Below are 56,728 nucleotides of genomic sequence, written 5' to 3' on the forward strand. Positions count from 1 at the left end.
CGGGGAGATAACCGTCCTGGACGCCGAGGGCGAGCCGCTGGCCGGGCGGCCCGCCGCCGCGGCCGAACTCGCCGGGGCGATGACCGCCTCCCGGGCCGAGGGCCGGTCCGTACGGCACGGCGGGCTGTGGGTGTGCGCCGCGCTGGCCGGGCACGACGCACTCGGCACCCTGGTGCTGCGCGGCCGGCCCGACCTGGACGACGCCGACCGCCGGCTGTTCGAACGGGCCGGTGTGGTGACGGCGCTGCTCCTGCTGCTGCGCCGCTCGGTCGCGGAGACCGAGAACCGGGTCCGCGGCGAGCTGCTCACCGACCTGCTCACCGCCCCCGACCGCGACCCGGCCGGGCTCACCGCCCGCGGCCGCCGGCTCGGGGTCGACCTCGCCCGCCCCCACCTGGTGCTGGCCGCCGAGCCCGCCGACGGCGACGGTGACGACCGGGGACGACTGGCCGGCGCGGCCCGGCGGTACCTGTTCGGCTCCCGCGGCGTCAGCGCCGAGCACGGCGAGGCGGTGGTACTGCTGGTGCCCGTCACCCCGGGCGACACCGACGACCCCGAGGAGACCGCCCGCCGGGCCGCCGAACGGCTGGCCCGACTGGCGGGCTTCGCGGTCACCGTCGGCGCCGGCCGCCCCGCCGCCGGACCGGCCGCGCTGGCCGCCTCGTACACCGAGGGCCTGCGCTGCGTACGCGCCCTGCGGGTGCTCGGCCGCGCCGGCGAGGGCGCCTCGGCCCGGGCACTCGGCTTCCTCGGGGTGCTGCTCGGCGACGGCCACGACGTGGACGGCTTCGTCGGCGCCACGCTCGGCCCGCTGCTCGCCTACGACGCCCGGCGCGGCACCGAACTGGTCCGCACCCTGCGCGCCTACTTCGACTGCGGCGGCAGCCTGACCCGTGCCAAGGACGAGCTGCACGTCCACGTGAACACGGTGGTGCAGCGGCTGGACCGGGTGGAGGCGCTGCTCGGACCGGACTGGAACCAGCCGGAGCGGTCGCTGGAGCTGCAGCTGGCGCTGCGCCTGCGGCTGCTGGCCGGGGACGGCGACGGCGCAGGCCCGACGGGGACGGCCGGGGCGGGAGGCTGAACGGGGAGGCTGAACGGGTGGCGAGGGCGTGGGCGTACAGTGGCGAGGTTGGTCTCGAACGCCTGGCAAGGAGCGGCAGCGGTGAGCGAGAACGTGCGTTTCGTTCGAATGGGCATAGGCGAGCACGTCGTCCCGTACGAGGAGGCGTGGGAGGAACAGCAGCGACTGCACGCGCTGCGGGTCGCGGACGAGATCCCCGACACCGTGCTGCTGCTGGAGCACCCGCCCGTCTACACCATGGGCAAGCGCACCAACCCCGCCGACCTGCCGCTGGACGGCACCCCGGTGGTCGAGGTCAACCGGGGCGGCGAGATCACCTGGCACGGCCCCGGCCAGCTGGTCGGCTACCCGATCATCAAGCTCCCCGACCCGATCGACGTGATCGCGTACGTCCGCCGGCTGGAGGAGGCGCTGATCCGCGCCGCCGCCGACTTCGGCGTCGGGACCACCCGGGTCGAGGGCCGCAGCGGGGTCTGGGTGCTCGGCGAGAACATCCCGGACGCCGTGGTGGACCCGGCCGAGGTGGTCGACATCGGCAAGCTGACCCTGCGGATGGGCCTGCCGCTGGGCATCGACCCGCGGCTGGCCGGCCCCGAGTACGCGCCGTCCAACGCCGGGCAGCGCGGCGGCGACCGCAAGCTCGCCGCGATCGGCGTACGGGTCGCCCGCGGGGTGACCATGCACGGCTTCGCGCTGAACTGCGATCCGGAGATGACGTACTTCGACAAGATCGTGCCCTGCGGCATCCGGGACGCCGGCGTCGCCTCGCTGGCCGGCGAGCTGCGCCGCGACTTCCCGGTGGGCGAGGCGCTGCCGGCCGTCGAGCGGCACCTCCGGGAGGTGTTCGCCGAGTTGCCGGAGCCGGCGCCCAGCCGCTCGCCCAGCGGGGCGCCCAGCGGGGCGCTGAACGGGTCGCTGAACGGGTCGCTGAACAGCGCGCCCAGCCCCTCGCTCGGCGGCTGAAGTCCTCCGGAGCCTTCCAGGAACACGCTGGAATCCCCCCAGCACTGGGAATCTACTGGCCGGTAGCCGTGTTGCCCTGCGATTGCAGGGCGGCAGGCCCGGCGAAGGCCGTACAACCACAGGCGTACCCTGGGGGTACCCCGTCTAGTTCTAGGAGTCGCACGTGTCCGCTGTCGCGCCCGACGGCAGGAAGCTGCTCCGCCTGGAGGTCCGCAACAGCGAGACCCCCATCGAGCGGAAGCCCGAGTGGATCAAGACCCGCGCGAAGATGGGGCCGGAGTACAACGCCCTCCAGTCGCTGGTGAAGAAGGAGGGACTGCACACGGTCTGCCAGGAGGCCGGCTGTCCCAACATCTTCGAGTGCTGGGAGGACCGCGAGGCGACCTTCCTCATCGGCGGTGACCAGTGCACCCGCCGCTGCGACTTCTGCCAGATCGACACCGGCAAGCCCGCCGAGTTCGACCGCGACGAGCCCCGCCGGGTCGCCGAGTCCATCGTCACCATGGACCTCAACTACGCCACCATCACCGGCGTCGCCCGCGACGACCTGGAGGACGGCGGCGCCTGGCTGTACGCCGAGACCGTCCGCCAGGTACACGCGATGACCGCCGAGCGCGCGGCCGGCCGCACCGGCGTCGAGCTGCTCATCCCCGACTTCAACGCGGTGCCCGAGCAGCTGGCCGAGGTCTTCTCCTCCCGCCCCGAGGTGCTCGCCCACAACGTCGAGACCGTCCCGCGCATCTTCAAGCGGATCCGCCCCGCCTTCCGCTACGAGCGCTCCCTGGACGTCATCACCCAGGCCCGCGCCGCCGGGCTGGTCACCAAGTCCAACCTGATCCTGGGCATGGGCGAGACCCGCGAGGAGGTCAGCCAGGCGCTGGCCGACCTGGTCGGGGCCGGCTGCGAGCTGATCACCATCACCCAGTACCTGCGGCCCTCGCTGCGCCACCACCCGGTGGAGCGCTGGGTGAAGCCCCAGGAGTTCGTCGAGCTCCAGGAGGAGGCCGAGGAGCTGGGCTTCGCCGGCGTCATGTCGGGCCCGCTGGTGCGCTCCTCGTACCGGGCCGGCCGGCTGTACCGGCAGGCGCTGGAGAAGCGCGAGCAGGCCGCAGTCTGACCTCGGAGCCTGTTTGAGCCATTGAGCCATCGGAAGGGCGGAGCCACGGCTCCGCCCTTCCGGGTTTCACCGCGCTTTGACTGCCTGGTCACGGGCTGGTAACACGGGGTGGGGATGATGGACGCCTGGTGGGCGTTCGATTGTTCTCGGCCACGAGTCCCGGCCTTCGGTCCCGGCCCCGACTCTTCTCGGCCCCGATTCTTCTCAGCCATGAGTCTTCTCAGCCACGAGGGGAGCTGTTCGGCATGCGGATGCGGATCCGGTCGGTGGGGGCGGCGCTGCGGTTCGCCGAGAGCGTCCTGCTGGCCCCCGGCCAGCAACACGCCCGGCGAAACGCCTGGGTGGCAGTGTGCGAGGACCGCCGGCACGCGGCGGATCGCCGGCACGACGCCCGGGCGGTCGGGGCCTCCGCCACGACGGGGGCACGCTCCGTACGACCGTGAGGCTCCGACGTCGCTGTGCGCGACGGTGTGTGGGCACACGGGTCACGGTTCGGGCGAACGGGTACCCGGGCTTGGATATCCCGTACCCGTGCCACGTACCATGAGCGTTATGGCGAGGGAAACATCCGAGAACCCCGGACGGCTGAAGCAGATCCGTCTGGCGTACACCATGACCAAGAAGGTCGACACCAAGATCGGCCTGATCATCGCCGGCGTCGGCCTGCTGACCTTCGGCGTGTTCCTCGCCATCGGCTTCGCAATCGACCATCCCATCTACCTGGGCATCCTGGGCTTCATCGTGGCCGTCCTGGCCATGGCGATCGTCTTCGGGCGCCGGGCCGAACGCGCCGCGTTCGGACAGATGGAGGGACAGCCGGGCGCCGTAGCTGCGGTGCTGAACAACATCCGGCGCGGCTGGAGCTCCAGCTCCACCCCGGTCGCGGTCACCCGCAACCAGGACGCGGTCTACCGCGCCGTGGGCCGGGCCGGCATCGCGCTGATCGGCGAGGGCAACCCCAACCGGGTGCGCCAGCTGCTGGCCTCCGAGAAGAAGAAGATGGCCCGTGTGGTCGGCGACGTGCCGGTCCACGACATCGTGGTCGGCACCGGGGAGGGTGAGATCCCGCTGAAGAAGCTGCAGATCCACCTGATGCGCCTGCCCCGCGCCATCACCGCCGCCCAGGTCACCGAGACCAACGACCGCCTGCGCGCGCTGGGCGACCTGCTCTCCAAGGCGCCGATCCCCAAGGGCCCGATGCCCAAGGGTGCCCGGATGCCCAAGGGCGGCCAGGTCCGCTGACCCTCCCCACGCCCCTGACGACCCAGAACGGCCCCGCCCCGGATCCTCCGGAGCGGGGCCGTTCGGCGTGCGGGGCCTGGGCCGGTGTCCGACCTCTGGGTCCGACCTCCCAGGCCCGAACTTCCAGGTCCGGACCTCTAGATCCGGACCTCTAGATCCGGACCTCGACGGTGCCGACGGCCTTGTCGTGCAGTCCGCGAGTGTCCCGGTCCCAGACCAGCGGCGGCACCACCAGGCACAGCAGCACGGTGCGCAGCAGGACCTGCGGGATCGTCGCGCGGCGCCCGTCCAGGCGGACCACCCGGAGGCCGAACAGCCGCTTCCCGAGGGTCGTGCCGGTGGTGGCGAGCAGGACGACCGCGACCAGGAAGAAGAGCGGGAGCGTCCACAGGTTGGCCTCGGCCGCGTCGCCCTTGGCGAGCAGGCCGTAGGAGACCAGCGAGACCAGCCAGCCGTCCACGAACAGGGCGCCGATCCGTCGGCCGGGGCCGGCGATCGAGCCGGGGCCCTCCTTGGGCAGTCCGAGGCGCTCGCCGCGGTAGCCGAAGTCGGCGCCCATCTTCTCGGCGGCCGCCTTGGGGCCGTCGATCCACGATCCCAACGCTTCTCTGGTGTCCACGAATCCACACTAACCGGGCTCACGCCCCGGACCGGCACCGGCTCCCCTCCCGGCGGGGCGCGGGGCAGGACCCGGGGCGGGCGCGGGCCCCGCCGGAAACCGGCCCGGTCGGGGTCTGATCGGGGTCTGATCGGGGTCGGCTCCACGACCGGGTGAATCCCGCTCACCGGGCTTACAAGTGGTCCAGACCACTCATCGGAGGACCTCCAGGTCAGCGGGGCGATTTGCCCCGTCCCGTGGGCCTTTGTCGCCCGTTCGGCGGTCGCGGTTAACATCTAGGAAACGAGTGGGTCACCGGCCGGAAACGCCCCATTCCTAGGGTGAGCCCAATTCGCACGCCGAGGAGGATGGATGTTCAACAACGCCACCGAAGTGAAGCAGTTCATTCAGGACAACGACGTGAAGTTCGTCGATGTCCGCTTCTGCGATCTGCCCGGCGTCCTGCAGCACTTCTCCGTACCCGCCGCGACCTTCGACCCGTCCGAGACCCTGATGTTCGACGGCTCGTCGATCCGCGGCTTCCAGGCCATCCACGAGTCCGACATGGCCCTCGTGCCGGACCTCGCCACCGCCCGCCTCGACCCCTTCCGGGCCGAGAAGCACCTGAACATCAACTTCTTCATCCAGGACCCGGTCACCGGCGAGGCCTACAGCCGCGACCCGCGCAACGTCGCCAAGAAGGCCGAGGCCTACCTCGCCTCCTCCGGCATCGCCGACACCGCCTACTTCGGACCCGAGGCCGAGTTCTACGTCTTCGACTCGGTGCGGTTCGACACCAGCGCCAACGCGTCCTTCTACCACATCGACTCGGAGGCCGGCGCCTGGAACAGCGGCGCCGCCGAGGGCGACGCGCGCGGCTACAAGGTCAAGTACAAGGGCGGCTACTTCCCCGTCCCGCCGGTCGACCACTTCGCCGACCTGCGCGCCGAGATGTCCCTGGAGCTGGCCAAGGCCGGCCTCCAGGTCGAGCGCCAGCACCACGAGGTCGGCACGGCCGGCCAGGCCGAGATCAACTACAAGTTCAACACCCTGCTGCACGCGGCCGACGACCTGATGCTGTTCAAGTACATCATCAAGAACGTCGCCTGGCGGGCCGGGAAGACGGCCACCTTCATGCCGAAGCCGATCTTCGGCGACAACGGCTCGGGCATGCACGTCCACCAGTCGCTGTGGACCGAGGGCTCCCCGCTCTTCTACGACGAGCAGGGCTACGCCGGCCTCTCCGACACCGCCCGCTACTACATCGGCGGCCTGCTCCGGCACGCCCCCTCGCTGCTGGCCTTCACCAACCCCTCGGTGAACTCCTACCACCGCCTGGTCCCCGGCTTCGAGGCGCCCGTCAACCTGGTCTACTCCCAGCGCAACCGCTCGGCCGCGATCCGCATCCCGATCACCGGCTCCAACGCCAAGGCCAAGCGCATCGAGTTCCGCGCCCCGGACCCGTCCTCCAACCCGTACCTGGCCTTCTCCGCCATGCTGATGGCCGGCCTCGACGGCATCCGCAACAAGATCGAGCCCCTGGAGCCGGTCGACAAGGACCTCTACGAGCTCGCCCCGGAGGACCACGCCAACGTCCCCCAGGTCCCGTCCTCCCTCCCCGCCGTCCTCGAGGCCCTCGAAGCCGACCACGAGTACCTCCTGGCCGGGAACGTCTTCACCCCGGACCTGATCGAGACCTGGATCGACTTCAAGCGCACCAACGAGATCGCCCCGATCGCGCTCCGCCCCCACCCGCACGAGTTCGAGCTCTACTACGACCTGTAGAGGGCCGTCTGACCTGCGAAAACGTCTCTCATGAACTCTCGCCGCCCCTCGCCCTCATGTGGAACGAGTGCGAAATGCCGAGGCCGATAGCCGACTGAGCGTCAGCCGAGCGGGCTGAGATCGGGGGTCGTCACGCTGCTCACAGCGTGACGACCCCCGATCCCGTGCACCGCGCAGCAGCGTGCAGCCCCCCTGCGGTGATGCCTCTCCGCCGGCCGGCCACCAGCGGCCACCAGCGGCCACCAGCGGCCACCGCAGAAGCGGCGGCGCAGATCCTTCCAGTTCATCCGCCGGACTTTGCCGGCCACGGAGTCGCGACCGTCGCACGCAGACGATCGCGTGCACTGCACCCTGCCCGGATCCGCCGGATTCGAGCCGGTGGAAGTGTTACGGCGCTTCAGGCGCTGGTTCCTCTCGTACGGCTTCTCGTCCCGCTCGCCGGGCCCGCACCGTCTGGCAGTACCAGTGCGTCCCGTCGTTGTCAGGGCTGCTTACCACCCTCCCGCGCGTCTCGATCCGCGCCCGCTGCGCGTCGGTCAACGGCACGGCCTGGCCGACGACCCGATGGCCCGATGGCCGGAAAGAGGCAGCCGGGACCGCACCTCCCCTCCCGCCGCCAGGGCGGGGCTTTCGGTGCGCAGTGCGCGCTGCGGAAGGGCCGTTGGTTCGGGCACCGTTTCTGGCCATTCCCGTCAAAGCGAGCCGCTGCTGTGATCACGCTGTGTAGGTTTCCGGCCCGTAAGGCGTCATTCTCCCTGGCACCGGGGGCAGTTGGTGCCGAGTGCCGTGCCGTCCCGCCCTCATCTCTCCTCCGCAGACGGGATTCGTGATGACCACCGCCAGCCCAGGAACACCCAGCAGCACCCCGGCGAGCACGACCGCGCCGGCGGCCACGAGCACGACCACTCCGGCTGGTACGGGCACCTCGCCCGGGTTCGAGGTGGACCGGGCGATGCTCGACGGCGCGACGCCGAAGGACCTGCTGCCGACCACCGGCAACTACCCGACGGAGATCGTCCGTTACCAGTCGGTGGTGCTCACCGGTAAGAGCGGCAGCCGCACCTACGTCTCCTCACTCGGCTTCCACGTGCGCGGCGGCAACGTGTCGCAGGCGGTCCTGGACCACCTGAACGACAACCGCCGCCACTACAGCCAGGCCGTGTGGGCCAACGCCGACGAGCTGACCCTCAGCCGTATCCTCGCCAACTACTCCTACGCGCCCGCGGGTTCGACCACGCCGCCGGTCCTGCTGGGCACGGTGCTGGACCCGAAGCCGATCGCCGCGACCGGCAACTACCTCGGCTTCCGGTGGAACTTCACCAGCGAGCAGGAGCGCGAGGCGTGGACCAACGCCCGCAAGGCGACCGCCACCGCCTACGGGAATCCGGTGACCAACACGGTCGCGATCGCCACCAAGGGCGTCTTCGCCGAGGCCGTCCTCGGCCGGGCCAACTCGGCGGAGAAGATCGACCTCACCCGGTTCTGGAACTGGAAGGACTCGCCGATCCAGATCACCCCGGCCGACATCGCCCCGGTCTCCACCGCCTCGCGCGCGCAGAACCTGGACACCAAGGTGGCCGCCCTGGCTGCCTCCGAGGCGCGGTTCACGCCGCTGGTGGCGATGCCCGACCCGGCCGGCCTCCAGACCGCGCAGGCCATCGCCACCGCCAACCTGTTCCGCGACATGAGCGGCATCAACACCGTCACCCAGGTGCTCACCAAGGGCATCGAAGCCGCCGCGAACAACGACAAAGCCGCCGGCGAACGCGGCCAGGAAGCCCTCAAGACCGCCACCGAACACCTGCAGAAGATGCAGCAACTCGCGAACGAAGCCGCCGCCAAGGGGGCCGCGTCCGTGGCCACCGGCGGCGCCAGCAACCTCAGCGCCCTGGGCGGCATGATGAACCAGGGCAAGGACGGCGCGGACAAGAAGTAGCACCACCGCACAGCCCGAGGAACCGCACCCGCGGCCCGCCCCGACCCGTTCGGCGCGGACCGCGGGTGCGAGCCGGGTTGCGGTGACTGCCGCCCCGCCGCCGGACTCATCCGGGAGACTGTTCATGGCCACTTCGGTCCCGGTCCGGGTCGGGAGGGGAGTGACCGGGAAGGCCAGGCGGGTTCCGGCGGGGGTCATTCGGGGGTGAGGGCGAGGACGGCGAGGTCGTCGGCGAGGAGGCCGGCGTACTCGTGGACGTCCTGGGCGAGGAAGGAGACCACGCGGTCGGGGGTGGAGTTGCCGAGGGCGGCGAGGCGGGGGGCGAGGGGGTAGAAGACGCCGGTGGCGTCGCGGGCCTCGCTGACGCCGTCGGTGTAGAGGACGACGGTGTGGCCCGCGGGGAGGGCGACGGTGGTCGGCTTGGCGGGTTCGTCCTCGGGGCGGAGGTGGCCGAGGCCGAGCGGGAGGTCGTCGGCGCAGGCCACCGGGGTGATGGTGCCCCGGGCGAGCAGGAGGGGGGTGGTGTGGCCGCGGTTGACGAACTCCACGCAGTCGGAACCCGCGCGGTACTGGAGCAGGACGGCGGTGACGAACAGCTCGTCGTCGCCGCGGTCGGCGGCGTCGCGCAGCACGGCGCGGTCCAGTTGGTCGGCGAGCTCGACCAGGCCCGGGGTGTCGTGGGCGGCCGCCCGGAAGGCGCCGAGCACGTCGGCGACGGTGCGGACCGCTCCGAGGCCCTTGCCGCGGACGTCGCCGAGCAGCACCCGGACGCCGAAGCGGGTGTCGCACACCTCGTAGAGGTCCCCGCCGACCAGTACCTCGGCCTGCGCCGGGCGGTAGAGCCCGGCCACCCGCAGGCCGCCCGCCCGCTCCGGCACCGGGCGCAGCACCGTGCGCTGGAGGGTCTCGGCGACCGTACGGGCCTGCAACAGGTTGCGGTTCTGCCGGATGCGCTGCCAGGACAGGGCGGTGCCCATCACCCCGGACAGCGCGGTGGCGATGTAGACCCAGACGTGGTGCTGCTCGTTGATGTGGCCCGCGCGCAGGGCCAGCAGCAGCTGGAGGGTCAGGGCGCCGCCCGTGGTGGCAGCGGTCAGCACCGGGCCGTAGCTGAACGCGGCCACCACGGGCAGAGCGGTGAGCAGGAAGCCGGCGGCCACCGCGTCCGGCACGACGGCTTCGGCGGCCAGGTCCAGGACCAGCAGGAGCACCGGCAGCCACGGCACCCAGCGCGGCACCCGGGGCTGCGCGACCGCGAGCTCCGGCGGGCGACGGCGGGGCGCTGACACGGCTGGGACCTCCTGGCTGACCGACCCTGGGAGATTGACCAGGAATGACCGGATTCGTCCCTCCATGCTCCCCCACGACCGGCCCGGTCACGAATGGCCGAACGTCCCGGATTCCGGCGGGGGGATCAGAGGAGATCAGAGGGGGATCAGAGCGCCGCGGGCCACGGACGGGCGGTCACCGGGTGGTCACCGGACCGTCACCGGCAGCGTCTCGTAACCGCGCAGCACCAGGCGGTCACGCCGGGTCGGCACGCCGCCCTGGGCGAGCCGGGGGAAGCGGTCCAGCAGTGCGGACACCGCGAGCTCGCCCTCCAGCCGGGCCAGCTGGGAGCCCAGGCAGAAGTGGGTGCCGCCGCCGAAGCTGAGCGGCTGGCTGTCGGTGCGGGACGGGTCGAACACCCCCGGCCGGTCGTACCGGGCCGGGTCGTGGTTGGCCGCACCGATCAGCAGGGTCAGCCCGCTGTGGACCGGGACGGGCAGGCCCTCGATCGACAGGCCCTCCTCCAGGGCGACCCGCCCGGTGGCCTGGACCGGGGAGTCGAAGCGCAGCACCTCGTCGGTGAACCCGGCCGGGGTGACGGCGCCGCTGCGCAGCCCGGCGGCCACCTCGGGGTGGCGGAACAGCAGGGCGAGACCGTTGCCGAGCAGGTTGGTGGTGGTCTCGAAGCCGGCCACCAGCAGCAGCACCAGGTTGGCCAGCAGCTCGGCGCCGGAGAGCCGCCCGCCGTCCGCGGCGGCGATCCGGGCCAGGTCGCTGACCAGGTCGTCCTTCGGGCGGGCCAGCCGTTCGGCGATCAGCGCCGTGAAGTAGTCGGACAGCTCGTCGGCGGCCCGGTCGGCCTCCGCCAGGTCGTCGTAGTCCGAGACGATCTCCAGGGCGACGGTCAGGTCGGAGGCGAGGTCGCGGAAGCGGTAGCGGTCCTGCTCGGGGACGCCGAGCAGCTCGCAGATCACCCCGACCGGCAGCCGGAAGGCGAAGGCGTCCATGAAGTCCACCGGGGAACCGTCGGCGCCCTGCTCGGCCATCCCGTCCAGTAGGCGGGCAACCGCCGCCTCCACCGCCGGGCGCAGCGCGGCGACCCGGCGGGCGGTGAACACCGAGGCGATCAGCGAACGGACCCGGGGCTGGTCGGGGGCGTTGCGCTGGAGGATCGAGCGGCCGAACAGGGCGAGCGAGGAGTGCTCGGCGAACTCCGGGGCGAGGCCGGCCATCATGTCGGCGGTCGCGACGCCGAAGGCGGGCGTGCGGAGCACCTTGTTGACCGCGGCGTAGCCGCTCACCACGAACATCCCGTCGCCCGCCCTGGTCACCGGGCCGAGCCGGTGCGCCCTGGCGTAGAGCGGGTACGGGTCGGTCCTGACCTCCGTGGTCATCAGCTGCTCGATTATCGCGGCGCCGTCCATGCGATGCTCCCCTCCGACGTCCTGCTTCCTGGTTCCTGGTTCCTGAACCACGGACGGGCGCACCGGAGTTCCCGCCGCCGACGGGCCCGGCGGCGTCGCCCGGGCCGGGGGCGGGCCCGGGCGCGGATAGGCTGGTCGGTATGGAGATCTGGATCAACCCGCGTTGTGGCAAGTGCCGGACGGCGCTCAATGAGCTGAACGCCGCCGGGGCGAAGTACACCGTGCGGCGCTACCTGGAGGACCCGCCGACCGCGGCCGAGCTGGAGCAGGTGCTGGAGCGCCTGGGCCTGGAACCGTGGGACATCACCCGCACCGACGAGCCGGTCGCCAAGGAGCTGGGGATGAAGGGGTGGCCCCGGGAGGCGGACGAGCGGGCGCGCTGGATCGCGGCGATGGCCGAGCACCCCGTGCTGATCCAGCGCCCGATCATCACCGCGGACGACGGGCACGCCGTCGTGGCCCGGACTCCCGAGGTACTCAAGTCGGTCCTGCCGTAGGGCCCGTATCGGCGCTGCGGCAGGGCCCGTCCACGGCGGGCCGGCCGGTCAGTGGAGCTGGGTCTTCTCCACCGGCCGGCCCGGGTGCCAGTTGAGGACCCACAGGGCGTCGCCGTCCAGGCTGGTGTGCACCACCTGCCGGAGGTCCAGCCGGAAGAGGTGGAACGGGGTGGGCGGCGGCTCCGGCAGGTCGGCGGCGAAGGCGGCGAGCTCGTTCTCGTCGGTGACCTCCACCGCGCGGCCGGAGAGCTTGGAGTCCCCGCCGGCCATGGTCTCGTCGCCCGGGTGGGCGTGCAGCGCGAAGCGGGCGTCCCGCTGGAGATCGCGGGCCTTGACCGCGCCGTACATCGACCCGAGCCAGGCGTCGGCGCCGACGAAGTCGACCTCCGACCCGCTCACCCGGGGTGAACCGTCCTTGCGCAGCGTCGCCAGGACGTGGTGCTTGTTGGCCTCGAAGCGGGCCCGGACCAGGGCCGCGAGTTCGGGTGCCTCGTGCTCGAAATCCTGCCAGGTAGCCATGGCGCCAGTCTGGCACCCGGCACCGACAGTCGCCGGGTGCGGGACGACCGCCGGGTGCGAACGGGGCCGGCGGCGGGGTGTGGCCGGCGGGCGTTGCCAGCGGCGGTGTCGGTGGCGGTGGCGTTGTCGGTGGGCGGTGCCAGACTGGCGGGATGACCACCACGTACATCGCGTTCCTGCGCGCCATCAACGTCGGCGGCCGGACGGTGAAGATGGAGCGGCTGCGGGCGCTCTTCGCCGAGCTGGGGCTGGGGAACGTCCGCTCGTACATCCAGAGCGGGAACGTCTTCTTCCAGAGCGATGAGCCGGACCGCGCCGCGCTGACCGCACGGATCGAGGCACACCTGGAGCAGGCGCTCGGCTACCCGGTGCCGGTGCTGCTGCGGACGGTCGACGAGGTGGCCGGGCTGCTCGCCGCCGAGCCGTTCCGGGGCGTCGAGGTCACCCCGGACGTCCGGCTGGTGATCGCCTTCCTCTCCGAGCCGCTGCCGGCTGAACTGGCCCTTCCGCACCGCTCGGCGAAGGGGGACGTCGAGGTGCTCGGCGCCGATCCGGGCGCCGCGTACATCGTGGTCCACCTGCAGGACGGCAAGTGGGTCACCAGGGAGATGTTCGGCAAGCAGTACCGGGGGGCGGTGACCTCCCGGTTCTTTCACACCACGGAGAAGATCCTGGCGGCCGCCCGGAAGGGCTGACGGACCGTCCTCCGAGCCGGACCCCGCAGGTGGGCGCGCTGGAACCGCGCAGGTGGAGCGGGCGTCTGTCGCTCAGTGAGGTACGAACCCTGCGCCGGACCGCGGCGTGATCTGGACAGTCGAAGCCCGTCGATCCGACAATCGGGCCATGACGCAGCCTGAGCTCCCCACCGGCGCCGTCCGGCCCTCCGACGCCGAGCGGGACCAGGCGCTCGGGCTGCTCCGGGACGGCGCGGGCAGCGGTCGGCTGTCGCACGACACCTTCCTCGGCCGGATGGACATCGTCCTCCAGGCCACCAGCCGCGACGAGTTGGACGCGGCGGTGGCCGGGCTGCCCACCGGCGGGCCGGTCGAGCGCCTGGTGCTGCGGACGGTCGGCCGGGTCTCCGCCTTCGGCGCCCGACTGAACCGGGCCTGGCGCACCGAGCGGCTGCCCGGGCTGAGCCTGCCGCACACCGGGGCGGGACTGCTGACGATCGGCCGGCTCCCCGGCTCGGGGCTGCGGCTGCACGACGCCTCCGTCTCCCGGCACCACGCCGAACTGCGGCACGAGAACGGCGGTTGGGTGCTGTACGACCTCGGGTCGACCAACGGCACCCATGTGAACGGGCGGCGGGTCGCGGGCGGGATCCCGGTCCGGCCGGGAGACCAAGTGCGCTTCGGGAACCTGGAGTTCCGGCTCGCTCCGCACTGAGCCACTCCCCTGCCCCCGGTCAGTGCGGGAACGGCCGGGGCGGTCGCCGGTTGGGCAGTTCGTCCCGGAACTCCTCGATGAGGGTGGCGATCTGGCGGGTCACCACGGTGTCCTCCAAGCGGTCCAGGTAGCGGTTCTCGGCGGCCAGTGCCTCGACCGTGACACCGAAGTAGAGCGTCATCAGCGGATTGACGAAGAGCTGCGCACCCTTGGTCCGCTCGGTGAACTGCACGTCGCCGAACTCGCCGCGCAGCGCCGCCGCCACCGAGCCGTTGACGATGCTGGGGTGCTTCGGGAAGGCGGCCCGGGCATGCTCGACGGCGTCCAGGTAGAGCGCTCCCTCCCGGCTGCCGCGCGGGATGGAGAAGGCGCCGAGGTAGCCGCCGGCCCGGTCGATCGCGGCGAGGTTCTCCAGCACCAGGGCGTGGTTGACGCCGTGGTGGGCGTCGATGCCGAAGCCCAGGCAGGCGACCAGCCGTTCCGGCACCTCCGCCAGGCCCGCCACCGCGCCGAGGCTCGCCATGTCCTCCTCGGGGGTGCCCAGTCCGGTCTCGTCGCCGCGCATCAGGATGTCGGTGCCGCCGTCCACCAGCAGGATCGCGTCCACGCCCAGGTGGGCGACGAGTCTGCGGTAGGCCTCGCGCAGCAGCCGGACGCCGACCGTCGGGAAGGCCCACACCGTGTCGGGCATCCCGTGCAGCCGCAGCCAGCGGGCCAGCGTGCGTTCCGGGAAGTAGCCCTCGGGGGCGGGGGTGTCCGGCCCGATCCTGGCCACGTCGGGCTCGTGCCAGACCTCGCCGGGCAGGCCGTAGAGGTGGGTGAAGGAGAGGTTGGCCAGGTGCACCTCCTTGCCGGCGGCCCGCAGGGCGAGGGCGATCGGCAGTCCGGCGTAGACGTCGAAGCCGCCGCCGGCCCCGGCGATCAGGATCCGCTCGGCGGCCAGCAGACGGGTGATCAGCGGAGGTTGCAGCAGAGAAGTCATCGCCGGACGGTAGCGCACGGGCGCGGACCGCGGGACGGGATTGTCAGTGGCTGGTGCGAGGATTCGGGCATGACCCAGGACACGGCGCTCACCCCCGACGTGCTGCTCGAAGCCCAGGAGCGGGCACGCGAGTTGATCCGGTGCGGCTTCCAGGAGCCGGACGAGATAGCCGAGTCCCTGGTCGAGGTCCTCGACGACCAGGGGCTGACCCAGGAGGAGGCGGAGCGGATCGTCGCTCCGCTGTGGGAGGAACGGCTGGCCGAGCAGGCCCACTGGCCGGAGTTCACGGACGTGGACCGACTGGGGGACGCCTTCGACCTGCTGGAGGATCAGGGCATCGTCGCGGCGATGGACTTCACCTGCTGCGCCGGCTGCGGCTACGCGGAGATCGGCGGCGAGGCGGACGAGGACTCCCGGGGCTTCGTCTTCTTCCACCAGCAGGACACCGAAGCGGCCGCGGCCGGGCGCGGGCTGATGCTGCGCTACGGCGGCTTCCGCACCGGGGAGGAGTCGGACGCGGCGAACGAGGCGGCGGAGCGGCGGACGGTGGAGATCGGCTGGGCCGTGGTGGCCGCCGTGGAGTCGGTCGGCCTCCCGGTGGAGTGGGACGGGTCGCCGCACACGGCGATCCGGGTCGCTCCGCTGGAGTGGCTCAACCGCCTGCCGGAGTAGGGCCGGCACGGGCCCGGGCCGGATGGCCGCCCTGGCCGGATGGCCGCCCTGGCCGGATGGCCGCCCTGGCCGTCCGGCCTGATCTTCCGGTCCTGCGCTGCCCTGCGCTGCCCGGCCCCGCCCTGCCCCGCCCTGCCCGGCATATGTCAGGAGCACGTGCCACGCGCGTAGATCGACGGCCCGCGAAAGGACCCGGCGCTCAGTCGACCAGGCTCCCCAGCTCGCCGTCGGCCGCGCCGCCCACCGGACCCCAGAGCGGCGCGGTGCAGCGCTGGTAGGTCGCCTGCCAGTGCGGCCAGTTGCGGGCCACGTCGTCGTCGCACTCGGCCAGCAGCCGCTCGACCAGCACCGGGTCGACCCCGTCCAGCAGCCAGGCCAGCGCGTCCGCCGTGCCCGGGCCGTCCGCCCCGCGCAGCAGGTCGAGCAGCTCGGCCAGGCCGCCGAGCCGGGAGTTGTCGGCGACCACCCGCTCCATCCGGGGCAGCAGCTGCCGCTCCTCGATCCGCAGGTGGGTCTCCAGCCGGGCGGCCAGGTCCTCCATGGCGTAGGCGACCGGCCAGGCGCTGCCGGTGTCCCGGCTGGCGATCCGGACCAGCGTGGTGACCCGGGTGAACGAGTGGTCCAGGTTGTGGTGGTCGGCCTCCAACCAGTTGAGCAGCAGGCGCAGCTCGGGCGCGAAGCGCCGCACGATCGGCCAGATCCGGGTGTCCTGCTGCTCGTGGTGGCAGGTCAGCATCGCTGTCATGAAGGTCCAGTGGCGCAGGATCGCCTCGCCCTTGTCCTCCTCGTCGGGCTGGAGCAGTCGCAGCGCGTTGGGCAGCCGCGCGAGGTCCCGGCGGAGCGCGGCGTGCACCAGCCGCAGCCCGGCGAACCGGACGGTGACCGGCTCCTCGTCCGTGGCCGGCCCGTACGCGTCCGCGCCCCGGGGGTCGACTCCGGGCTCCCCCTGGGCGGGGACGGAGACGGCGGGCGGGGGCAGCAGGTGGATCGGCATGGCACTCTCTTCACGACTGGGTGAGGGCGGAGGGGCGGCCGGTGAGGACCGCCCCATCCAAGGTGCTCGCAGTCGATCAGAAGCGAATCAATGTCCGATTGACGCGCAGGTCACGGGCCTGCGCGGGGGTGGCGGCGGTTGCTGCGGCCGCCCCTCCCCCAGGGCCCGGATCAGTCCGAGGCCGGTCCCGCCAGGTTGGCGCTGAGCCACTGCAGGGTGTCCGGGATCATCTTCTTGAAGTCCGAGGTCAGGTGCTTCCCGCCGGGCTGCTCGTAGTACTGGATGGTGACCGGGGCGACGGCCTTGGCCACCCAGCTCTTGACCAGGTCCTTCTCGTAACCGTTGGCCCCGCCGGCGGTGACGTACATCTTCACGTCGGCCTTGCCCTGGGTGATGAGCAGGTTGGGGTTGTTGGCCGCCTTCTCGGCGTCGTGGCCCTTCCACAGCCCGGAGTCGGGGATGAAGTAGCCGTCGATCGGCACGGCGGCCTTGTAGACGTCCGGGTACTGCAGGGCCATCTTGGCGCTGCAGAAGCCGCCGGTGGAGGCGCCCATCACACCCCAGCTGTCGCGGCCCTGGAGGGTGCGGAAGTTCGCGCGGACCCAGGCCGGGATGTCCTCGGCCATCCAGGTGCCCATCTTCGGCTGGCCCGGGATGTCGGAGCAGTCCAGCGCGTTCTTCTCGTCGCTGTTGAAGTTCTGCACCGGCATGATCATGATGAACGGGTGGGCCTTGCCCTGCTTGACCAGCTGCTCGTCCACCTCCTGGATCGGCAGCTGGTTGTCGGTCCAGGTGTTGTAGCCGTTGCTCTGGCCGCCCGCGTAGAGGGTCAGCACCGGGAAGCCGGTCTTGGCGTACTTGGGGTCGTTGTACTCGGGCGGCAGCCAGACCCAGACCTGACCGGTGACGCCGGACTTCGCGCCGGTCACCTTGGTCATCATGATCGGGCCGGCGCCGGTGTCCCGGACCTTGTTGAGGCTGGCGGCCGGCCCGGTGGGCATCAGCACCTTGCCGTTGGCCGGGGTGGGCTGCTCGGCGGCGGGCGTCCCGGGGACGGCGCTGCCCGCGGCACTCGGGCTGCCCGGGGTGCCGGTCGCAGCCGGGGTGCCGTCGGCCGAGGAGCTGTTGCCCTTCCCGCCGTCGGACCCTCCGCAGGCCGCGAGCGAGGCGGCCAGGGTGAGCACGGCGGCGCCGGTCAGGACGGCACGGGAACGGGACGACTGCCTAAGCACGGTGAGGACTCTCCGACCGATGTCGCGCCCGGTCCGTCTGACCGGGCGGCGGCCCCCCGGTGGGGCCGGACAGGCCCGGGGTCGCGGGCGCTGTGCGGTCCCCGGAGCGATGGCGCGCCGTCCTTCGCGGAGGCGCGCCTTCCTGCGATCTTATGACGTGGCCCGGGGTCGGCCGGTTGCGAGGTGGCCACCGGAAATCCAATGTTTGTTCGCGATCAGGTAAAGGCCTTCACCACGCCCGCCGGACGACGGGGGCCGTACGGCGGGGGGCACAGTCGCCGGGCCGCCCGGCCGTCCGCATTTTGGGCACTTTGCCCAGTGACGGCGGCCCGCGCGTCCGGAACGATCGCCTCAGCACGCTCCCCGGCGGCGCCCGGGCAGAGTGTGACCGTACCGGTACAGAACCACCGAGCCGCCCAGCCACCGAGCCACCGAGCCACCGAGCCACCGAGGAGAGCGTCATGCTCGAACAGATCGCCGTCGTCACCGGAGCCGGGAGCGGCGTCGGCCGGGCCGTCGCGGTGGAGCTGGCCGCGGCCGGCTGGCGGCTGGTGCTGGCCGGCCGCCGGGCCGAGCAGCTGCGCGGGACGGCCGACGCCTTCCCGGCGGGTGTGCTGCCCGCCACGGTGGTGCCGACCGATGTCACCGACCCGGTCGCGGTGGACGCGTTGTTCGCGACGGCCGTCGAGCGGCACGGCCGGGTGGACCTGCTGTTCAACAACGCCGGGACCTTCGGCCCGGCCGTCCCGGTCGAGGAGCTGTCGGTCGAGGACTGGCGGGCCGTGGTCGACCTCAACCTGACCGGCGCCTTCCTCTGCGCCCGGGCCGCCTTCCGGCAGATGAAGGCCCAGTCCCCGCAGGGCGGCCGGATCATCAACAACGGCTCGATCTCCGCGCACGTCCCGCGCCCGCAGTCGATCGCCTACACCGCGACCAAGCACGCTGTCACCGGCCTGACCAAGTCGCTGTCCCTGGACGGCCGCCCGTTCCGGATCGCCTGCGGCCAGATCGACATCGGCAACGCGGCCACCGACATGACGGCCTCGATGGGCACCGGGGTGCGGCAGGCGGACGGCCGGATCGCGCCGGAGCCGACCATGGACGTGGCGGACGTGGCCCGCACCGTCCGGCACATGGCCGCGCTGCCGCTGGAGGCCAATGTGCAGTTCGCCACGGTGATGGCGACGGCGATGCCGTACATCGGGCGCGGCTAGGGCGTCCGAATCCCGCGATGGTGCCGGCGCCACCCCCTCCCGGGTGGTTCGGAGCGGCGCGGCCACCCACCTGGGGACCCCCGTCGGCGGTGGGCTGACGGGGGTCCCCGGGTACCGGCGGGAACGGCGCTACGGGCGCCAGGTGTCGTTCAGCGTGACGTTCCCCGAGGCCGGCGCGGTCGCCGTCCGGTTGGCGCCGGACTCCCAGGTCACCGCCCCGCTCGCGTCCTTGCGCAGGTACTTGTACTGGAAGGACGTGCCGGCCGGCAGCGAGAGCGCGAGCGACCAGACCGGGTAGCCGGCCGAGGAGAGCGGCAGCGCCTTGGCCGGGTCCCAGCCGCCGAGCGCCGCGGCGTCGCCGGCCACGTAGAGGTTCTGCCCGTACGCGGTGGTCGCGTTGACGTTGAAGGAGGCGCCGGAGGCGGCCGTGCCGGGCTGGACGTACAGTGCGACCGCGTCGCCCGCGCCGACCGTGGCGGTGAACTGCCCATTGGCGCCGACCTGGTACGTCGGGCCGGTGCAGCCGCCGCCGGGCTGCGGGTCGCCGTGCTGGACGTCGCAGTACGTCCCGGCCGGGAGCCCGGTCTGGAAGGTCTGGGTGATCGCGCCGCTCTCGTGGTTGATCGCGACGTAGCCCCGGCTGCCGCGGCCGAAGGCGATCGCGTTGTTGCCGTTGGACCACCAGTCGGTCACCCCGGTGCCCGCGACGGCGTTGCGGAAGCCGACCATGTTGGCGATCTGCCGCCAGGCGTGGGTGCAGTTCCAGCCGTCCTGGTAGCAGGCGTTGACGGTGCCGCCGTTGGGCGGGCCGTCGTCGTTGTTGGTGAAGCCGTAGCCCGAGTAGACGTTGGGCGAGCCGTAGGTGGAGGCCAGCAGGAAGACGTTGGCCAGGGTGTAGGTGTTGCCGTAGGTGTAGTTGAGGGTGGAGCCGTTGCGCTCGGTGTCCCAGTTGTCGACGAAGCTGCGCGCCTGGTTGCTCGGCAGGTAGCCCCAGGAGGCGCCCCAGTTGCCGAGGTTGGCGAGCTTGTCACTGGTGAAGACGCGCTTGAGATCGGTGCCGACCCGGAACTCGTCGACGTCGCCGTTGCCGGTGTACTCGGAGGGCTGGATGGGCTCGCCCGCGCCGTAGATGACCTCCTGCACCCAGTAGGCGTTGGGGTTGGCCATCCGGGCCTTGATCGCGGCGAGTTCGGTGGCGGCGATGTGCTTGGCGGCGTCGATCCGGTAGCCGTCGACGCCGAGCGAGCCGAGGTCGTCCAGGTAGTGGGCGATGGTGGTCTGGACGTAGGCGCTGCCGGTGTCCAGGTCGGCCAGGTTGACCAGCTCGCAGTCCTGCACGTTGGTGCGGTCCTGGTAGTTGGAGATCGGCTGGCGGCAGGTGTGGAAGTCCTGGTCCTGGTAGGTGCCGGGGTAGTTGTACTTGGTGTACGCGGTGCCGCCGGTGCCGGTGCCGGAGCCGGCCGTCATGTGGTTGACGACCGCGTCGGCGATCACCTTGACCCCGGCCGCGTGGCAGGTGTCGACCATGTTCTTGAAGGACGTGCGGTCGCCGAGCCGCCCGGCGATCCGGTAGCTGACCGGCTGGTACGAGGTCCACCACTGCGGACCCTGGATGTGCTCCTGCGGCGGCGAGACCTCGACGAAGCCGTAGCCCTTCGGGCCGAGGGTCGTGGTGCAGGCCTGGGCGACCGAGTCGAAGCGCCACTCGAAGAGGGTGGCGGTGACGTCCTTGCCGTTGTTCGCGGGCGGGGCGGCCTGGGCGGCGGGGGCGCCGACGGCGGTGCCGAGCGAGAGGGCGAGCGCCGCCGAGGCGGCGAGCGCACCGGCCGTGCGGGCCGGCCGGCGGGTGGGCCCGCCGGTGGGGGTGGTGACCACGTTGTCTCCTGTGGGGTGGCTGGGGTGGGGGCAGCCGGGGTGAAGCCTGCAAGAAGCTTCTGTAACTTGCCGGAAACTTGCAGCGCTGAACCTAGGGCGACCGGAACAGGCCGTCAAGGTCTCAGGAGATTCGTTTCTGCATCGACGCGAACCGGAGCACGACAAGGGGCCCGGCAGCCGTAGCCGCCGAGCCCCTTGCCTGTCCTGGTTCACCTGTCCTGGTTCACCTGCCCTGGTTTCACCGGTCCCTCAGGAGCCGGTGCGACCTCAGCCGGTCTGGATCGAGGTGTCGTCGATCACGAAGCTGGTCTGCAGCGAGGAGTCCTCGGTGCCGGTGAACTTCAGGGTGACCGTCTGGCCCGCGTAGGCGGAGAGGTCGAAGGTGCGCTGCTGGTAGCCGGCCGCGGCGTCCACGTTGGAGTAGGTCTTCAGCGTGGTGCCGTTCACCGACACGGTCAGCTTGTCGTACGCCGTGGTGCCGGTCTCGGCGGTGTCGATGTGCAGCCAGAAGCTCAGCGTCGCCTTGCAGCCCGCCGGGATGGAGACCGTCTGGGACAGCGTGTCGGTGTGGGTGCTGCCGTAGCCGTCCAGGTAGGCCTTCCAGCTGCCGCTGTGGGCCGGCTCGGAGGAACCGTTGTCGATCACACCGCTGGTGGCCGTCCACGGCGCCGCCGTGCCGGTCTCGAAGCCCTGGTTGCCGAGCAGCTGGGCCGGGGTGCAGGAGCCGCCGCCACCGCCGGTGACCGTCCAGGTGAAGCTGGTGGTGCCGGACTTGCCGGCCGAGTCCTTCACCGTGACGGTCACGTTGGAGCTGCCCGCGGCGGTCGGGGAGCCGGTGATCACACCGGTGTTGGCGTTGATGGCCAGGCCGGCCGGCAGCCCGGTGGCCGAGTAGGACAGCGGAGCCGTCCCGCCCGAGGCCTTGATCTGCAGGTTGACCGAGCCGCCCACCGCGGTGGACTGGTTGCCCGGGCTGGTGACGCTGACCCCGCCCGGGTTGGGCAGCGAGCCGACGTTCACGGCGGCCCAGGCGGTGGCGACCGCGTTGTACTCGGCGCCGTTGGCGCCGTACAGGTCGGTGGCCGCGTTCAGGGTCGCGGTGCGGGCGGCGGCGTAGTCGGTGGTGGAGGTCATGTAGGCGGTCAGCGCCTTGTACCAGACCTGCAGCGCCTTGTCGCGGCCGATGCCGGAGACGGTGATGTTGTTGACCGTCGGGCTGTTGTAGTTGAAGCCGTTGATGGTCTTCGCGCCGCTGCCCTCGGACAGCAGGTAGAAGAAGTGGTTGGCCACGCCGGACGAGTAGTGCACGTCCAGGTTGCCGACGCCCGAGTACCAGGAGTCGGCCGAGGTGCCGTCCTTGGACGGCTTGTCCATGTAGCGCAGCGGCGTGCCGTTGCCGTTGAGGTTGATCAGCTCGCCGATCCAGTAGTTCGGCGGGTTGGAGGCCAGGTTGGCGTACCACTCGACGCCGGTGCCCATGATGTCGGAGGTGGCCTCGTTGAGGCCGCCGGACTCGCCCGAGTAGTTCAGGGCGGCGGTGGCGGCGGTGACACCGTGGCTCATCTCGTGGCCGGAGACGTCGATCTCGGTGAGCGGGTGGGTGTCGCCCGAGCCGTCACCGTAGGTCATGCAGAAGCAGCTGTCGTCCCAGAACGCGTTGGTGTAGTTGGTGTCGTAGTGGACGCGGCTGAAGGCGCCGACACCGTCGTTGCGGATGCCGCTGCGGCCGAAGGTGTTCTTGTAGAAGTCCCAGGTGGCGGCGGCGCCGTACTGGGCGTCGACGGCGGCGGACTCGCGGTTGCTGGCCTGACCGTTGCCCCAGGTGTCGGTCGACTTGGCGAACAGCGTGCCGTTGCCGGACGTGCCGTTGGCCATGTCGGTGGTGTACTGGCCGCCGCGGGTGGTGTCCTTGAGCTGGTACTGCGAGCCGCTCTGGGTGGTGGTCAGCGGGACGGTGCCGACGAACACGCCGGTGCCGGAACCGCGCTGGATGCCGTCGGCCTTGCTGAGCACCGCGCCGGTCTTGGCGTCGGTGACGACGTGCAGCTTGCTCGGGGTACCGTCCGACTCCTGGCCGTTGACGACCGTCTCCCAGGCGAGCTTCGGGGTACCACCGGAGGCCCAGACGACCAGGCGCGGGGCGGCGTCCACGGAACCCTGCTCGGCGGCGAGCGCGGCCTCCTGGGCCTTCGGCGCGGCCACGGCGGGGGTCGTGTCGACGCCGGCGAGGTTGGCCTCGCTGGCCTTGGTCACGCTCTTGGTGGCGCCGGCGGAGTCCTGGTGGACGATCAGGTCGCCGCCGAGGACGGGGAGTCCGGCGTAGGTGCGCTCGTACCGCAGGTGACGACCGCCGTTGGCGTCCTGGACGACGTCCTTGGTGACCAGCTGCTCCTTGCCGTCCAGGCCGAGCGCCTGGGCCAGGGAGGTGGTCTGCTGGTTCGCCGAGGCGATCAGCGCGGCCCGGCTGGCCTGCTGGGTGGCGACGGCGGTCGGCGCGTCCGGGGCCGCCTGCGCGATCACCGGTATGCCGGTGACCAGCAGCGCGGTGGTGGCGGCCATGACGACCGCCGCCTTCCGGACGTGGGCGTGACGTGACATGCGGACTCCTTCTCCGACCGGCGTGCCGAGTGGATCGACCCGGCGTGCGCGGTGGACAGAACCTGGGCCGCGGTTGCGGCGCAGTGGGGGCCCCCGTCGGGTGCAACGGGGGTGCGGTTGCCGTGCGTTGCGGTGCTCTGCCGTGCTCTGCGGTGCGGTGCTCTGCGGTGCTCTGCCGTGCTCGCACGTCGTGCAGGGGTTCGTTCGCAGGTCGGGACGCGCTGCACCTGAACTGGGGCAGCTGCACCGGGGGGTGGGGCCCCCTCGTCTGCAGCCGGAGGAATCGTGGCAGCAAACGCGCCGTTAATGACAGATGCATGCCACTGATTGGCCGATTATTTACCGAAACCGTATGCACAACGCTTAGTCAGTTGTGTTACAGCATGACGAAGTCTTGAACACGGTTTTCATGCCCCCGGCAAAGTTCGATCACCACCGGAGGTGACTGACCAGCGGTCAGGGCCGCCCCCCGCCCCGGCGGGTGCCCGGCAGCGCCGCCTCCGGGCGGCACGTCACAGTTCCGGCCGTGCCACCGCCGGTTTCCGGCCATTCCCCGGCCGGAACGGAACCGGGCCCCGCGCCGCCCGAACGGCGGCGCGGGGCCCGGGGGTCGGGGCCGGCGTGAGCAGCGGGATCAACCCTGCACGAACACCGCCACGGTGCGACCCGGCACGGTGAACGTCCCGGTCGCGGGGTCGAAGCCGGACTGCTGCACCACCCGGTCCACCCCGCCCGCCTGAACGGGGTGCAGTGCCTGGCTCGTCCCCTTCAGCGCGGCCACGGTCTGCGCCTGCGCGGCGGGCGTGGCGTTGAAGACCACCGTGACGCCCTTCGCCGCCCCGGCCAGCCCGGTGCCGTCCAGGTGCAGGGTGATCACCCCGGGCGTCTCACCGGGCGTGCCGGAGAGCGGGTACGACAGCCGCTGCTGGACCTCGGCCAGGGTCGGCAGCGAGAACAGCGGCGAGGACTGCTTGATCCGCAGGAACTCCTGGAACTGCGCGCCGGTCGCCCGGATGTCGGCCGCCCCCACCGTCAGCCGCGGGTTCGCCAGCAGCGGCCCGGCGGTCGGCCAGAGCTCCTGGTTGTCCTTGGCCGGCGGCAGGCCGCGGCCCCAGCCGTTGCCCTGCGAGGCGTCCCAGTGGATCGCGTTGAACCAGTCGCCCGAGTCGTAGGAGTTGGAGTCCAGCGACTTGGAGCGCAGCAGGTCGCTGCCGGCCTGGGCGAAGCCCGCACCCTGGGTGAGCGCGGTCAGCGACAGCCCGAGCGCCTGCATCCGGGCCCGGTCGGCGGGCGCGGTGGTGGTCGGCAGCTTGTACGCGAGCGCGTCGAACAGGTCGGTGTTGTCGTGGGCGTCCACGTACTCCACCGCCTCGCCCGGCTTCGCCGCGTACCCGGTCGGGGAGCCGTTGTAGTCGACCTGGGCGCCGGTGACGGCCTTCCCCGAGCTGTCGGTGAAGGAGTAGCCGGCCAGGTTTCCGGTGAGCCCGACCTTCAGCTGGTCCATCTGGTGCAGCAGCCGGGCCTTCTGCTCCTGCGGACCGCCGTTCGCGGCCGAGCCGTTGGGGTCGGTGTACAGGCCCGAGGCGAAGCCCTGCTGCGGCGCCGAGCCGAGCATGAAGTTGCCGCCGCGGGCGGCGTCGCGGAGCCGGTCGTCGAAGGTGGCGATGCCGGTGCCGGCCATGTTGGCCTGGGTGGCCTGCTCGAACCGGGCGTTGTTCGCGACGGTGCCGAAGTTCCAGCCCTCGCCGTAGAGGAAGACGTTCTTGCCGTCCACGCCGTCCGACTCGGGCGTCATCCTCCGCAGCGCCGCCTGCACGTCCAGCATGGTGGACTTCGGGTCCAGGCCCATCAGGTCGAAGCGGAAGCCGTCGACCTGGTACTCCCGGGCCCACAGCGTCACCGAGTCGACCACCAGCCGGTTCATCATGGCGTGTTCGGGCGCGGTGTCGGCGCAGCAGCTGTCCGTGGTCACCTTGCCGTCGGCGTCCAGCCGCTGGTAGTAGCCGGGCACCACCTTGTCGAGCACCGAGTGGTCGGCCTGGCCGGCGGCGGCGGTGTGGTTGTAGACCACGTCCAGCACCACCCGCAGTCCGGCCGCGTGCATCGCCTGGACCATCCGCCGGAACTGGACGGTCCGCGCGGTCCCGTTCGGGTCGGTCGCGTACGAGCCCTCCGGCACGTTGTAGTGCAGCGGGTCGTAGCCCCAGTTGTAGGCGTCGTCGGCGGCGACGGCCGCCACGCACTCCTGCTGCTTCGGGCCGTCCGGGGGAAGGGACTTGAGGTCGCAGGCGGGCAGCTTCTGGTCCGCCCGGTTCTCGTGGATGGTGGCGATGTCGAAGGTCGGCAGCAGGTGGACCGTGGTCACCCCGGCCTTGGCGAGGTCCCGCAGGTGCTTCATCCCGGCCGAGTCCGACTCGGTGAACGCCAGGTAGGTGCCGCGCTCGGCGGCCGGGACGGTGGTGTCCTCCACCGAGAAGTCCCGGACGTGGAGTTCCTGGATCTGCTGCTGCGCGGGCGGGACGGCCTGCGGGCGGGCCTGGTCGTCCCAGCCCGGCGGCTTGAGCTCCTTGGCGTCCAGGTCGGCGACCAGGCTGCGCTTGGAGTCGGTGGCGAGCGCCACCGAGTACGGGTCGGTGACGGTGTTGACCACCAGCTGCTGCACCGAGGGCGCCCAGACCTTCACCTGGTACAGGTAGTACTTGCCGTCCAACTCCTTCTTGTCCCGGACGACTTCCCACACGCCGGTCTCGTCGTCCAGCTTCAGCGGCAGCGTCCTCGGGGTGCCCCCGGTGGCGCTGTCGAAGACCTGGACGGACACCTGCTGCGCGGTCGGCGCCCAGAGCGAGAGCGCGACCTTGCCGTCGTAGTAGGCCGGGCCGAAGTCCACCTTGCCGGTGCGGCGGGCGTACTGGTCGTCCAGCACGCCCGGGGTCTGGACCCCGGTGCCGGCCAGTACGGCGCCGCTGGGCAGGTGTTCGGTGAACAGCAGCTGGCCGCGCAGCGCCGCCGGGACGCGCGCGGTGTCCCGGGCGTCCACGGTGAAGGCCCGGTAGCCCGCCAGGTGCGGGTACTTCGCCTTCTGGGCGTCGGTCAGCCCGCCCGCGACGGGGGTGAGACGGATCCACTTCCCGGGCTTGGTCAGCACGCCCTTGTCGGCGCGGATGCCGCCCTCGGGGTCGTAGACCAGCTGGGCGCTGGTGCCGCCGGCCAGGGCCTGGTCGGTGGCACCGTAGTTCGCCGGGACGACGACGGTCCGTGCGTCGATCCACTGGGCCTTGGCGCTGCCCAGGTCCAACTGCGAGGCGGCGGCCGGGTTCTGCGGCAACAGGTAGCCCTCGCGGCCGCCGACGATCCACACCTCCCTGCCGTTGACGGCGAAGTCCAGCGACTGGTCGGCGGGCAGGTCCTTGTCGTTGCCGTTGTGCAGGATGTAGCTGAGGCTGGTCGCCCCGGGGGCGAGCGGCACCTCGAAGACGGCACCGAAGGCGTCGCGGCGCGCCGGCAGCAGCGGCTTGCCCCAGTCGGTGGGGGTGGCGGCGCCGGTCCAGTCGTGCAGGCCCCAGCCGTCGTAGCTGCCGTCGGCCCGGTTGTAGTGGATGACGGCGGTGCCGGCGGGCGGGGTGCTCGTCGGGCCGGGGTTGGTGGTGCGGACGGCCGGGTCGCCCTGCTTCAACCACACTTCGCCGGTGGCACCCAGGTCGAGGTGGCGGTCGGCGTCCACGTCCTTGACGCCGTTCCGCTCCACGATGAAGCCCAGGTCGGAGGCGCCGGGCTTGAGCCGCACGTACGCGAAGGCACCGTACGCGTCCCGCCCGGTGAAGGGGTGCCCGGCCGGCCAGGTGGTGCCCTCGCCGTCGGCGAGGTCGCCCCAGGCGTACAGGTTCCAGCCGTCGTAGTTCCCGTCCGGCCGGTTGTAGTGGACGACGGCGTACGGGCGGGCGCCGGCGGTGGGCACCGGCTTGGGGGCGGGGGTGCCGGTGGTGAAGCTCGCGGTGGCGGAGCGCAGGTGGCCGCTGGAGTCCTGGACGACGGCCTTGTAGCGGACGACCGTGCCGGGGGCGGCGGCGCTCAGGTCCTGGGTGACTGCGAAGAGCCTTCGGCCGTCGGAGCCGGACGTCCCGGTGTCGGCGGTGCCGAGCGTCTGCCACGGCCCGTTGCCGGTCTGCGCGGCGAACGTCACACGGTTGAAGCCGCCGCCGTCCGCCTTCGCCCCGATCGTCACGAGCCCGGTCGAACCGTCCGCCGGCGGTTGCACCGACAGCTGCGGCGCGGCACTGGTCTTGGAGGCGGCGGCGAGCCTGGCCCCCGCCTTGAGCACCACCGAGGACAGCGCCGGGACGGTGACGGTCACCTTGCGGTCGGCGCCGCTGGTGAGCCGCGGTCCGGGCGCGGGGTAGATCGGGTCGAAGCCCATCCCCGCCGAGAAGGTGTCCAGCGTGACGGTCTTCGCCTCGGTGGCGTTGTTGACCGCCACCAGGTACTCGACCTGCTGCCCGGCGTCGATCCGGGAGAAGGCGTACACGCCCGCGCCGTCGGCGGCGTAGCGCTGGATCTGCGCGCCGTCGGCGAGCGCCGGGTTGTCGCGGCGCAGAGCGGCCAGCCCGGCGATGCCCTGGTAGAGCTCGCCGCCCTGCCCGTAGCGGTCGGCCGGTCCGGAGGGGCCGCCGAGCACCCGGTCGGCGTTGTACGAGGGCGTCCTGGAGGCGAACATGTCCTGCCGGGCGTCCTTGTCGCCGCCCGCGCCGGTGAAGCCCTGCTCGTCGCCGTAGTAGACGACGGGCTGGCCGCGGGTGAGGAACTGCAGCTCGTTGCCGAGCCGCTCCTTCTTCAGCAGTACGGCGTCGTCGGCGCCGGGGTTGTCGGCGAGCAGGAAGGAGCCGAAGCGGCCCATGTCGTGGTTGCCGAGGAAGGTCGGCAGCTCGTAGGCGTCGCCGTCGGCGCTGGTGTAGCGGTAGTCCTGGCCGTACACGTCGGCGAGGTTCTGCGCCGAGCCGCCCTGGGAGACGTAGGAGCGGGCCGCGCCCTGGAACGGGAAGTCCAGGGTGGCCTGGAGCTTGCCCTTGGTGACGTAGGGCGAGGTGACGGCGGGGTCGCCGGAGTAGACCTCGCCGAACATGAAGAACTTCTTGTTGCCCTGCTTGGCGGCGAAGTCCTTGAGCGCGGGCGCCCACTGCTGCCAGAAGGCCATGTCGACGTGCTTGACGGTGTCGATCCGGAAGCCGTCCACCCCGGTGTCCTCGACCCACTGCTGGTAGACCTGCTCGAAGCCCTTGACCACCCGGGGGTTCTGGGTGTCGAGGTCGTCCAGGCCGTTGAAGTCGCCCTCGGTGGCGGACTCGCCGACGAAGGTCGAGTCGCCCCGGTTGTGGTACAGCGCCGGGTCGTTGAGCCAGGACGGGCTCTTGGCGGTCGCGTCGGCCGGGGTGCGGAAGACCGGGGTGTAGGGGAAGGAGTCCTTGGTGGTCTTCGGCCAGGGGGCCCGCGCGTCGGCGATCGCGGTCTCGTCGACCGGGTTGCCGTCCGCGTCGAGGGTCGGGTAGGCGCCGGTGGAGCGGTAGGCGTGCTGCTGCTCGGCGTAGTCGACGACATCGGCGGTGTGGTTGGTGATGACGTCGAAGAAGACCTTCATGCCGCGCGCGTGCGCCTTGGCTATCAGCTCCTTGAGCTGCTCGTTGGTGCCGAAGTGCGGGTCGACCTGGGTGAAGTCGGTGATCCAGTACCCGTGGTAGCCGGCCGACGCGTCGGCCCCGCTGCCCTGCACCGGCTTGTTCTTGAAGATCGGGGCGAGCCAGATCGCGGTGGTGCCGAGGTTCTGGACGTAGTCGAGCTTCTGGATCAGGCCGGCCAGGTCGCCGCCGTGGTAGAAGCCCTTGTCGGTCGGGTCGAGGCCGTTGTCCAGCCGTCCGCCGGTGATGCCCCCGGTGTCGTTGGCGGTGTCGCCGTTGGCGAAGCGGTCGGGCAGGACGAAGTAGAACTGCTCGCGGGTGAGGTCGTGCCGCCCGGCGGTGGCCGCCAGGGCGGCGTCCGAGGGCGGGGCCGGCGGGGCGGCGGCGAGGGCCGCGGGGGCGCTGCCGAGGGTGGCGGCGGTCAGCGCGGCGGCCAGCAGGACGGCCGTGCGGCCGGGTCTGCGGGCGGGGCCGCGACGGCCGGGGCTCCGTCGGGCGGTGCTCCGTCGGGGGCGGAGCGGCGTATCGGCCACTGAGGGCTCCCTTAGGGGAAGGGGCGATCGATTTCCCAGGAAGCTAGCGGCCTGCAATATGTTTCAGCAAGATGCAGAAAGCGTTTCGTGCCGGGAAAATCCAGGCCACCGGCCCGCCCGAGGACCCCGGTTACGTCCGGACGGCCGAGCGCGTGACAATGGGACGTATGTCCGTCCCACCGGTAACCCCCAGATCAGATCGCACCCCCTACCCCGGTGGGATCCGCCCCCTACCCCTGGAGGGGGACAACCGGTGAAGAATCCACTTCCAGAGGATGAGCAGACGGCTACAAGCGGTCTGGCAGACTTCTCGTCCATGGGGGAACCGACCGAGATCCAGCGAGCCGACGCCCGGCGCGCCGACGCGGCCCACGGTGGCGGTTCCGAGGCGACCAGGCCCAGCGCGGCCCGACTGCCCGAAGGAGCCACCCGTGCCGCCCAGTCCCGCACCGCCGCCCTGCGCGGCCGCATCCGGGACCAGCGGCGCTCACCGGCCCGACCGCGGATCTGGTTCGAGCTCGCCCTGATCGGGATCAGCTACTGGCTCTACTCGATCGTGCGCAACGCCGTCCCGGAGCAGGAAGCGATAGCCCAGAAGCACGCACGCTGGATCTGGGACCTGGAGAAGGACCTCGGCATCGCGGTCGAGCGCTCCATCAACCACGCCGTGGACAGCGTGGGGTGGCTCATCACCGGGATGAACTACTACTACGCGACGCTGCACTTCATCATCACCATCGGTGTGCTGGTCTGGCTCTACCGCAGCCACCCCGGCCGCTACGTCGCCGCCCGCACGGTGCTGTTCGTCACCACCGGGATCGCCCTGGTCGGCTTCTACTTCTTCCCGCTGGCCCCGCCGCGGCTGATGACCGACGGCGGCTTCATCGACACCGTGCAGGCCCACCACACCTGGGGCTCGTTCGCCTCCGGGCCCGCCGCGCACGTCTCCAACCTGTACGCGGCGATGCCCTCGATGCACATCGGCTGGTCGATGTGGTGCGGTCTGACGATCTTCTTCCTGGCCCGCCGAACCTGGGTCCGGGTACTCGGACTGATGTACCCGGCGGCCACCCTGGTGGTCATCATCTCGACCGCCAACCACTTCTGGATGGACGCCGTCGGCGGCGAGATCTGCCTGGCGGTCGGCTTCCTGGCCGCCCGCTGGCTCTACCACGAGTGGGTCTACAAGCTGCCGCAGGTGCCCTCCCGGGAGCAGGCCGAGGAGCCGGTCACCGTTCCGGAGCAGTGGAGCGAACCGGCGGCCAGCAGCGCCCGCCGCTAGTCCGTGAACGCGAGAGGGGCCCCCGCCTGGCGGGGGCCCCTCTCGCGTCTCCGGTCAGTCGGCGTCTCCGGTCAGCCTGCCCCGTAGAACAGCCGGTCCACCACCGCCCGGGCCCGTCGGGTGGTGCGCCGGTAGTCGTCCACCAGCTCCCCGCTGTGCCCGGCGCCGTACCCGAGGTAGCGGGCCACCCCGGCCAGCTCCCGGGCCTCCCCCGGGAAGCTGTCCCCCGGCCGCCCGCGCACCAACATCACCGCGGAGCGCACCCGGGAGGCCAGCACCCACGCCGCCTCCAGCACCTCCGCGTCGGCCGGCCGCACCAGCCCGGCCGCGACGGCGGCCGCCAGCGCGGCCCTGGTGCGGGTGGTCCGCAGGCCCGGCACCTCGTGCCCGTGCTGCAGCTGGAGCAGCTGCACCGTCCACTCCACGTCCGCCAGCCCGCCCCGGCCGATCTTGGTGTGGGTGGTCGGGTCGGCGCCGCGCGGCAACCGCTCGGCCTCGATCCGCGCCTTGATCCGGCGGATCTCCACCAGGTCCCGCTCCGGAACCCCGGTGCCCGGGTAGCGCAGCGGGTCGATCAGCTGCCGGAACCGGGTGCCCAGCTCCTCGTCCCCGGCCACCGGCTCGGCCCGCAGCAGCGCCTGGCTCTCCCAGGCGTGCGACCAGCGCCGGTAGTACGCCGCGTACGAGGCCAGGGTGCGCACCAGCGGGCCACTGCGCCCCTCCGGCCGCAGGTCGGCGTCGACCAGCAGCGGCGGCTCGGTGGACGGCGCGGCCAGCAGGGTGCGCAGCTCGTTGCAGACCGCCTGGGCGGCCTTGGCGGCCTCCTGCTCCAGCGAGCCGAGCAGCGGCTCGTGGACGAAGAGCACGTCCGCGTCCGAGCCGTAGCCCAGCTCGTGGCCGCCGAAGCGACCCATCGCGATCACCGCGATCCGGGTCGGCAGGTCCCCGTGCTCGGCCTCCCAGCCCGCCACGCAGGCGCGCAGCGCGCCTTCCAGGGTGGCGGCGTTGAGCGCGGTGAGCGCCTCCCCGGCGACGTCCAGCGCCTCGGCCGGGTCGTCCCCGAGCCGGCCGAGCACGTCCGCGGCGGCCGTGCGGAACAGCTCCCGGCGGCGCACCGAGCGGGCGGCCGCCACCGCGGCGGCGGTGGACCCGGCCCGGCCGACGGCGGCCAGTATCTCCGACTGCAGGGCCGCCCGGCCGCGCGGCACCGGGCCCTGCGGCTCGCCCAGCATGGCCACCGCCTCGGGGGCGCGCAGCAGCAGGTCGGGGGCGAGCCGGCCGGCCGACAGCACCCGGGCCAGCTGCTCGGCGGCGGCGCTCTCGTCCCGCAGCAGCCGCAGGTACCAGGGGGTGCGGCCGAGCGCGTCGGAGACCAGGCGGAAGTTGAGCAGCCCGGCGTCCGGGTCGGCGGACTCGGCGAACCAGCCGAGCAGCACCGGCAGCAGGGTGCGCTGGATCGCGGCCTTGCGACTGACCCCGGAGGCGAGCGCGCTGATGTGCCGCAGGGCGGCGGCCGGGTCGGCGTAGCCGAGCGCCTCCAGCCGGGCCCGGGCCGCGTCCGGGGTCAACCCGGCGGCGCCGGTCGGCAGTTCGGCGACGGCGTCGAGCAGCGGCCGGTAGAACAGCTTCTCGTGCAGCCGCCGCACCTCCACCGCGTGCCGCTTCCACTCGCGCTGCAGCGCGGCCACCGGGTCGGAGCGGGCGTCGTCGTTGATCAGCGCGGCGAGCGAGCGGGCGAGGCGGCGCTGGTCCTCCTCGGCGGTGGGCATCAGGTGGGTGCGGCGCAGCCGGTGCAGCTGGATGCGGTGCTCCAGCGAGCGCAGGAAGCGGTAGGCGGTGTCCAGCGAGACGGCGTCCGCCCGGCCGACGTACCCGCCGCGGGAGAGCGCGGCCAGCGCCTCCAGGGTGTTGCCGCTGCGCAGCGCCGGGTCGGTGCGGCCGTGCACCAGCTGGAGCAGCTGGACGGAGAACTCGACGTCGCGCAGCCCGCCCGGGCCGAGCTTGAGCTGGCGGTCGACCTCGGGGGCCGGGATGGAGTCGATCACCCGGCGGCGCATCTGCTGCACGTCGGTGACGAAGTTCTCCCGGGCGGCGGCCTGCCAGACCATCGGGGCGAGCGCCTCGACGTACGCGGCGCCGAGCTCGGCGTCCCCGGCGACCGGACGGGCCTTGAGCAGCGCCTGGAACTCCCAGGTCTTGGCCCAGCGCTGGTAGTAGGCGAGGTGGCTGGCCAGGGTGCGCACCAGCGGGCCGTTGCGGCCCTCCGGGCGCAGGTTGGCGTCCACCGGCCAGATGGTGCCCTCGCCGGTGGTGTCCGAGCAGAGCCGGGTGAGCGCGGCGGCCAGCCGGGTGGCGGCCCGCACCGCCGCCTGCTCGTCCACGCCCTCGCGCGGTTCGGCGACGAAGATGACGTCCACGTCGGAGACGTAGTTGAGCTCGCGGCCGCCGCACTTGCCCATCCCGATCACCGCGAGCCGGCAGGCCGCGGCGGCCTCCGGGTCCTGCTCGGCGGCGAGGTCCAGGGCGGTCTGCAGGGTGGCGCCGGCCAGGTCGGCGAGTTCGGCGGCGGTCTGGGCGAGGTCGGTGGTGCCGGTGAGGTCACGGGCGGCGATGGCCAGCAGGCAGCGCCGGTAGGCGACCCGCAGCGCGTTCTCCGGGCTGCGGTCACCGCCCCGGACGCCCTCGGCGAGGGCACGGCGGAAGTCCGCCGGCCCGGGGTGCATGTCGCGCAGCTCGAAGGTGACCAGCACGTGCCAGTCGTGCGGGTGCCGGGCCAGGTGGTCGGCGAGCGCGGTGGAGACGCCGAGCACGCCGAGCAGCCGGTCGCGCAGCGGCTTGGACGTGGTCAGGGTGTCGCGCAGGGTGTGCCGCTCGGCCTGGTCGGCGGCCTCCAGCAGCCGGGCCAGGCCCAGCAGCGCAAGGTCGGGGTCGGCGGTGGCGCCGAGCGCGTCCAGCAGCACCGGGTCGTCGGCCAGGCCCTCGAGCCCGGGGCCCTCCAACAGCCGGACCGCCTTGGCGGGATCGGTGAAGCCCCGCCGCACCAGCCTGATCTCGGGCCGGCTGACCCTGCTCCCGGCCCGCTGCTCCTCCACCGCCATCGGCCCCTCCGTCCGTCCGCCAATGGACCCGCCCCCGCAGGCAGGTTACGCGCCCGCGCGGCCCCGCGCCGGACGTGACCGTCGGGCGGACCGCCCCCGTGACGACGGCCCCGCCGCGGCCCGGGCGGGCGACGGCGGGGCCGGAGGGGTCGGGACCCGCTGCTCAGAGCACCTGGAGGTTCTTGCGCAGCTCGAACGGGGTGACCTCGGAGCGGTACTCCTCCCACTCCTGGCGCTTGTTGCGCAGGAAGAAGTCGAAGACGTGCTCGCCCAGGGTCTCGGCGACCAGTTCGCTGCGCTGCATCAGGTCGATGGCCTCGCCGAGGTTCTGCGGCATCGGCTGGATGCCGAGGGCGCGGCGCTCGGAGTCGGTCAGCGCCCACACGTCGTCGTCGGCGCCGGGCGGGAGCTCGTAGCCCTCCTCGATGCCCTTGAGGCCGGCGGCGAGGGTGACGGCGTAGGCGAGGTACGGGTTGCAGCCGGTGTCCAGGGAGCGGACCTCGATCCGGGTGGAGCCCTGCTTGCCCGGCTTGTACATCGGCACCCGGATCAGCGCCGAGCGGTTGTTGTGGCCCCAGCAGATGTACGAGGGGGCCTCGCCGCCGGCGCCGGCGGTGCGCTGGGAGCCGCCCCAGATCCGCTTGTAGGAGTTCACCCACTGGTTGGTGACGGCGGCCGTCTCGGCGGCGTGCCGCAGCAGGCCGGCGATGAACGATCTGCCGACCTTGGAGAGCTGGTACTCGGCGCCGGACTCGTGGAAGGCGTTGCGGTCGCCCTCGAACAGCGAGACGTGGGTGTGCATGCCGCTGCCGGGGTGCTCGGAGAACGGCTTGGGCATGAAGCTCGCGTGCACGCCCTGCTCCAGCGCGACCTCCTTCATGACCAGGCGGAAGGTCATGATGTTGTCGGCGGTGGACAGCGCGTCGGCGTAGCGCAGGTCGATCTCCTGCTGGCCGGGGGCGCCCTCGTGGTGCGAGAACTCGACCGAGATGCCCATCGACTCCAGCATGGTGATCGCCTGGCGGCGGAAGTCGTGGCCCACCCCGCGCGGGGTGTGGTCGAAGTAGCCGGACTGGTCGGCGGGGATCGGCGCGGTGCCGTCGCCGGGCAGGTTCTTCAGCAGGAAGAACTCGATCTCGGGGTGGGTGTAGAAGGTGAAGCCCAGATCGGAGGCCTTCTCCAGGGTGCGCTTGAGCACGAACCTGGGGTCGGCGTAGGAGGGCGAGCCGTCCGGCATCAGGATGTCGCAGAACATCCGGGCGGTGCCCGGGGTCTCCGAGCGCCACGGCAGGATCTGGAAGGTGGTCGGATCCGGCTTGGCGATCATGTCGGACTCGTACACCCGGGCGAATCCCTCGATCGCCGAGCCGTCGAACCCGATGCCCTCCTCGAAGGCCTGTTCCAACTCGGCCGGCGCCACCGCGACCGACTTGAGGAACCCGAGCACATCGGTGAACCACAGCCGGACGAACCGGATGTCACGCTCTTCGAGCGTCCGAAGCACGAACTGCTGCTGCTTGCCCATGGGGACAGTCTCACCTCTGCTCTTTACGCTCGTGTTACGCCCGGAAGGCCCCCGAACGACCTCCCGGAGCGATTGCCCCCATCATGGCCGATCACCGCGCGATGCGGCAGGGCCGACCCCCGGTATGCGCGCCCGCGCGGGACATTGCGTCAGTTAGACGATTAGACTTCGAGCATGCCCAATCTCCGTCTCGCCCTGAGCCAGATCGACCCCTGGGTCGGTGACCTCGCCCGCAACAGCGATGAGGTGGTGCGCTGGACCAAGCAGGCCGTGGAGGCCGGCGCCCAGCTGGTCGCGTTCCCCGAGATGGCCCTGACCGGCTACCCGGTCGAGGACCTCGCGCTGCGCGGCTCCTTCGTCGAGGCCTCGCGCGGCGCCCTGGTGGAGCTGGCGGGCCGGCTGGCCGACGACGGGCTGGGCGAGGTGCCGGTGGTGGTCGGCTACCTCGGGCGCTCCGAGCACGCCTCGCCGCGCTTCGGCCGCCCGGCCGGCTCGCCGCAGAACTGCGCCGCGGTGCTGCACCGGGGCGAGGTGGTCACCCGCTTCGCCAAGCACCACCTGCCCAACTACGGCGTCTTCGACGAGTTCCGCTGGTTCGTCCCCGGCGACCAGCTGCCGGTGCTGCGGCTGCACGGGGTGGACGTGGCGCTGGCGATCTGCGAGGACATCTGGCAGGACGGCGGCCGGGTCACCGCCGCCCGCGAGGCCGGGGCCGGACTGCTGCTGGTGGTCAACGGCTCCCCGTACGAGCGGAACAAGGACGACCAGCGGCTGGAGCTGGTACGGCGGCGCGCGACCGAGGCCGGCTGCACCCTGGCGTACGTCAACATGGTCGGCGGCCAGGACGAGCTGGTCTTCGACGGCGACTCGATCGTGGTCGGCGCGGACGGCGAAGTCCTGGCCCGCGCACCGCAGTTCGAGGAGCACCTGGTGCTGCTCGACCTCGACCTGCCGGCCGCGAGCAGCGACCACACCGACGGCCTGCTGCTGAGCGACGGGCTGCACCTGGTCCGGACCGAGCTGGGCGACGAACCGGCCCCGGTCCCGGCCGGCCCGCCCGCCGCCGCCGGCATCGCGCCGCGGCTGTCCGACGAGGCCGAGATCTGGGCCGCACTGGTCTCCGGCACCCGGGCGTACGTGGTCAAGAACGGCTTCCGGTCGGTGCTGATCGGGCTCTCCGGCGGCATCGACTCGGCGCTGGTGGCCGCGATCGCGGTGGATGCGCTCGGCGCCGGGAACGTGCACTGCGTCTCGATGCCCAGCCGCTACTCCTCCCAGCACTCCCGGGACGACGCGGCCGAGCTGGCCCGCCGCACCGGGCTGCACTTCCGGACCGTCTCCATCGCCCCGATGTTCGACGCCTACCTGGGCGCCGTCGAACTGACCGGTCTGGCCGAGGAGAACCTGCAGTCCCGGCTGCGCGGCACCCTGCTGATGGCGATCTCCAACCAGGAGGGGCACATCGTGCTCGCGCCCGGCAACAAGAGCGAGCTGGCGGTCGGCTACTCGACCCTGTACGGCGACTCGGTGGGCGCCTACGGCCCGATCAAGGACGTCTACAAGTCGCTGGTCTTCCGCCTCGCCCGTTGGCGCAACGAGGAGGCCGGGCGGCGCGGCGAGGTGCCGCCGATCCCGGAGAACACGATCAGCAAGCCGCCGTCCGCCGAGCTGCGGCCGGACCAGGTGGACAGCGACTCGCTGCCCGACTACGACCTGCTGGACAGCGTGCTGGACCGCTACATCGAGGGCGACGAGGGCCGGGACGCGATCGTCGCGGCGGGCTTCGACCCGGCCGTGGTGGACCGGGTGGTCCGGCTGGTCGACACCGCGGAGTACAAGCGGCGCCAGTACCCGCCGGGCCCGAAGATCTCGGTCAAGAACTTCGGGCGGGACCGCCGGCTGCCGATCACCAACCGCTGGCGCCGCGGCTGAACCAGGAGCGGCCCGGCTACGAGGAGTACCGGTAGGTGGCGGCCACCGCGAGGTGGTCGCTGCCGTCCCGGGGCAGGGTGCGGGAGTCCACCGGCTTGAGCCCGCCCTTGCTCATGATCTGGTCGATCCGCGCCATCGGGAAGGCCGCGGGCCAGCTGAAGCCGAAGCCGTCCCCGGCCGCGCCCTGGGCCGAGCGCATCTGCGAGGTGACCGGCGCCAGGCTGCGGTCGTTCATGGTGCCGTTGAGGTCGCCGAGCAGCAGGACCTTCTTCACCGGCTCGGCCTCGATCGCGTCGCCGAGCGCCTGGGCGCTGACGTCCCGCTGGTGGACGGTGAACCCGCTCTCGGCCTTGAGCCGGACGGACGGCAGGTGGGCGACGTACACCGCGAGCGGGCCCTGCGGGGTGGTGACGTGGGCCCGGAAGGCCCTGGTCCAGCCGATCTTCAGGTCCACCGGGGAGACGTCGCCGATCGGGTACTTCGACCAGAGCCCGACCGTGCCCTCCACGGTGTGGTACGGGTACGCCCCGGCGAGACCGGTCTCGTAGGTCCGCAGCTGGTTGCCGGCCAGCTCCTGGAGGGCGACGATCTGGGCGCCCGAGGCCACCAGGCCCCGGATGGTGCCCGGCACGTCGGTGTTGCCCGCCTCGACGTTGTGGCTGACCACCGTCCAGTCGCCCTGGCCGCCGCTCTTGTCGGACACCAGCCCGCCGAACAGGTTGACCCACAGCACGGCGGGCACCAGCAGGGCGAGCAGCGCGGTGGCGGAGCGGCGCAGCAGCGCGGGCACCAGCAGCACCGGGACGGCCAGGCCCACCCAGGGCAGGAAGGTCTCCAGCAGGCTGCCGAGGTTGCCGACGCTGTTGGGCACCTGGGCGTGGCAGCCCAGCAGCACGCCGGTGAGCAGGGCCAGCAGGGCGATCAGCAGCCCGCGCCGCCAGGTGCCGGAGCCGCGGGCGTCCCGCCCCCAGTGCCGCAGGCCGAGGAAGCCGCCGGTACGGCCGGCCGCCGCGCCCGCACCGCCACGGGCCGTGGTCCGTTCGGTGCTGTCCGCCTGCGCCATGCCGTGGCTCCCGTCGCTCGTGCCGTCGCCGGCCCGGTGTCCGGTCCGTGGGGGTACGGGCGCGGCGCCGGACTGGTGCCGGTTTGATCGGATACCCGGCTCAGCCTATGCCGGGACAGACGCGCGGCCCCGGGAGCGGGTTCCGGCGTGGCCCGCTTTGGTGAGCCAGGCCACGTCGGACACGAAGGAGTGAACCTCAGCGGCGCGCGATGCCCTGGAGCACGGAGTCGACCAGCCGGCGGGACAGGTCCGGGTCCTCCAGGTCGGTGTCGTCCGAGAGGATGCTGCGGTAGAGGATCGGCCCCATCAGCAGGTCGGCGAGCAGGTCCACGTCGAGGTCGTCGCGGATCAGGCCCTCGGCGACGGCCTGCCGGACCGCGAGGATCCCGACCTCGCGGCGAGGCCTGATCACCCGCTCCCGGTACGCGTTGTGCAGCTCCGGCAGGGCCTGCATCTGCCCGAGCGCCGCCTTGAGCACCCAGCGGGTGCGCTTGGCCAGGCCCCGCCGGCGGATGTAGTCGACCATCGCGATCAGGTCCTCGCGGGCGCCGCGGCCGGTGGGGGCCGGGATCGGCTCCTCCAGCCGGCCGACCACGTCGACCAGCAGGGCCTCCTTGTTGGGCCAGCGCCGGTAGATGGTCGCCTTGCCGACGCCGGCGGCGGTGGCGATGCCCTCGATGGTGAGTTCGGACAGCGACTTGCCGCCGGCCATCAGGTCCTCGACGGCGGTGAAGATGGCCTGCTCGGCGGCCTCGCTGCGGGGCCGGCCGCGGCGTACCGCCGCACAGGCCTGCCCGGTGCCGGCGCTCGGCGCGTCCGTCTTCATCCCCGCTGCCTCTCCCTCGCTGGGTTCCGGGCGCGCAGGCGCCGCGGTGGGTCCGCCGGTCCGGCCCGGGGAGGGGTCGCCCCCACCCGGACCGAGGCCCCGCCGGCCGGACGTACCGGCCGGCAGGGCCATTGTCGCTCAGCCGTCCGCAGGTCAGGCGGCCGCGGCCGTCCGGGACTGGTCCTGCCGGTCGGGCACCTGCCCGCCCGGGCCGCCGGGGGCTCCGGCGGCGGCGCGGCGCGGGAGCAGGAACCAGGCGACCAGTGCGCCGATGAGCGAGATGCCGACCGAGAGCGCGGCCACCACGTGCATGGCGTGGATGAAGGCGTCGTTCGCCGGACCGATCAGGCCGTCGGCCAGGCCCCCCGGGACGTGGTCGATGAAGGCCCGGGTGGACTCCAGCGACTCGCCGGCCTTGTCCAGGTTCGCCCCGGCCTTCTCCTGCACGGCCTGGGGCAGCTGGTGCAGCGGCCCGGTCATCCCGTCGCGGTAGACGGTGGAGAGCACCGCGCCGAGCACGGCGACCCCGAGCGAGCCGCCGACCTGGCGGAAGGTGTTGTTGACGGCCGAGCCGGCCCCGGCCTTCTCGCGGGGCAGCGAGCCCATGATCGCGACGGTGACCGGCGGCATGACGTGGGCCATGCCGGCGCCCATCACCAGGCCGAGCACGATCAGCACCCAGATCGGAGTGGTCGCGGTCAGCACGATGTAGCCGACGAAGCCGAGCGCGACCAGCACCATGCCGCCCGCGGCGGTGGCGGCGACCCCGAGGCGGTCGACCACCAGCCGGGCCCGGGGGGCGAACAGCAGCTGGGCGGCGGCCAGCGGGAGCATCAGCAGACCGGCCTGCAGGGCGCTGTAGCCGCGCACGCTCTGGGTGTAGAAGACGCCGAAGAAGGAGACGCCCATCAGCGCGAAGAAGATCACCGCGACGACCACCACCGAGGCGCTGAACACCTTGTTGCGGAACCAGGTGACGTCCAGCGCGGGGAACGCCGTGCGGCGCTCGAACCAGACGAAGGCGACCAGCGCGAGGACGCCGAGCAGGGTCGGACCCCAGGCCTCGAACGCGGTGAAGTCGGCCAGCTCGCCGCCCTTGATGATGCCGTAGATCAGCGCGACCAGGCCGATGATCGACAGCAGTACGCCGACCGGGTCCATCCGGCCCGGGTTCGGGTCCTTGGACTCGGGCACCAGGACCGCCATCGCGATCACCGCGACGATCACGATCGGCACGTTGACCAGGAAGACCGAGCCCCACCAGAAGTGCTCGATCAGCACACCGCCGGTGATCGGGCCGATGGCGATGGCCAGGCCGACCGCGCCGGCCCAGATGCCGATCGCCTTGGGCTGCTCCTCGCGCTCGAAGACGTTCATGATGATGGCCAGCGTGGCCGGCATCGCGAGCGCGCCGCCGACGCCCATCAGGGCGCGGTAGCCGACGAGTTCACCGGGCGAGGCGGCCATCGAGGACAGCAGGGAGGCGATGCCGAAGACCACCATCCCGGCCAGCAGGGCGCGCTTGCGGCCGAAGCGGTCGCCGAGCAGGCCCGAGGTGAAGAGCAGCCCGGCGAACACCAGGGTGTAGGAGTTGATCGCCCATTCCAGGTCGCTCTGGGTGGCACCCAGTCCGACCGGGGCGGGGGTCGCGATGGTCTTCATCGCGACGTTGAGGATCGAGTTGTCGAGCACGACGACGAGCAGGGCGAGCACCAGGGTGCTCAGGATCGCCCAGCGCCGGCGGTGGATGGCTTCCGGCACGCGGGGTGGCGCGGCTGCGGTGGTCATTGGTCTTCCCGTCCGTGTTGGCGTGGCACTGGCGGGCATTTGCGAGTCGTTCACGTCTCGTAACCCCCCGCACCAGAGTAGCGGCCAATACGATACGAGACGACTCCGTTTCGCAAAAAGGAGGCAAAGCCCGACGGGCGCGGGGAGCCGGTGTGGCGTGGATCGCACCCCGCCGACCGCACCCCTCTTTGCGCTCACGCCGGGGCGTGCAAGCATGGAGGTGATCCGGGGACGCCGTACGGCGCCACGAGACGACAACCCTTCAGGAGCCCGTTCGATGAACGCTTCTTCGCCTTCGCCTGCCCAGAACCAGGCGTCGACCGCCACGCTCTACGGCGGGGTCACCAACCGCCGCGTCACCGTCCGCGACCTCGCCGCCGCCAAGCCGCGCGGCGAGAAGTGGGCGATGCTCACCGCCTACGACGCCCTCACCGCGGGCGTCTTCGACGAGGCCGGGATCCCCGTCCTCCTCGTCGGCGACTCGGCCGGCAACTGCCACCTCGGCTACGAGACCACCGTGCCGGTGACCATGGACCAGATGGTGATGCTCAGCGCCGCCGTCGTCCGCGGCACCCAGCGCGCCATGATCGTCGCCGACCTGCCGTTCGGCTCGTACCAGGAGTCGCCCGCGCAGGCCATGCACAACGCGGCCCGGCTGATGAAGGAGGCCGGGGTCGGCGCGGTCAAGCTGGAGGGCGGCGAGCGCAGCGCCCGCTCGATCGAGCTGCTGGTCGAGGCCGGCATCCCGGTGATGGCCCACATCGGCCTCACCCCGCAGTCCGTCCACGCCTTCGGCGGCTACCCGGTCCAGGGCCGCGGCGACGAGGCGGCCCACCAGCTGCTCCGCGACGCCAAGGCCGTGCAGCAGGCCGGCGCCTTCTCCGTGGTGCTGGAGGCCGTCCCGGCCGAGCTGGCCGCCCAGGTCACCGAGCAGCTGGCGATCCCGACCGTCGGCATCGGCGGCGGCCCGGAGACCGACGCCCAGGTGCTGGTCTGGACCGACATGGCCGGCATGACCGCGGGCCGGGTGCCCAAGTTCGTCAAGAAGTACGCCGACCTGCGCGGCGTCCTCGGCGAGGCCGCCCGCGCCTACGCGGAGGACGTCCGCTCCGGCGCCTTCCCGGCGGCGGAGCACAGCTTCCACTGACGCTTGCTGCCGCACAGGGAGTCGGCAGCGCATCGGCAGTCACCCCCTTGAGCCGCAGCAGGTCATCCCGGCCGCGGTGTGGCGGGGGCCTCGGGGAATCCGAGGCCCCCGCCACACTCTCACCGCCTCAACGGGCGATCAGCTTGCGGACCGCGTCGCTGACCTCGGGCAGCTCGGTGGGGAGTGCCCACCGGTGGGCGTCGTGTTCGGTGAGGACGACCGGTTCGGTCTTCTCCACGGTGACCGCGAAGTTGAACTGGCGGGTCGTGCCACCGCGGCTGTTCCGGTAGTCGAAGTGCCCGATGTAGCCGGTGACCTGGTCGACGGTCAGGCCGGTCTCCTCGGCGGTCTCCCGGTACATCGCGTCCAGGATCGTCTCCCCGGTCTCGACCGTTCCGGAGGGGATCTCCCACATCCCGCCCATGTAGTCGTCGGGGTTGCGCCGCACGAGCAGGACCCGGCCGTCGTGATTGATCACGGCGGCGGCGACGAAGCCGGTGATGCCGGCGGCTTCGGCGTCGGCCGCCAGGCCGGCCACGAACTCGGGGGAGGTGACGGTCACAGCAGCTCCTTGTGATGGTCGCTGATCTTGACGGCCGCGCGGACGTACTGCTCGGCCAGTTCGAGATCCTGCTCACGATGCCAGACGGGGAGCTTGATCGTGTGCGCGTGAGCCTCCTCGATCGAGGAGGCGCCACTGATTCAAAATCTTTTCCATGGTGCCGAAATGATGTGTGGGTGCGCCTCCGCGACGTGGTGACAGCCCGCTGACAGCGGTCTGGCAGTGGGGCTGGCCGCGCGACAGGGGGCTGACAGCCGGGGCGGGCAGCCTTGGGGGCATGACAGGAATCGCGACCGCCCCGAACACGCGGGGAACAGCCGGGAACGCCGTCGAGGTCCACGGCATCGTCAAGCGCTTCGGCACCACCAAGGCCCTGGACGGCGTCGACCTCACCGTCCGCGAAGGCACCGTCCTCGCCCTGCTCGGCCCCAACGGCGCCGGCAAGACCACCCTGGTACGGGTCCTCTCCACGCTGATCAAGCCGGACGCGGGCACCGCGTTCGTCGGCGGCTACGACGTCCTGCGCCAGCCCAAGCAGCTGCGCCGCACCATCGGCCTGACCGGCCAGTACGCCTCCGTGGACGAGCTGCTCTCCGGCTACGAGAACCTCTACCTGATCGGCCGGCTGCTCGACCTCTCCGGCCGCGAGTCCAAGGCCCGGGCCACCGAGCTGCTGGAGCGCTTCTCGCTCACCGAGGCCGCCAAGCGGACCGCCAAGACCTACTCCGGCGGCATGCGCCGCCGCCTCGACCTGGCCGCCAGCATGATGGGCCGCCCCCGGGTGCTCTACCTGGACGAGCCCACCACCGGCCTGGACCCGCGCACCCGCAACGAGGTCTGGGACGAGGTGCAGCGGATGGTCTCCGAGGGCAGCACCGTGCTGCTGACCACCCAGTACATGGAGGAGGCCGAGCAGCTCGCCCAGGAGCTGACCGTCATCGACCGGGGCAAGGTGATCGCCAACGGCGGCGTCGCCGAGCTCAAGGCCAAGGTCGGCGGCCAGATACTCCAGGTCCGCCCCGCCCACCCGGCCGAGCTGCCGGAGATGGCCCGCTGCCTGCACGAGAACGGGATCACCTCCGCCACCTTCTCCCCCGACGACGGCCTGCTCGCGGTGCCGCTCGTCGACGAGGCGCAGCTCACCGCCGTGATCGGGGTGCTCGGCGGGCGCGGCTTCGCGATCGCCGGCATCGACACCAAGGTGCCCAGCCTGGACGAGGTCTTCCTCGCCATCACCGGCAAGCCCACCGCCGACGCGGCCACCGCGCCCGCCGCCGACCTCGTCAAGGAGCCCGTCGCATGACCACCGCCACGCTCGCCCCCGCCCGGGCCGCGGACACCGACGAAACCCGGATCGGCCCGGCCGCCACCCTGCGCCACATCGGCGCGCTGACCCGCCGCAACCTGATGCGGATCAAGGCCGACCCGGAGTCGATGTTCGACGCCGTGCTGATGCCGATCGTCTTCACCGTGCTGTTCGTCTACGTCTTCGGCGGCGCCATCTTCGCCGGGGACCAGGACCACTACAAGCAGTTCATGATCCCCGGACTGCTCGGACAGACCGGCATGACGCTGGCACTGGCCGTCGGCACCGGCCTGAACACCGACTTCCAGACCGGGGTGATGGACCGCTTCCGGACCCTGCCGATCGGCCGGGCGTCCGTCCTGCTCGCCAAGATCGTGGCGGAGACGCTGCGGGCGCTGCTCTCCTCCGTCATCCTGCTGGCCTTCGCCTTCATCCTCGGCTTCGAGCTGAAGACCGGCGTCCCGGAGCTGCTGGCCGCGATCGGCCTGTCGCTGGTGTTCGGCATGTCGATCGTCTGGATCTCGATGCTGCTGGGCATGTCGCTGCGCAGCGCCCAGGCCGTCCAGGGCGTCTCCATGCTGGTCCTGATGCCGATGCAGTTCGGCAGCTCGATCTTCGCGCCGACCAGCACCATGCCGGGGTGGCTCCAGGCCTTCACCAAGGTCAACCCGCTGTCCGCGCTGGCCGACGCCTCCCGGGCACTGCTCAACGGCGAGGGGGCGGTGGCCCACCCGGTGATGATCGTGCTGATCTGGTCCGCCGCCTCGACCGCGATCTTCGCCCCGCTCGCGGTGGCCCGCTTCCGCAAGCGGACCTGAGCGAGCCGGGGGCGGGGGCCGGCGGCCGTGGACAAGCCGCCGGACGGCGAGCGGCCGTTCGGCCGGTGACCAGGGGACGGGCACCGGCCGAACGGCCGCTCAGCCGACCGCTCAACGGATCGATCGCCCGGTCGGTCGCCCGGTCGACCGCTCAGCCGATCAGCTCCTCCAGCAGCTCCTGGGTCTGCTGCTGCGTCATCCCGCTGCCGGAGGCGTGCGCCGCCTCGTACGCGGCGTCGCCCAGCAGCCCCCGCACGACGGCCGTCGACCGCTCGCGCTCCACCCGGTCCAGGAAACCGCCCTTCGGGCCGTTCAACTGCTTGTGCGCACCGATCAGCACCGCTGCCTGGCGGGCCCGCTCCAGGTCGCCGTCCCGCTCCACGTAAGCCACCAGCATTCCGGCCACGGCCGGCACCACCATGACCGTCATCTGCTCGGCGAAACCGCTCGCGGCCGTCACCGAGACCAGCTGCCGACGGCCCTCCCGCAGCAGGGCGTGCCCCTCCTCCGGATCCCCGGCCCGGGCCGTGATCCAGCCCCGGGAGCACTGCAGCAGCCCGCCGACGACGCCGGGGACGAACCCGCCCGAACTGATCCCGTCGAGCTTCGACAGCGCCGCCTTGGCCTCCTCGAACTCGCCGCGATGGGCGTGCAGGGCGCAGAGCGTCAGGTGACCGAACAGCAGGGCACCGGTGGTGGACTGGTTGAGGCCGGTGCCCTCGATGGCGGCCAGCGCCGACCGGATCATCCGCTCGCCGCGCTCCGGGTCGTACTCCAGCAGGGCGCTGCCGAGGTTCACCTGCAGCATCGGCACCTCGTGCGGCGCGCCCAGCTCCTCGGCCAGCGCTATCGCCCGCTCGTACGCGGCGGCCGCGCCCACGGCATCGCCCCGATTCGCCAGCGACTCACCGCGGGCCGCCAGCGCCTGGGACACCCCCCAGAGGTCGCCGGCCTGCTCGAACAGCTCCAGGGAGCGCTGGCCGTCCCGGATGCTCTGCTCCTCGCCCTCCGGCCAGTCGTTCAGCATCCTGGCCCGGACCTGCAGGGCGAACGCCAGGTCGCTCGGATCGCCGTGCAGCTCGCAGCCGCGGACCGCGTCGTCCATCAGCTGCTTCATCAGCTCCAGCCGGCCGGCCAGGAAGGCGCCGAACACCCGCATCAGCGCGGGGAAGCGGTAGCCCTGCGGCAGCTCCGGGGTGTAGCTGTCCAGCAGCTGCTCCGCCATCCTGACCGCGTTCTCGTCGCCGAGCACGTCGAGGTTCCCCTCGAACATCCCGATCAGCCGGAACATCGCGGCCAGTCGGCGGGCCTCCTCGACCACCCCCGCGGGCATCGGCACGCCGTACTCGAGCACGTTGCGCTCCAGCGGCACCGGCGGCGGGGCGTCCGGGGCGAACGGGTCCGGGCCGAGCGCGGCGATGGCGTTGTACCAGCCGCGGGCCTCCATGCTGTAGCCGCGCAGCGACCAGTACCAGCCCATGCCGACGCCGAGGACCAGCGCCTGCTCCTCGTCCGCGAGGTCGATCGCGCGCCGCAGCGCGGCCCGGATGTTGTCCTGCTCGCGCTCCAGCACGTTCAGCCAGTGCAGCTGCTGCGGACCGTGGACGTTCAGGTCGGCGGTGGCGACCATCGCACGGAAGTGCGCCAGGTGACGGGCGCCGGTGGCGTCCCGCTCGGCGGCGGACTCGGCCAGGCGCTCGGCGGCGTACTCGTGGATGGTCTCCAGCATCCGGTAGCGCGGCTGGCCGCCGTCGTCCGCCAGGTCGGCCACCAGCAGGGACTTGTCGACCAGCGAGAGCAGCAGGTCGGCGACCTCCGGGCCGACCACCTCGGTGCCGTCCGCGCAGACCGCCTCGGCGTCCTCCAGCTGCCAGCCGCCCGCGAACACCGAGAGCCGGCGCAGCACCGCCCGTTCCCGCTTGCCCAGCAGGTCCCAGCTCCAGTCGACCACCGCGCGCAGGGTCTGCTGGCGCGGCAGTACGGTGCGGCTGCCGGCGGTGAGCAGGGCGAAGCGGCCGTCCAGCCGGTCGGCGATCTGGCGGGCCGTCATCACCCGCAGCCGGGCGGCGGCGAGTTCGATGGCCAGCGGCAGGCCGTCCAGGCGGCGGCAGATCTCGGCGCACGCCTCCGGGTCGCTCTGCGGGTCGAAACCGGGGCGGGCGGCGGCGGCCCGCTCGGTGAGCAGCCGCAGCGCCACCGGGTCGGGCAGCGGCTCGACCGGCAGGGCCGTCTCGCCGGGCACGCCGAGCGGCTCCCGGCTGGTGGCGAGCACCGTCAGCCCAGGGCACTCGGCGAGCAGGGCGTCGACCAGGTCGGCGGCGGCCTGGATCAGGTGCTCGCAGTTGTCCAGGACGAGCAGCATCCGGCGGGGACCGCAGTGCTCGACCAGCCGGCGCACGGGGTCCTCGGCGCGCTTCTCCATCACCTCGGTGACCATGCTGGCGCTGTGCAGCACGATCTCGCGCAGGCCGAGCGCGGAGACCACCGCGGAGGGGACGGCCTCCGGGCTCTCCAGCGGGGCGAGTTCGGCCAGCCAGACGCCGTCCGGCCAGTGCCCGGCGGACTGCTCGGCGCGGCCGGCCTCGACCGACAGCCGGGTCTTGCCGGAGCCGCCCGGGCCGGTCAGGGTGACGAGCCGACGCTGCGTCACCAGGCCGCGCAGGGCGGTGAGATCGGCGTCCCGGCCGACGAAGCTGGTCAGTCGGCCGCGCAGGTTGCCGGTGACGCGCGGGTGTTGGGACGCGGGCTCCGGTGCCGACGCCGACTGGGGCCCGGAGGCGGGCGCGAGGGCGGCGGCGGGTCGGGCGGCGGCTGGGGGAGGTTCCGCCGAGGTGAGCAATTCGGTGTAGCAGGACTGGAGTTGGCGACCGGGGTCGACTCCGAGCTCGTCCGCCAGGGCGCGTCTGGTGCGCTCGTAGTGGCGCAGCGCCTCGGCGGTGCGGCCGCTCCCGTGCAGGGCCCGCAGCATCAGCAGCTGGAGGGGCTCGTCCAGCGGCTGCCGTTCGCACAGCTCGGCGAGTTCGGCGACCAGTTCGGCGGCCCGGCCGAGGCCGAGGTCCGCGGTGATCCGGTGCCGACGGGCCTCGTCCCGCTGGGCCTCCAGCCGGGCGGCCGCGGCGGCGCGGTCGGGCAGGTCGGCCAGGGCGGGGCCGCGCCACAGCGCCAGGGCGGCGCGCAGCCGCTCGGCGGCCAGGGCGTCGTCGCCGGCGTCGAGGGCGTGGCGGCCCTCGGCGCTCAGCCGCTGGAAGTCGGCGAGGTCGGTGGCCGGGTCGGCCAGCCAGTACCCGGCCGGGCCGGAGCCGACCCGCTCCCGGCCGATGGTGCGGCGCAGCCGGCCGACCAGGGTCTGCAGCGCGGCGGAGGAGTCCTGCGGTGGCTCGGCCTCCCACACCTCGTCCACCAGCAGGTCGGCCGGGACCGGCCGCCCCTGGCGCAGGGCCAGCGCGGTGAGCAGCGCCCGCAGCCTGGCACCGCCGAGCGGGACCGGCGTGCCGTCGTCGTGGTGGGCCGTGGTGGTACCGAGGATGCCGTAGTGCACCGGTCCATTCTGGTCGATGGACGGGCACGCGGGCGCACAATTGTGCCGGCCCCTTCCGGGCCGCTCTCCGGCCTCGCCCCCCCGCCCCCGGCTCGGGCGGAACCGGACGCCTCCCCTCGGACGTTCACCCTGGGCGGCTTGTCCGGCCCCCGGCCCGCCCGGCATGATCGGTCCCTGCCGGTATCCGCCTTCCCTCTGTCCACGGAGCACCCACAGATGACCTTCGCCGCCACGCCGCGCTCCCGCAGCGAGGACCGCCGGATCAGCCCGGTGTTCTGGGTGCTGCTCGCCACCCTCGGTACCTCCGGCTGGGCGGTGTACTCGGGCTACGGCAACGCCTCGTTCGGGGTGTTCCTGTTCGTGGTGTCCGGCTGGATGGTCTCGCTCTGCCTGCACGAGTACGCCCACGCGCGCACCGCGCTGCACGGCGGCGACATCACCGTCGGCGCCAAGGGCTACCTCACGCTCAACCCGCTGAAGTACGCCAACGTGCTGCTCAGCTTCGTGCTGCCGATCGTCTTCGTGATCCTCGGCGGCATCGGCCTGCCCGGCGGCTCGGTCTGGATCGAGCGCAGCCGGATCCAGGGCCGGCTCAAGCACAGCCTGATCTCGGCGGCCGGGCCGCTGGTGAACCTGGTGATCGGGGCGGCCCTGCTGATCCCGGTCGGCGCGGGATGGCTGGACAACCCGGGCTTCTCGATGGAGTGGCACGGCTCCGACTGGCCGTGGCGCTACACCCCGCTGGCCTGCGCCTTCGCCTTCCTCGGCCTGCTGCAGATCAGCGCCGCGATCCTGAACCTGCTGCCGGTGCCCGGCCTGGACGGCTACGGCATCGTCGAGCCCTGGCTGTCGTACAGGACCCGGCGCTCGATCGAGCCGTTCGCGCCGTACGGGATGCTCGCGGTGTTCGCGCTGCTCTGGCAGCCCCAGGTGCGGAACGTCCTCTTCGACGCCGTGTTCGCCGTGATGCACCTGTTCGGCGTGACGGACGACACCTTCGCGGGCCTCGGCCAGCTGCTGTTCCGCTTCTGGGAGAGCTGAGCCCCCGGGGACGCTCGTGAGGTCGGTGGCCGCTCAGCCCTGCTCGGCGGCCGCCGCCTCGGCGATCTTCTCCTTGCGCCGGTTCAGCCAGAGCACATTGCTCGCCACACCGGCCAGCGGGAGCCAGATCAACCCGATCCAGAAGCCCTCGACCATCGAGACCACGGCGGCCGCCAGCGCGAGGACGACGACGAGCAGGGCGAACAGGGACGTGCGAGGCATGGCGCGGGGCTCCTAGGACCGGGTACGGACGGCCGGATGACGGCCGCCACCCATTGTCGCCGACCTCACCTCCGGACCGGTCCAGGGGTGAGGTCGACACGACCGGTGACTTCCTACACGTCGGTGATCCGCAGACCCGCGTGAGCCTTGTAGCGGCGGTTGACCGAGATCAGGTTGGCCACCAGCGCCTCCACCTGGTGGGCGTTGCGCAGCCGGCCCGCGAAGATGCCGCGCATGCCGGGGATCAGCCCCGCCAACGCCTGCACGATGTCGGTGGCGGCCCGCTCGTCGCCGAGCACCATGACGTCGGTGTCGATCCGCTCCACCGACTCGTCCTGCAGCAGCACCGCCGAGAGGTGGTGGAAGGCGGCGGTGACCCGGGAGTCCGGCAGCAGCGCGGCGGCCTGCTGGGCGGCGCTGCCCTCCTCCGGCTTGAGCGCGTAGGCGCCCTGTTTGTCGAAGCCGAGCGGGTTGACGCAGTCGACGACGACCTTTCCGGCGAGTTCCTCGCGCAGCGCCGTCAGGGTGGCGGCGTGGCCGTCCCACGGGACCGCGACGATCACCACGTCGCTCTCCCGGGCGACGGTGGCATTGTCGGCGCCGCGCACGCCGAGGCCCAGCTCGGCGGCCGAGGCCTCGGCCCGGGCGGCGTCGCGGGAACCGATGATCACCTGCTGGCCGGCCTTGGCCAGTCGCAGGGCCAGCCCGCGCCCCTGGTCGCCGGTGCCGCCGAGGACACCGACCACCAACTGCGAGACGTCCGGCAGCTCGTGGGCCGGGTTTGTCGCTGAATCGAGGGAAGTCATGGGCTGATCTTCCCAAATCGGCGGCCCGGCGCGACATCCTGGCCCGCATGGACGCAGTGAGAGTTTCGGCACTTCGTGAACGACTCACGGGCACCGGCTGGTTGGAGGCCGTCGGCGGCTTCGCCGGCTCGCTGCGGCGCTCGGTGGAGCGCCGCGGGGCCGGTGAGCTGCTGCTGGTCGGCACCGAGGCGTACGAACCCTGGCACCTGGCCGCCCACCTGGAGGACGAGGCCGCCTGGTCGGCCGTCCCCCGGCTGGCGCCCACCCTGCTGCGGCACGCACCGCCCGCCGCCGCCCCGGCCCACCTGGCCCACGACCTGCGGCGGCTCACCGGGGCCGGGCGGAGGGCCACCGTGCTGGTGGTGGCCCCGGGGGCGGCCGGCGCCCCGCTGCTGGAACGGGTGCAGGACGCCCGCCGGCGCGGCGCGACCGTGCTGGCCCTGGACGGCGCCGACCCCACCGCGCCCGCCGCCGCGGGCGGCCTCGACGACCTCGACGACCTCGCCGGCCTCGCGCACGAGCGCCTCGCCGTCGGCACCGCCGCCGAGGAGCCCTTCGACCTCGCCCAGCACCTGGTCAGCGCCGCCGCCGGGCAGCCGCTCGGCCGCCGCTCCGCCCTGGGCCGGCTGGCCGACCTCGCCGGGCGGCTGACCTCCGCGCCGCCGCTCAGCCGCTGGTGAAAAACCCGTTGCGACGGGCGAACCGGCCGTCCCAGGATGGTGGTTCGTGAACGACGACGAACCACCCCATACCGGTCGGCGACGCGCGCTGCTGCGCTCGCTGACGCCCGACCTGACACCGTGGCGCGCCTCCCGCGACTTCCGCTACCTCTGGACGAGTGGCTGCGTCACCAGCTTCGGCAGCTTTCTGACGTACGTCGCCGTACCGATGCAGATCAAGGAGCTCACCGGCTCCTCCTTCGCAGTCGGCCTGATCGGCGCCGTCGAACTCGTCCCGCTGATCGTCTTCGGCCTCTGGGGCGGCGCCCTCGCCGACGCCCTCGACCGCCGCAAGCTGGTGCTGCGCTCCGAGGCCGCGCTCGGCCTGCTGGCCGGACTGCTGCTGCTCAACGCGCTGCTGCCGCACCCACTGCTCTGGCCGGTCTACCTGGTCGCCGCGCTGGTCGCCGCCTGCGACGGCCTCCAGCGCCCCGCCCTCGACTCGCTGCTGCCGCGGATCGTCGCGCACCAGCACCTGACGGCCGCCTTCGCCCTCAAGTCGCTGTACCACAACGTCGCTTCGGTGGCCGGGCCGGCGCTGGCCGGCGTCGTGGTGGCCTTCTCCGGAGTGCAGACCGCCTACGCGCTGGACGTGCTGACCTTCGCCGTCTCGCTGCTGCTGCTCGTCCGGATCAAGGCGGTGCCGCCGCCCACCGGCGCCGAACGCCCGTCCGTACGGGCGGTGCTCACCGGGGTGCGGTACGCGTGGAGCCGCAAGGACCTGCTCGGCACCTACGCGATCGACCTCTGCGCCATGCTGTTCGCCTTCCCGGTGGCCGTCTTCCCCTTCCTGGCCTCGGACTTGGGCGCGGACTGGGCGCTCGGCCCGATGTACGCGGCCTCCGCCGCCGGCGCCCTGCTGGTCGGCGCGACCAGCGGCTGGGCGTCCCGGATCCACCGGCACGGCCGACTGCTGGTGGCCGCCGCGGTCGCCTGGGGCGCGGCCATGGCGCTGGCCGGACTGTCCGGGAACGTCTGGCTGGTGCTGCTCGGGCTGGCCCTGGCCGGCGGTGCCGACGAGATCAGCGGACTCGCCCGCTCCACCATGTGGAACCAGTCCATCCCGGACGAGGTCCGCGGCCGGATGGCCGGCGTCGAGCTGCTCAGCTACTCCGTCGGCCCCCAGCTGGGCCAGGTCCGGGCCGGCACCATGGCCGGCCTGATCGGTGTGCGCGCCGCCGTCTGGACCGGCGGCCTGGCCTGCGTCGCCGCCGTCCTGGCACTCGCCGCCGCCCTCCCCCGACTGCTCGCCTACGACGACCGCACCGACCCCCACACCGCCGCCGTCCGCGCCGAACACGAACGCACCGCCCGCGAAACCCCCGCCCCGGCCTGACCGCAGCGCGGCGCCCCGGCGGTCACTCGGCGCCCTCGTCCTTCGGACGGTCGCTCCAGCGCGGGTCGCCCTGCCACTCGCGGTTGCGCTCGTCGGCGAGCTGGAGGGCGTGGGCGGCCTCGTCGGGGGTGGCGTAGGGGCCGAGGCGGTCCTTGGCCGGGCACTCCGGGCCCTCCTCGACCTTGGCGTGCTTGATGCAGTAGAACCACTCGCCGGGCTTGCCGGTCGGCTTGCGGTGGAATCCCAGGGGCATGGCGCTCTCCCGTCCAGAGGTAGCGGGTCGGTACCGATCATTCCCCGGACGGGGCCACCGTGCACACCACACGGGAACCGCCGGGCGGCGGCGGGGCGGCGACTAGACTCGCCGCCATGGCTCTCGTACCCGGCATCCAGTCCCCCACCCGCAAGGTCCCGGCGCACATCGCGCGCCCCGAGTACGTCGGGAAGCCCGCTCCGACGCCGTACACCGGGCCCGAGGTGCAGACCGCCGAGACGATCGAGAAGATGCGGATCGCGGGCGGGATCGCGGCCCGGGCGATGGAGGAGGCCGCGAAGCTGATCGCCCCCGGCGTCACCACCGACGCGCTGGACGTCGTCGCCCACGAGTACATGTGCGACCACGGCGCCTACCCGTCCGACCTCGGCTACCGCGGCTTCCCCAAGTCCGTCTGCACCTCCGTCAACGAGGTGATCTGCCACGGCATCCCGGACTCGACCGTGCTGCAGGACGGCGACATCGTCAACATCGACGCCACCGCGTACATCCACGGGGTGCACGGCGACCTCAACGCCACCTACCTGGTCGGCGACGTGGACGAGGAGTCCCGGCTGCTGGTCGAGCGCACCCGGGAGTCGCTGAACCGGGCGATCAAGGCGGTCAAGCCGGGCCGCCAGATCAACGTCATCGGACGGGTCATCGAGTCCTACGCCAAGCGCTTCGACTACGGCGTGGTGCGGGACTTCACCGGACACGGCATCAACACGTCGTTCCACTCCGGCCTGATCGTCCCGCACTACGACAGCGAGCGGGCCACCGAGGTCATCAAGCCCGGTATGACGTTCACCATCGAGCCGATGCTCACCCTGGGCACCTACGACTACGAGATCTGGCCGGACGGCTGGACCGTCGTCACCAAGGACCGCAAGCGCACCGCCCAGTTCGAGCACACCCTGGTGGTCACGGCGGACGGCGCGGAGATCCTCACCCTGCCGTAGCCCCGCCTCCGGCACCGGCGCGCCCCGAGCCCCAGGGGCGCGCCGGTGCCGAAAGCCGAGGAGCGACAAGCGAGGCACGAGCGCCGGAGCGACGAGCGTCGGCGCCGGGTCCCAGCGCCCCGGAGGCGAGCGGGCGAGTCACCGCCCTCAGCCGATGAGCCACTGCTCCTCGGCGACGGCGCCCACCTCGGTGCAGGCGTCGGTGAGCACGTCCAGGACGCGCAGCGGGTCCGGCAGCGGCAGTTCGGGCCCGCGCAGCCACCGCACCTCGGAGCCGTCCGGCAGTGCGGCCGGCGGGAGCAGGGTGTAGGAGCCACGGCAGTGCCAGCGCAGGCCGGGGTGTTCGGACACGGTGTCCGGCGTGGAGTCGAGGGCGCTGTCCCACCACTCGTCCTCGTCCTGGGGGGTGCCCCGGGTGGCGGTGAAGAACAGGTAGCGGTCCTCGCCGACGGCGGCGACCGGGCCTTCGACGCCCAGGGCGGTCAGCCGCTCCAGGGCGAGCCGGCCGGCCTCGGCGGGGACGTCCAGGACGTCGTGCACCCGGCCGGTGGCGGTGACGAAGTTGGCCTGGGGGTCGCGGGAGAGCCAGCGGGAGAGCTGTTCGGGATCGGTGGTGGCCTGGGTCTGCCAGGCGAAGGAGACGGGGTGCCGGGCCGGGGCCGGACAGGCCACCCGGTCACAGGAGCACCGGTAGCCGGCCGGGTGGGCGGCGGGTGCGAGGGGGAATCCGGCGCGCACCGCGCCGAGCAGCTGATCCAGTCTGGCGGCCGGGTCCGCGCCTCCCGGGCGGGCCCGCTCACGGTCACGCTTCTGCCACCAGGTCGTCCACCTGCTGCCGGCTTCCATCGGGCCCCTTCCGCGCAACTGCCGTGCCTGGTGCGACACAGCGTTCGACGTACCACTCCGACGCAACGCGCGGCGCCCCCCGCTGCTTCCCGGGGCGGTGCTCGGCCCTGCTGTCCGCGCCCCGCCGACCGCGGCCGGGGTCACCGGACGACCGACGCCCGGGTCTCGGTACGCCTGTCGCGGCAGCACGCTGTCCGCGCCGGTGACGGCCGGAGGGCACGCTGACTCGCGCCTCGCCCGGCCCGTACGGGGCCCGCTGGCCCGGGGTGAACCCCGAGGGCGTACAGGAAGGATAAGGGTGCGCGGGGCCTCTGGATGACCGGGGGCGGTGCCTCTCCGGTCACACTCCGGGCACGCGGGCCACACTCCGGGCACTCCGTCGCCACCTGGTCTCCGCCCCCGGGTGCTCCCGCCGTGGTCAGCGCGTGGAGGTGAGACCCTGGAGGGGTGAAGAGCGCGGACACCGAATTCGTCGGCGGGCCCCTGGACGGGACGGTCCTCCCGATCCCGCTGGGGCCGATGCTCGGCGTGCCCAAGAAGTACAAGGTCCCCGTCCCCGCGCGGGGCGACTCCCCCGCGCGCACACTGGTGTACGTCCGGAGCAAGCAGGTGCGGGGGCTGAGCTGGTTCTGGCGCTACGAGTACGACGAGGCGGCCTCCACCGGGCCCTCCGGATCCAGCGGACCCGCAGAGCTCACCGGACCCGTAGAGCCCACCGGGCCCTCGGACTGACCGGCCGCCCCTTCCCCTTCCCCTTCCCGGGAGGTCGGCATGGCCAGGACGGTTCGGCACCCCGTACGGCACGGCAGGAGCCGCGCGCAGGCGGCCGCCCACCACAACCGGCAGTTCGCCTGGGTGACGGGTGCCCTGCTGCTGGTGGTCTGCCTCTACAGCGTGACGATCGGCCCCGACGGCTGGCTCTGGTTCGGCTGGGCGGTGCTGCTGCTCGCCTGTGCGGGCCTGTTCGTGGTCCGTCCCTGAGCAGCGGCACCGCCCGTGTCACCGGCTGTGTCACCGGCTGTCGCCGTGACCGGTCCCCCGCACCGGTCAGTCATCCTCGGCGAGGATGAGGTAGAGCTTCTTGCGGGTCTCGGTCAGCACCGCCAGTCCCTTGGCGCGCTGCGCCTCGGTGCCCGTCCGCATGACCTGCTGCACCGCCTGGTCGACCGCGGCGAGCGCCTGGCCGACCTCCTGGACGGCCTCCCAGTCGACCTCCCGGCCGGCTTCGGCCCACGGCTCCGCCGGACCGGCCTCGGCCTCGGCGCGGCCCGTCTCGGTGAGCGAGACCAGCCGCTTGCCGCCGACCTCCTCCGCCGTGATCAGGCCCTCCTCCTCCAGCAGTTGAAGGTTCGGGTAGATCGAGCCGGGGCTGGGCCGCCAGGCACCGTTGGTCCGTTCGGTGATCTCGGCGATCATCTCGTAGCCGTGCATCGGCCGCTCCTTGAGCAGGGCCAGCAGCGAGGCCCGGACGTCACCGCGCCGGGCCCGGCCGCCGCGCCGCCCGTGCGGCCCGCCGCGCCGGCCGCCGAAGCCGTGCCCGAACGGGCTGCCCGGCGACCGGCCGGGGCCGCCGCCGAACGGCGGGCCGAAGCCGCCGAAGGCCGCCCGCCCCTCGAACTCCTCCCCGGGCATCCCCCGGAACTCCGGGCCCGGCCCGCGGCGGCGTCCGCCGCCGCGCGGGCCCTCCGCACGAAATCGCATTCCTGAGCGCATGGCGCCCACCTCCTTGAGGTTTGCTCGCTTCCGAGACAGTCGAGTCACTGTCTCGATAGTTCGACGATATATCGGTGACTGTCGCTCGTCAACGGATCCCGATACGGTTCCGACTGTCCTGTGCCACCGAACCCTGGCTGGTTGCCACTGAAGGTTGACCAACACGGTTTCGTGCCAGTGAAGGTTGACCGCACCGTGGTTGTGTCAGCGAAGGTTGACCAGCCGAGGGCCTCGGTCCCACGTGCAGAGTTCTATGCGCCAGCGGCCCCTGTGGCCGCGGGCTCGGAGACCCGCCTCAGCGAAGGTCGGCGTGCTGGTCCGATCCCTAGGAGCCCGATCACTCAGCTCAGACCCGA

General features: G+C 72.5%; 44 protein-coding genes (1 of these 44 only partly in view). 22 read left to right on the top strand and 22 right to left on the bottom strand.

The features are described 5' to 3' along the window. The 4 genes from ABTY61_RS10660 to ABTY61_RS10680 all read left to right on the top strand — a co-directional run. On the top strand, window positions 1-1,084 hold the 3' portion of the coding sequence (locus tag ABTY61_RS10660) for a helix-turn-helix domain-containing protein (protein ID WP_350504588.1). Its footprint begins 869 nt before the window's first position; only the last 1,084 of its 1,953 coding nucleotides appear in the window; the start codon falls outside the window, past its left edge; its stop codon occupies window positions 1,082-1,084. A 108-nt stretch (window positions 1,085-1,192) separates the two neighbouring features. Further along, the gene (gene lipB / locus ABTY61_RS10665; RefSeq protein WP_502895271.1) at window positions 1,193-2,047 is read left to right on the top strand and encodes a lipoyl(octanoyl) transferase LipB; all 855 of its coding nucleotides are present in this window, start codon (window positions 1,193-1,195) and stop codon (window positions 2,045-2,047) included. A gap of 163 nt (window positions 2,048-2,210) precedes the next feature. Next, complete coding sequence (gene lipA / locus ABTY61_RS10670) at window positions 2,211-3,164, top strand: lipoyl synthase (RefSeq protein WP_350504590.1); 954 nt, start codon at window positions 2,211-2,213, stop codon at window positions 3,162-3,164. Between the two features lie 552 nt (window positions 3,165-3,716). Then, a complete protein-coding gene (locus ABTY61_RS10680; protein ID WP_350504592.1) occupies window positions 3,717-4,406 on the top strand; it encodes a DUF4191 domain-containing protein in 690 nt (229 codons plus the stop codon). 151 nt (window positions 4,407-4,557) lie between these two features. Here the strand turns inward: ABTY61_RS10680 and ABTY61_RS10685 are convergent, their stop codons facing one another. Continuing rightward, window positions 4,558-5,025: an RDD family protein gene (locus ABTY61_RS10685; RefSeq protein ID WP_350504593.1), complete on the bottom strand. Its 468-nt coding sequence runs from the start codon at window positions 5,023-5,025 to the stop codon at window positions 4,558-4,560. A 351-nt stretch (window positions 5,026-5,376) separates the two neighbouring features. On the opposite strand from ABTY61_RS10685, the gene glnA reads away from it, so the two are divergent. Both glnA and ABTY61_RS10695 read left to right on the top strand, forming a co-directional pair. After that, a complete protein-coding gene (gene glnA / locus ABTY61_RS10690) occupies window positions 5,377-6,789 on the top strand; it encodes a type I glutamate--ammonia ligase (protein ID WP_350504594.1) in 1,413 nt (470 codons plus the stop codon). A gap of 829 nt (window positions 6,790-7,618) precedes the next feature. After that, the gene (locus tag ABTY61_RS10695) at window positions 7,619-8,725 is read left to right on the top strand and encodes a hypothetical protein (RefSeq protein ID WP_350504595.1); all 1,107 of its coding nucleotides are present in this window, start codon (window positions 7,619-7,621) and stop codon (window positions 8,723-8,725) included. 194 nt (window positions 8,726-8,919) lie between these two features. On the opposite strand, the gene ABTY61_RS10700 is transcribed toward ABTY61_RS10695, so the two are convergent. Together ABTY61_RS10700 and ABTY61_RS10705 are read right to left on the bottom strand one after the other, a co-directional pair. Continuing rightward, entirely contained in the window at window positions 8,920-10,014 is a 1,095-nt protein-coding gene (locus ABTY61_RS10700) for a PP2C family protein-serine/threonine phosphatase (RefSeq protein WP_350504596.1), read from the bottom strand. A gap of 186 nt (window positions 10,015-10,200) precedes the next feature. Beyond that, complete coding sequence (locus ABTY61_RS10705; RefSeq protein WP_350504597.1) at window positions 10,201-11,418, bottom strand: cytochrome P450; 1,218 nt, start codon at window positions 11,416-11,418, stop codon at window positions 10,201-10,203. Window positions 11,419-11,558: 140 nt separating this feature from the next. Here ABTY61_RS10705 and ABTY61_RS10710 point away from each other — a divergent pair, with 140 nt between their 5' ends. After that, the gene (locus ABTY61_RS10710; protein WP_350504598.1) at window positions 11,559-11,915 is read left to right on the top strand and encodes an arsenate reductase family protein; all 357 of its coding nucleotides are present in this window, start codon (window positions 11,559-11,561) and stop codon (window positions 11,913-11,915) included. Between the two features lie 48 nt (window positions 11,916-11,963). Here the strand turns inward: ABTY61_RS10710 and ABTY61_RS10715 are convergent, their stop codons facing one another. Continuing rightward, entirely contained in the window at window positions 11,964-12,434 is a 471-nt protein-coding gene (locus ABTY61_RS10715; RefSeq protein WP_350504599.1) for a pyridoxamine 5'-phosphate oxidase family protein, read from the bottom strand. Between the two features lie 152 nt (window positions 12,435-12,586). On the opposite strand from ABTY61_RS10715, the gene ABTY61_RS10720 reads away from it, so the two are divergent. Together ABTY61_RS10720 and ABTY61_RS10725 are read left to right on the top strand one after the other, a co-directional pair. Beyond that, the gene (locus tag ABTY61_RS10720; RefSeq protein WP_350504600.1) at window positions 12,587-13,129 is read left to right on the top strand and encodes a DUF1697 domain-containing protein; all 543 of its coding nucleotides are present in this window, start codon (window positions 12,587-12,589) and stop codon (window positions 13,127-13,129) included. A 148-nt stretch (window positions 13,130-13,277) separates the two neighbouring features. Further along, on the top strand, window positions 13,278-13,823 hold the full coding sequence (locus tag ABTY61_RS10725; RefSeq protein WP_350504601.1) for an FHA domain-containing protein: 546 nt from the start codon (window positions 13,278-13,280) through the stop codon (window positions 13,821-13,823). A 19-nt stretch (window positions 13,824-13,842) separates the two neighbouring features. On the opposite strand, the gene ABTY61_RS10730 is transcribed toward ABTY61_RS10725, so the two are convergent. Continuing rightward, window positions 13,843-14,805, bottom strand: coding sequence for a DUF1152 domain-containing protein (locus ABTY61_RS10730; RefSeq protein ID WP_350504602.1), 963 nt, complete (start codon window positions 14,803-14,805; stop codon window positions 13,843-13,845). Between the two features lie 69 nt (window positions 14,806-14,874). Here ABTY61_RS10730 and ABTY61_RS10735 point away from each other — a divergent pair, with 69 nt between their 5' ends. Beyond that, window positions 14,875-15,477 carry a DUF6891 domain-containing protein gene (locus ABTY61_RS10735; protein ID WP_350504603.1) on the top strand — a complete coding sequence of 201 codons (603 nt, stop codon included), beginning with the start codon at window positions 14,875-14,877 and terminating at the stop codon, window positions 15,475-15,477. Between the two features lie 199 nt (window positions 15,478-15,676). Here the strand turns inward: ABTY61_RS10735 and ABTY61_RS10740 are convergent, their stop codons facing one another. After that, complete coding sequence (locus ABTY61_RS10740; RefSeq protein WP_350504604.1) at window positions 15,677-16,471, bottom strand: hemerythrin domain-containing protein; 795 nt, start codon at window positions 16,469-16,471, stop codon at window positions 15,677-15,679. Between the two features lie 170 nt (window positions 16,472-16,641). Further along, the gene (locus ABTY61_RS10745) at window positions 16,642-17,703 is read right to left on the bottom strand and encodes an alpha/beta hydrolase (protein WP_350504605.1); all 1,062 of its coding nucleotides are present in this window, start codon (window positions 17,701-17,703) and stop codon (window positions 16,642-16,644) included. Between the two features lie 461 nt (window positions 17,704-18,164). On the opposite strand from ABTY61_RS10745, the gene ABTY61_RS10750 reads away from it, so the two are divergent. Beyond that, window positions 18,165-18,917, top strand: a complete 753-nt coding sequence (locus ABTY61_RS10750; RefSeq protein ID WP_350504606.1) for an SDR family oxidoreductase — start codon at window positions 18,165-18,167, stop codon at window positions 18,915-18,917. A 129-nt stretch (window positions 18,918-19,046) separates the two neighbouring features. Here ABTY61_RS10750 and ABTY61_RS10755 read toward each other — a convergent pair whose 3' ends face one another. The 3 genes from ABTY61_RS10755 to pulA form a co-directional block, all read right to left on the bottom strand. Beyond that, on the bottom strand, window positions 19,047-20,792 hold the full coding sequence (locus ABTY61_RS10755) for a carbohydrate-binding module family 20 domain-containing protein (RefSeq protein ID WP_350504607.1): 1,746 nt from the start codon (window positions 20,790-20,792) through the stop codon (window positions 19,047-19,049). A 267-nt stretch (window positions 20,793-21,059) separates the two neighbouring features. After that, a complete protein-coding gene (locus ABTY61_RS10760; protein WP_350504608.1) occupies window positions 21,060-23,390 on the bottom strand; it encodes a M4 family metallopeptidase in 2,331 nt (776 codons plus the stop codon). 634 nt (window positions 23,391-24,024) lie between these two features. Next, a complete protein-coding gene (pulA, locus tag ABTY61_RS10765; protein WP_350504609.1) occupies window positions 24,025-29,589 on the bottom strand; it encodes a pullulanase-type alpha-1,6-glucosidase in 5,565 nt (1,854 codons plus the stop codon). A 316-nt stretch (window positions 29,590-29,905) separates the two neighbouring features. Here pulA and ABTY61_RS10770 point away from each other — a divergent pair, with 316 nt between their 5' ends. After that, window positions 29,906-30,871, top strand: a complete 966-nt coding sequence (locus ABTY61_RS10770; RefSeq protein WP_350504610.1) for a phosphatase PAP2 family protein — start codon at window positions 29,906-29,908, stop codon at window positions 30,869-30,871. A 71-nt stretch (window positions 30,872-30,942) separates the two neighbouring features. Here the strand turns inward: ABTY61_RS10770 and ABTY61_RS10775 are convergent, their stop codons facing one another. Together ABTY61_RS10775 and glnA2 are read right to left on the bottom strand one after the other, a co-directional pair. Next, window positions 30,943-33,969, bottom strand: coding sequence for a bifunctional [glutamine synthetase] adenylyltransferase/[glutamine synthetase]-adenylyl-L-tyrosine phosphorylase (locus ABTY61_RS10775; RefSeq protein ID WP_350504611.1), 3,027 nt, complete (start codon window positions 33,967-33,969; stop codon window positions 30,943-30,945). 163 nt (window positions 33,970-34,132) lie between these two features. Further along, window positions 34,133-35,494, bottom strand: coding sequence for a gamma-glutamylpolyamine synthetase GlnA2 (gene glnA2, locus ABTY61_RS10780; protein WP_030282630.1), 1,362 nt, complete (start codon window positions 35,492-35,494; stop codon window positions 34,133-34,135). Window positions 35,495-35,668: 174 nt separating this feature from the next. Between glnA2 and ABTY61_RS10785 the strand changes: the two genes are divergently transcribed. Beyond that, window positions 35,669-37,426 (top strand): NAD+ synthase, encoded by a 1,758-nt coding sequence (locus ABTY61_RS10785; protein ID WP_350504612.1) that lies wholly within the window; start codon window positions 35,669-35,671, stop codon window positions 37,424-37,426. A 16-nt stretch (window positions 37,427-37,442) separates the two neighbouring features. Here the strand turns inward: ABTY61_RS10785 and ABTY61_RS10790 are convergent, their stop codons facing one another. The 3 genes from ABTY61_RS10790 to ABTY61_RS10800 all read right to left on the bottom strand — a co-directional run bounded on the left by ABTY61_RS10790 (window position 37,443) and on the right by ABTY61_RS10800 (window position 41,103). Next, window positions 37,443-38,489: an endonuclease/exonuclease/phosphatase family protein gene (locus ABTY61_RS10790; RefSeq protein ID WP_350504613.1), complete on the bottom strand. Its 1,047-nt coding sequence runs from the start codon at window positions 38,487-38,489 to the stop codon at window positions 37,443-37,445. Between the two features lie 196 nt (window positions 38,490-38,685). Continuing rightward, window positions 38,686-39,315: a TetR/AcrR family transcriptional regulator gene (locus ABTY61_RS10795; RefSeq protein WP_350504614.1), complete on the bottom strand. Its 630-nt coding sequence runs from the start codon at window positions 39,313-39,315 to the stop codon at window positions 38,686-38,688. Between the two features lie 153 nt (window positions 39,316-39,468). After that, on the bottom strand, window positions 39,469-41,103 hold the full coding sequence (locus ABTY61_RS10800; protein ID WP_350504615.1) for an MFS transporter: 1,635 nt from the start codon (window positions 41,101-41,103) through the stop codon (window positions 39,469-39,471). A gap of 277 nt (window positions 41,104-41,380) precedes the next feature. Between ABTY61_RS10800 and panB the strand changes: the two genes are divergently transcribed. Next, window positions 41,381-42,250, top strand: coding sequence for a 3-methyl-2-oxobutanoate hydroxymethyltransferase (gene panB / locus ABTY61_RS10805; RefSeq protein WP_350504616.1), 870 nt, complete (start codon window positions 41,381-41,383; stop codon window positions 42,248-42,250). Window positions 42,251-42,377: 127 nt separating this feature from the next. On the opposite strand, the gene ABTY61_RS10810 is transcribed toward panB, so the two are convergent. Continuing rightward, the gene (locus ABTY61_RS10810) at window positions 42,378-42,812 is read right to left on the bottom strand and encodes an NUDIX hydrolase (protein ID WP_350504617.1); all 435 of its coding nucleotides are present in this window, start codon (window positions 42,810-42,812) and stop codon (window positions 42,378-42,380) included. Between the two features lie 277 nt (window positions 42,813-43,089). Here ABTY61_RS10810 and ABTY61_RS10815 point away from each other — a divergent pair, with 277 nt between their 5' ends. Further along, window positions 43,090-44,115 (top strand): ATP-binding cassette domain-containing protein, encoded by a 1,026-nt coding sequence (locus ABTY61_RS10815; RefSeq protein ID WP_350504618.1) that lies wholly within the window; start codon window positions 43,090-43,092, stop codon window positions 44,113-44,115. After that, complete coding sequence (locus ABTY61_RS10820; protein WP_350504619.1) at window positions 44,112-44,936, top strand: ABC transporter permease; 825 nt, start codon at window positions 44,112-44,114, stop codon at window positions 44,934-44,936. The genes ABTY61_RS10815 and ABTY61_RS10820 overlap by 4 nt, the downstream gene beginning before the upstream one ends. Before the next feature lie 151 nt (window positions 44,937-45,087). On the opposite strand, the gene ABTY61_RS10825 is transcribed toward ABTY61_RS10820, so the two are convergent. Further along, window positions 45,088-48,474 carry an AfsR/SARP family transcriptional regulator gene (locus tag ABTY61_RS10825; RefSeq protein ID WP_350504620.1) on the bottom strand — a complete coding sequence of 1,129 codons (3,387 nt, stop codon included), beginning with the start codon at window positions 48,472-48,474 and terminating at the stop codon, window positions 45,088-45,090. A gap of 216 nt (window positions 48,475-48,690) precedes the next feature. On the opposite strand from ABTY61_RS10825, the gene ABTY61_RS10830 reads away from it, so the two are divergent. Continuing rightward, window positions 48,691-49,515 carry a site-2 protease family protein gene (locus tag ABTY61_RS10830; RefSeq protein ID WP_350504621.1) on the top strand — a complete coding sequence of 275 codons (825 nt, stop codon included), beginning with the start codon at window positions 48,691-48,693 and terminating at the stop codon, window positions 49,513-49,515. Window positions 49,516-49,548: 33 nt separating this feature from the next. On the opposite strand, the gene ABTY61_RS10835 is transcribed toward ABTY61_RS10830, so the two are convergent. Then, the gene (locus tag ABTY61_RS10835; protein WP_350504622.1) at window positions 49,549-49,737 is read right to left on the bottom strand and encodes a hypothetical protein; all 189 of its coding nucleotides are present in this window, start codon (window positions 49,735-49,737) and stop codon (window positions 49,549-49,551) included. Between the two features lie 113 nt (window positions 49,738-49,850). Further along, window positions 49,851-50,543, bottom strand: a complete 693-nt coding sequence (gene npdG, locus ABTY61_RS10840) for an NADPH-dependent F420 reductase (protein ID WP_350504623.1) — start codon at window positions 50,541-50,543, stop codon at window positions 49,851-49,853. A gap of 47 nt (window positions 50,544-50,590) precedes the next feature. On the opposite strand from npdG, the gene ABTY61_RS10845 reads away from it, so the two are divergent. Beyond that, window positions 50,591-51,223, top strand: coding sequence for a hypothetical protein (locus ABTY61_RS10845; RefSeq protein ID WP_350504624.1), 633 nt, complete (start codon window positions 50,591-50,593; stop codon window positions 51,221-51,223). A gap of 46 nt (window positions 51,224-51,269) precedes the next feature. Then, the gene (locus tag ABTY61_RS10850) at window positions 51,270-52,598 is read left to right on the top strand and encodes an MFS transporter (protein ID WP_350504625.1); all 1,329 of its coding nucleotides are present in this window, start codon (window positions 51,270-51,272) and stop codon (window positions 52,596-52,598) included. 22 nt (window positions 52,599-52,620) lie between these two features. Here the strand turns inward: ABTY61_RS10850 and ABTY61_RS10855 are convergent, their stop codons facing one another. Continuing rightward, complete coding sequence (locus ABTY61_RS10855; RefSeq protein ID WP_350504626.1) at window positions 52,621-52,851, bottom strand: hypothetical protein; 231 nt, start codon at window positions 52,849-52,851, stop codon at window positions 52,621-52,623. A gap of 116 nt (window positions 52,852-52,967) precedes the next feature. Between ABTY61_RS10855 and map the strand changes: the two genes are divergently transcribed. Beyond that, window positions 52,968-53,813: a type I methionyl aminopeptidase gene (gene map / locus ABTY61_RS10860; RefSeq protein ID WP_350504627.1), complete on the top strand. Its 846-nt coding sequence runs from the start codon at window positions 52,968-52,970 to the stop codon at window positions 53,811-53,813. 147 nt (window positions 53,814-53,960) lie between these two features. On the opposite strand, the gene ABTY61_RS10865 is transcribed toward map, so the two are convergent. Next, the gene (locus ABTY61_RS10865) at window positions 53,961-54,659 is read right to left on the bottom strand and encodes a bifunctional DNA primase/polymerase (RefSeq protein ID WP_350504628.1); all 699 of its coding nucleotides are present in this window, start codon (window positions 54,657-54,659) and stop codon (window positions 53,961-53,963) included. Between the two features lie 447 nt (window positions 54,660-55,106). On the opposite strand from ABTY61_RS10865, the gene ABTY61_RS10870 reads away from it, so the two are divergent. Continuing rightward, a complete protein-coding gene (locus ABTY61_RS10870; RefSeq protein ID WP_350504629.1) occupies window positions 55,107-55,391 on the top strand; it encodes a DUF8847 domain-containing protein in 285 nt (94 codons plus the stop codon). Window positions 55,392-55,430: 39 nt separating this feature from the next. Then, window positions 55,431-55,640 carry a hypothetical protein gene (locus ABTY61_RS10875; RefSeq protein WP_350504630.1) on the top strand — a complete coding sequence of 70 codons (210 nt, stop codon included), beginning with the start codon at window positions 55,431-55,433 and terminating at the stop codon, window positions 55,638-55,640. Window positions 55,641-55,706: 66 nt separating this feature from the next. On the opposite strand, the gene ABTY61_RS10880 is transcribed toward ABTY61_RS10875, so the two are convergent. Then, window positions 55,707-56,372: a PadR family transcriptional regulator gene (locus ABTY61_RS10880; RefSeq protein WP_502895268.1), complete on the bottom strand. Its 666-nt coding sequence runs from the start codon at window positions 56,370-56,372 to the stop codon at window positions 55,707-55,709. Window positions 56,373-56,728: the final 356 nt, after the last annotated feature.

This window comes from Kitasatospora sp. NPDC096128 (assembly GCF_040303105.1).
In the GTDB taxonomy this organism is placed as follows: Bacteria; Actinomycetota; Actinomycetes; order Streptomycetales; family Streptomycetaceae; genus Kitasatospora.

Bases quoted from the DNA above. Each gene is read 5' to 3' on its own strand.
- lipB (WP_502895271.1), top strand. From the start codon at position 1,193: ATGGGCATAGGCGAGCACGTCGTCCCGTACGAGGAGGCGTGGGAGGAA.
- ABTY61_RS10680 (WP_350504592.1), top strand. From the start codon at position 3,717: ATGGCGAGGGAAACATCCGAGAACCCCGGACGGCTGAAGCAGATCCGT.
- glnA (WP_350504594.1), top strand. From the start codon at position 5,377: ATGTTCAACAACGCCACCGAAGTGAAGCAGTTCATTCAGGACAACGAC.
- ABTY61_RS10695 (WP_350504595.1), top strand. From the start codon at position 7,619: ATGACCACCGCCAGCCCAGGAACACCCAGCAGCACCCCGGCGAGCACG.
- ABTY61_RS10705 (WP_350504597.1), bottom strand. From the start codon at position 11,418: ATGGACGGCGCCGCGATAATCGAGCAGCTGATGACCACGGAGGTCAGG.
- ABTY61_RS10710 (WP_350504598.1), top strand. From the start codon at position 11,559: ATGGAGATCTGGATCAACCCGCGTTGTGGCAAGTGCCGGACGGCGCTC.
- ABTY61_RS10715 (WP_350504599.1), bottom strand. From the start codon at position 12,434: ATGGCTACCTGGCAGGATTTCGAGCACGAGGCACCCGAACTCGCGGCC.
- ABTY61_RS10720 (WP_350504600.1), top strand. From the start codon at position 12,587: ATGACCACCACGTACATCGCGTTCCTGCGCGCCATCAACGTCGGCGGC.
- ABTY61_RS10725 (WP_350504601.1), top strand. From the start codon at position 13,278: ATGACGCAGCCTGAGCTCCCCACCGGCGCCGTCCGGCCCTCCGACGCC.
- ABTY61_RS10730 (WP_350504602.1), bottom strand. From the start codon at position 14,805: ATGACTTCTCTGCTGCAACCTCCGCTGATCACCCGTCTGCTGGCCGCC.
- ABTY61_RS10735 (WP_350504603.1), top strand. From the start codon at position 14,875: ATGACCCAGGACACGGCGCTCACCCCCGACGTGCTGCTCGAAGCCCAG.
- ABTY61_RS10740 (WP_350504604.1), bottom strand. From the start codon at position 16,471: ATGCCGATCCACCTGCTGCCCCCGCCCGCCGTCTCCGTCCCCGCCCAG.
- ABTY61_RS10750 (WP_350504606.1), top strand. From the start codon at position 18,165: ATGCTCGAACAGATCGCCGTCGTCACCGGAGCCGGGAGCGGCGTCGGC.
- ABTY61_RS10760 (WP_350504608.1), bottom strand. From the start codon at position 23,390: ATGTCACGTCACGCCCACGTCCGGAAGGCGGCGGTCGTCATGGCCGCC.
- ABTY61_RS10770 (WP_350504610.1), top strand. From the start codon at position 29,906: ATGGGGGAACCGACCGAGATCCAGCGAGCCGACGCCCGGCGCGCCGAC.
- ABTY61_RS10775 (WP_350504611.1), bottom strand. From the start codon at position 33,969: ATGGCGGTGGAGGAGCAGCGGGCCGGGAGCAGGGTCAGCCGGCCCGAG.
- glnA2 (WP_030282630.1), bottom strand. From the start codon at position 35,494: ATGGGCAAGCAGCAGCAGTTCGTGCTTCGGACGCTCGAAGAGCGTGAC.
- ABTY61_RS10785 (WP_350504612.1), top strand. From the start codon at position 35,669: ATGCCCAATCTCCGTCTCGCCCTGAGCCAGATCGACCCCTGGGTCGGT.
- ABTY61_RS10790 (WP_350504613.1), bottom strand. From the start codon at position 38,489: ATGGCGCAGGCGGACAGCACCGAACGGACCACGGCCCGTGGCGGTGCG.
- ABTY61_RS10795 (WP_350504614.1), bottom strand. From the start codon at position 39,315: ATGAAGACGGACGCGCCGAGCGCCGGCACCGGGCAGGCCTGTGCGGCG.
- ABTY61_RS10800 (WP_350504615.1), bottom strand. From the start codon at position 41,103: ATGACCACCGCAGCCGCGCCACCCCGCGTGCCGGAAGCCATCCACCGC.
- panB (WP_350504616.1), top strand. From the start codon at position 41,381: ATGAACGCTTCTTCGCCTTCGCCTGCCCAGAACCAGGCGTCGACCGCC.
- ABTY61_RS10815 (WP_350504618.1), top strand. From the start codon at position 43,090: ATGACAGGAATCGCGACCGCCCCGAACACGCGGGGAACAGCCGGGAAC.
- ABTY61_RS10820 (WP_350504619.1), top strand. From the start codon at position 44,112: ATGACCACCGCCACGCTCGCCCCCGCCCGGGCCGCGGACACCGACGAA.
- ABTY61_RS10830 (WP_350504621.1), top strand. From the start codon at position 48,691: ATGACCTTCGCCGCCACGCCGCGCTCCCGCAGCGAGGACCGCCGGATC.
- ABTY61_RS10835 (WP_350504622.1), bottom strand. From the start codon at position 49,737: ATGCCTCGCACGTCCCTGTTCGCCCTGCTCGTCGTCGTCCTCGCGCTG.
- npdG (WP_350504623.1), bottom strand. From the start codon at position 50,543: ATGACTTCCCTCGATTCAGCGACAAACCCGGCCCACGAGCTGCCGGAC.
- ABTY61_RS10845 (WP_350504624.1), top strand. From the start codon at position 50,591: ATGGACGCAGTGAGAGTTTCGGCACTTCGTGAACGACTCACGGGCACC.
- ABTY61_RS10855 (WP_350504626.1), bottom strand. From the start codon at position 52,851: ATGCCCCTGGGATTCCACCGCAAGCCGACCGGCAAGCCCGGCGAGTGG.
- map (WP_350504627.1), top strand. From the start codon at position 52,968: ATGGCTCTCGTACCCGGCATCCAGTCCCCCACCCGCAAGGTCCCGGCG.
- ABTY61_RS10865 (WP_350504628.1), bottom strand. From the start codon at position 54,659: ATGGAAGCCGGCAGCAGGTGGACGACCTGGTGGCAGAAGCGTGACCGT.
- ABTY61_RS10875 (WP_350504630.1), top strand. From the start codon at position 55,431: ATGGCCAGGACGGTTCGGCACCCCGTACGGCACGGCAGGAGCCGCGCG.
- ABTY61_RS10880 (WP_502895268.1), bottom strand. From the start codon at position 56,372: ATGCGCTCAGGAATGCGATTTCGTGCGGAGGGCCCGCGCGGCGGCGGA.